This window comes from Chryseobacterium candidae, from assembly GCF_004916905.1.
GTDB classification, from domain to species: Bacteria; Bacteroidota; Bacteroidia; order Flavobacteriales; family Weeksellaceae; genus Chryseobacterium; species Chryseobacterium candidae.
The window spans coordinates 115343-173013 of sequence record NZ_SDLV01000019.1; the positions used below are offsets into that span (position 1 = coordinate 115343).

The 57671-nt window shown below is 36.8% G+C and carries 57 protein-coding genes (2 of these 57 running past the window's edge); 28 read left to right on the forward strand and 29 right to left on the reverse strand.

The annotated features are described in order from the left end of the window. The 4 genes from EK417_RS10640 to EK417_RS10655 form a co-directional block, all read left to right on the forward strand. Positions 1-154, forward strand: partial view of a magnesium transporter CorA family protein gene (locus EK417_RS10640; protein WP_076597668.1) — the 3' portion only. Its footprint begins 746 nt before the window's first position; 154 of the gene's 900 nt are visible here — the last part of the coding sequence; its start codon lies off the left edge, out of view; it ends in the stop codon at positions 152-154. A gap of 108 nt (positions 155-262) precedes the next feature. Then, entirely contained in the window at positions 263-1849 is a 1587-nt protein-coding gene (locus EK417_RS10645; RefSeq protein WP_110366672.1) for a patatin-like phospholipase family protein, read from the forward strand. Between the two features lie 58 nt (positions 1850-1907). Further along, a complete protein-coding gene (locus EK417_RS10650; RefSeq protein WP_110366673.1) occupies positions 1908-2387 on the forward strand; it encodes a hypothetical protein in 480 nt (159 codons plus the stop codon). After that, a complete protein-coding gene (locus tag EK417_RS10655; RefSeq protein WP_110366674.1) occupies positions 2384-2836 on the forward strand; it encodes a hypothetical protein in 453 nt (150 codons plus the stop codon). Before EK417_RS10650 ends, EK417_RS10655 begins: the two co-directional genes overlap by 4 nt. Before the next feature lie 44 nt (positions 2837-2880). On the opposite strand, the gene EK417_RS10660 is transcribed toward EK417_RS10655, so the two are convergent. Further along, complete coding sequence (locus EK417_RS10660; RefSeq protein ID WP_110366675.1) at positions 2881-3411, reverse strand: NAD(P)H-dependent oxidoreductase; 531 nt, start codon at positions 3409-3411, stop codon at positions 2881-2883. A gap of 91 nt (positions 3412-3502) precedes the next feature. Between EK417_RS10660 and EK417_RS10665 the strand changes: the two genes are divergently transcribed. Then, the gene (locus tag EK417_RS10665; protein ID WP_110366676.1) at positions 3503-3868 is read left to right on the forward strand and encodes a winged helix-turn-helix transcriptional regulator; all 366 of its coding nucleotides are present in this window, start codon (positions 3503-3505) and stop codon (positions 3866-3868) included. Between the two features lie 75 nt (positions 3869-3943). Beyond that, the gene (locus EK417_RS10670; protein WP_076597672.1) at positions 3944-4453 is read left to right on the forward strand and encodes a hypothetical protein; all 510 of its coding nucleotides are present in this window, start codon (positions 3944-3946) and stop codon (positions 4451-4453) included. A gap of 179 nt (positions 4454-4632) precedes the next feature. Here EK417_RS10670 and EK417_RS10675 read toward each other — a convergent pair whose 3' ends face one another. Beyond that, positions 4633-5193, reverse strand: coding sequence for a DNA-3-methyladenine glycosylase I (locus tag EK417_RS10675; protein ID WP_110366677.1), 561 nt, complete (start codon positions 5191-5193; stop codon positions 4633-4635). Between the two features lie 181 nt (positions 5194-5374). Here EK417_RS10675 and EK417_RS10680 point away from each other — a divergent pair, with 181 nt between their 5' ends. Together EK417_RS10680 and EK417_RS10685 are read left to right on the forward strand one after the other, a co-directional pair. After that, positions 5375-5731 (forward strand): hypothetical protein, encoded by a 357-nt coding sequence (locus EK417_RS10680; RefSeq protein ID WP_146212857.1) that lies wholly within the window; start codon positions 5375-5377, stop codon positions 5729-5731. Between the two features lie 54 nt (positions 5732-5785). Further along, on the forward strand, positions 5786-6799 hold the full coding sequence (locus EK417_RS10685; protein ID WP_110366679.1) for a TQO small subunit DoxD: 1014 nt from the start codon (positions 5786-5788) through the stop codon (positions 6797-6799). 954 nt (positions 6800-7753) lie between these two features. Here the strand turns inward: EK417_RS10685 and EK417_RS10690 are convergent. From EK417_RS10690 to EK417_RS10705, 4 genes are all read right to left on the reverse strand, one after another. Continuing rightward, on the reverse strand, positions 7754-9331 hold the full coding sequence (locus EK417_RS10690) for a DHA2 family efflux MFS transporter permease subunit (RefSeq protein ID WP_076597676.1): 1578 nt from the start codon (positions 9329-9331) through the stop codon (positions 7754-7756). Between the two features lie 140 nt (positions 9332-9471). Beyond that, positions 9472-10575 carry an HlyD family secretion protein gene (locus EK417_RS10695; RefSeq protein ID WP_076597677.1) on the reverse strand — a complete coding sequence of 368 codons (1104 nt, stop codon included), beginning with the start codon at positions 10573-10575 and terminating at the stop codon, positions 9472-9474. A 16-nt stretch (positions 10576-10591) separates the two neighbouring features. Then, on the reverse strand, positions 10592-11908 hold the full coding sequence (locus EK417_RS10700; protein ID WP_136522155.1) for a TolC family protein: 1317 nt from the start codon (positions 11906-11908) through the stop codon (positions 10592-10594). Then, a complete protein-coding gene (locus EK417_RS10705; RefSeq protein WP_228402647.1) occupies positions 11892-12518 on the reverse strand; it encodes a TetR/AcrR family transcriptional regulator in 627 nt (208 codons plus the stop codon). Before EK417_RS10705 ends, EK417_RS10700 begins: the two co-directional genes overlap by 17 nt. Before the next feature lie 240 nt (positions 12519-12758). Here EK417_RS10705 and EK417_RS10710 point away from each other — a divergent pair, with 240 nt between their 5' ends. Further along, positions 12759-12989 (forward strand): hypothetical protein, encoded by a 231-nt coding sequence (locus EK417_RS10710; RefSeq protein ID WP_136522156.1) that lies wholly within the window; start codon positions 12759-12761, stop codon positions 12987-12989. 54 nt (positions 12990-13043) lie between these two features. On the opposite strand, the gene EK417_RS10715 is transcribed toward EK417_RS10710, so the two are convergent. Then, positions 13044-14162, reverse strand: a complete 1119-nt coding sequence (locus EK417_RS10715) for a DNA polymerase III subunit (protein WP_076597681.1) — start codon at positions 14160-14162, stop codon at positions 13044-13046. 331 nt (positions 14163-14493) lie between these two features. Between EK417_RS10715 and bamG the strand changes: the two genes are divergently transcribed. The 3 genes from bamG to EK417_RS10730 are packed head-to-tail and all read left to right on the forward strand — an operon-like array spanning position 14494 to position 17454. Then, positions 14494-15807 carry a BamG family beta-barrel-assembly machinery protein gene (gene bamG / locus EK417_RS10720; RefSeq protein ID WP_076597682.1) on the forward strand — a complete coding sequence of 438 codons (1314 nt, stop codon included), beginning with the start codon at positions 14494-14496 and terminating at the stop codon, positions 15805-15807. Between the two features lies 1 nt (position 15808). Then, positions 15809-16399, forward strand: coding sequence for an LPS export ABC transporter periplasmic protein LptC (gene lptC, locus EK417_RS10725; RefSeq protein ID WP_076597683.1), 591 nt, complete (start codon positions 15809-15811; stop codon positions 16397-16399). A gap of 11 nt (positions 16400-16410) precedes the next feature. Further along, entirely contained in the window at positions 16411-17454 is a 1044-nt protein-coding gene (locus EK417_RS10730) for an anhydro-N-acetylmuramic acid kinase (protein WP_136522157.1), read from the forward strand. 332 nt (positions 17455-17786) lie between these two features. Here EK417_RS10730 and EK417_RS10735 read toward each other — a convergent pair whose 3' ends face one another. Then, the gene (locus tag EK417_RS10735) at positions 17787-18176 is read right to left on the reverse strand and encodes an SRPBCC family protein (protein ID WP_136522158.1); all 390 of its coding nucleotides are present in this window, start codon (positions 18174-18176) and stop codon (positions 17787-17789) included. Between the two features lie 36 nt (positions 18177-18212). Between EK417_RS10735 and EK417_RS10740 the strand changes: the two genes are divergently transcribed. Continuing rightward, positions 18213-18821 (forward strand): NUDIX hydrolase, encoded by a 609-nt coding sequence (locus EK417_RS10740; protein WP_076597686.1) that lies wholly within the window; start codon positions 18213-18215, stop codon positions 18819-18821. Between the two features lie 157 nt (positions 18822-18978). On the opposite strand, the gene EK417_RS10745 is transcribed toward EK417_RS10740, so the two are convergent. Together EK417_RS10745 and gldJ are read right to left on the reverse strand one after the other, a co-directional pair. Continuing rightward, positions 18979-20250, reverse strand: coding sequence for a UDP-N-acetylmuramoyl-tripeptide--D-alanyl-D-alanine ligase (locus tag EK417_RS10745; protein ID WP_076597390.1), 1272 nt, complete (start codon positions 20248-20250; stop codon positions 18979-18981). Positions 20251-20403: 153 nt separating this feature from the next. Beyond that, positions 20404-22005, reverse strand: coding sequence for a gliding motility lipoprotein GldJ (gene gldJ / locus EK417_RS10750; RefSeq protein ID WP_076597391.1), 1602 nt, complete (start codon positions 22003-22005; stop codon positions 20404-20406). A gap of 164 nt (positions 22006-22169) precedes the next feature. Here gldJ and porU point away from each other — a divergent pair, with 164 nt between their 5' ends. Then, positions 22170-26072: a type IX secretion system sortase PorU gene (gene porU / locus EK417_RS10755; protein ID WP_110366686.1), complete on the forward strand. Its 3903-nt coding sequence runs from the start codon at positions 22170-22172 to the stop codon at positions 26070-26072. Positions 26073-26132: 60 nt separating this feature from the next. Next, a complete protein-coding gene (gene porV, locus EK417_RS10760) occupies positions 26133-27296 on the forward strand; it encodes a type IX secretion system outer membrane channel protein PorV (protein ID WP_076597393.1) in 1164 nt (387 codons plus the stop codon). A 138-nt stretch (positions 27297-27434) separates the two neighbouring features. Here the strand turns inward: porV and blaCHM are convergent, their stop codons facing one another. Beyond that, entirely contained in the window at positions 27435-28193 is a 759-nt protein-coding gene (gene blaCHM, locus EK417_RS10765) for a CHM family subclass B1 metallo-beta-lactamase (RefSeq protein WP_136522159.1), read from the reverse strand. A 231-nt stretch (positions 28194-28424) separates the two neighbouring features. Here blaCHM and EK417_RS10770 point away from each other — a divergent pair, with 231 nt between their 5' ends. After that, the gene (locus tag EK417_RS10770; RefSeq protein WP_136522160.1) at positions 28425-30695 is read left to right on the forward strand and encodes an FUSC family protein; all 2271 of its coding nucleotides are present in this window, start codon (positions 28425-28427) and stop codon (positions 30693-30695) included. Here EK417_RS10770 and EK417_RS10775 read toward each other — a convergent pair. Both EK417_RS10775 and EK417_RS10780 read right to left on the reverse strand, forming a co-directional pair. Further along, a complete protein-coding gene (locus tag EK417_RS10775; protein ID WP_136522161.1) occupies positions 30676-31290 on the reverse strand; it encodes a 4'-phosphopantetheinyl transferase family protein in 615 nt (204 codons plus the stop codon). The genes EK417_RS10770 and EK417_RS10775 overlap by 20 nt on opposite strands. Before the next feature lie 273 nt (positions 31291-31563). Then, positions 31564-32082, reverse strand: coding sequence for a HugZ family pyridoxamine 5'-phosphate oxidase (locus tag EK417_RS10780; RefSeq protein ID WP_076597397.1), 519 nt, complete (start codon positions 32080-32082; stop codon positions 31564-31566). 166 nt (positions 32083-32248) lie between these two features. Between EK417_RS10780 and ahcY the strand changes: the two genes are divergently transcribed. From ahcY to yiaA, 3 genes are all read left to right on the forward strand, one after another. After that, a complete protein-coding gene (ahcY, locus tag EK417_RS10785) occupies positions 32249-33562 on the forward strand; it encodes an adenosylhomocysteinase (RefSeq protein ID WP_076597398.1) in 1314 nt (437 codons plus the stop codon). A gap of 101 nt (positions 33563-33663) precedes the next feature. Beyond that, complete coding sequence (locus EK417_RS10790) at positions 33664-34458, forward strand: hypothetical protein (protein WP_136522162.1); 795 nt, start codon at positions 33664-33666, stop codon at positions 34456-34458. 258 nt (positions 34459-34716) lie between these two features. Then, positions 34717-35109 carry an inner membrane protein YiaA gene (gene yiaA / locus EK417_RS10795; protein ID WP_034699887.1) on the forward strand — a complete coding sequence of 131 codons (393 nt, stop codon included), beginning with the start codon at positions 34717-34719 and terminating at the stop codon, positions 35107-35109. A gap of 136 nt (positions 35110-35245) precedes the next feature. Here the strand turns inward: yiaA and purE are convergent, their stop codons facing one another. Then, a complete protein-coding gene (purE, locus tag EK417_RS10800) occupies positions 35246-35749 on the reverse strand; it encodes a 5-(carboxyamino)imidazole ribonucleotide mutase (RefSeq protein WP_034699885.1) in 504 nt (167 codons plus the stop codon). Positions 35750-35938: 189 nt separating this feature from the next. Between purE and EK417_RS10805 the strand changes: the two genes are divergently transcribed. From EK417_RS10805 to EK417_RS10815, 3 genes are all read left to right on the forward strand, one after another. Then, positions 35939-36847: a DMT family transporter gene (locus EK417_RS10805; protein ID WP_136522163.1), complete on the forward strand. Its 909-nt coding sequence runs from the start codon at positions 35939-35941 to the stop codon at positions 36845-36847. Between the two features lie 142 nt (positions 36848-36989). Next, on the forward strand, positions 36990-37556 hold the full coding sequence (locus EK417_RS10810) for a hypothetical protein (protein WP_076597401.1): 567 nt from the start codon (positions 36990-36992) through the stop codon (positions 37554-37556). Between the two features lie 6 nt (positions 37557-37562). After that, positions 37563-39686 (forward strand): cation:proton antiporter, encoded by a 2124-nt coding sequence (locus EK417_RS10815; RefSeq protein ID WP_136522164.1) that lies wholly within the window; start codon positions 37563-37565, stop codon positions 39684-39686. A 271-nt stretch (positions 39687-39957) separates the two neighbouring features. On the opposite strand, the gene EK417_RS10820 is transcribed toward EK417_RS10815, so the two are convergent. Both EK417_RS10820 and EK417_RS10825 read right to left on the reverse strand, forming a co-directional pair. Continuing rightward, positions 39958-41070, reverse strand: a complete 1113-nt coding sequence (locus EK417_RS10820; RefSeq protein ID WP_136522165.1) for a 5-(carboxyamino)imidazole ribonucleotide synthase — start codon at positions 41068-41070, stop codon at positions 39958-39960. A 24-nt stretch (positions 41071-41094) separates the two neighbouring features. After that, positions 41095-41658, reverse strand: a complete 564-nt coding sequence (locus EK417_RS10825; RefSeq protein WP_228407988.1) for a DUF1543 domain-containing protein — start codon at positions 41656-41658, stop codon at positions 41095-41097. Between the two features lie 85 nt (positions 41659-41743). Here EK417_RS10825 and EK417_RS10830 point away from each other — a divergent pair, with 85 nt between their 5' ends. Both EK417_RS10830 and EK417_RS10835 read left to right on the forward strand, forming a co-directional pair. Next, entirely contained in the window at positions 41744-42574 is an 831-nt protein-coding gene (locus tag EK417_RS10830) for a sulfite exporter TauE/SafE family protein (RefSeq protein ID WP_076597404.1), read from the forward strand. Further along, positions 42574-42957, forward strand: coding sequence for a DUF1634 domain-containing protein (locus EK417_RS10835; RefSeq protein WP_076597405.1), 384 nt, complete (start codon positions 42574-42576; stop codon positions 42955-42957). Before EK417_RS10830 ends, EK417_RS10835 begins: the two co-directional genes overlap by 1 nt. Positions 42958-42961: 4 nt before the next feature. Here EK417_RS10835 and gloA2 read toward each other — a convergent pair whose 3' ends face one another. Both gloA2 and EK417_RS10845 read right to left on the reverse strand, forming a co-directional pair. Next, positions 42962-43339: an SMU1112c/YaeR family gloxylase I-like metalloprotein gene (gene gloA2, locus EK417_RS10840; protein ID WP_110366695.1), complete on the reverse strand. Its 378-nt coding sequence runs from the start codon at positions 43337-43339 to the stop codon at positions 42962-42964. 32 nt (positions 43340-43371) lie between these two features. After that, a complete protein-coding gene (locus tag EK417_RS10845; RefSeq protein ID WP_136522166.1) occupies positions 43372-43812 on the reverse strand; it encodes a nuclear transport factor 2 family protein in 441 nt (146 codons plus the stop codon). 108 nt (positions 43813-43920) lie between these two features. On the opposite strand from EK417_RS10845, the gene EK417_RS10850 reads away from it, so the two are divergent. After that, positions 43921-45003 (forward strand): endonuclease/exonuclease/phosphatase family protein, encoded by a 1083-nt coding sequence (locus tag EK417_RS10850; RefSeq protein WP_076597408.1) that lies wholly within the window; start codon positions 43921-43923, stop codon positions 45001-45003. 45 nt (positions 45004-45048) lie between these two features. On the opposite strand, the gene EK417_RS10855 is transcribed toward EK417_RS10850, so the two are convergent. The 10 genes from EK417_RS10855 to EK417_RS10900 form a co-directional block, all read right to left on the reverse strand. Further along, complete coding sequence (locus EK417_RS10855) at positions 45049-46107, reverse strand: diphosphomevalonate decarboxylase (protein ID WP_136522167.1); 1059 nt, start codon at positions 46105-46107, stop codon at positions 45049-45051. Positions 46108-46128: 21 nt separating this feature from the next. Further along, positions 46129-47898 (reverse strand): AMP-dependent synthetase/ligase, encoded by a 1770-nt coding sequence (locus EK417_RS10860; protein WP_136522168.1) that lies wholly within the window; start codon positions 47896-47898, stop codon positions 46129-46131. Further along, entirely contained in the window at positions 47895-48908 is a 1014-nt protein-coding gene (locus EK417_RS10865) for an NAD-dependent epimerase/dehydratase family protein (RefSeq protein WP_076597411.1), read from the reverse strand. The genes EK417_RS10860 and EK417_RS10865 overlap by 4 nt, the downstream gene beginning before the upstream one ends. Before the next feature lie 258 nt (positions 48909-49166). Further along, a complete protein-coding gene (locus tag EK417_RS10870) occupies positions 49167-50171 on the reverse strand; it encodes an MvdD family ATP-grasp ribosomal peptide maturase (protein WP_076597414.1) in 1005 nt (334 codons plus the stop codon). After that, on the reverse strand, positions 50164-51120 hold the full coding sequence (locus EK417_RS10875) for an MvdC family ATP-grasp ribosomal peptide maturase (protein ID WP_136522169.1): 957 nt from the start codon (positions 51118-51120) through the stop codon (positions 50164-50166). The genes EK417_RS10870 and EK417_RS10875 overlap by 8 nt, the downstream gene beginning before the upstream one ends. A 74-nt stretch (positions 51121-51194) precedes the next feature. Further along, a complete protein-coding gene (locus EK417_RS10880) occupies positions 51195-51419 on the reverse strand; it encodes a microviridin/marinostatin family tricyclic proteinase inhibitor (protein ID WP_076597416.1) in 225 nt (74 codons plus the stop codon). A 47-nt stretch (positions 51420-51466) separates the two neighbouring features. Continuing rightward, the gene (locus tag EK417_RS10885; protein ID WP_076597417.1) at positions 51467-51709 is read right to left on the reverse strand and encodes a microviridin/marinostatin family tricyclic proteinase inhibitor; all 243 of its coding nucleotides are present in this window, start codon (positions 51707-51709) and stop codon (positions 51467-51469) included. Between the two features lie 115 nt (positions 51710-51824). Beyond that, entirely contained in the window at positions 51825-52604 is a 780-nt protein-coding gene (locus EK417_RS10890; protein ID WP_228457921.1) for an alpha/beta fold hydrolase, read from the reverse strand. Positions 52605-52609: 5 nt separating this feature from the next. Continuing rightward, entirely contained in the window at positions 52610-53329 is a 720-nt protein-coding gene (locus EK417_RS10895; RefSeq protein ID WP_076597419.1) for a pyridoxine 5'-phosphate synthase, read from the reverse strand. 176 nt (positions 53330-53505) lie between these two features. Continuing rightward, positions 53506-54774 (reverse strand): mechanosensitive ion channel family protein, encoded by a 1269-nt coding sequence (locus EK417_RS10900; RefSeq protein WP_076597420.1) that lies wholly within the window; start codon positions 54772-54774, stop codon positions 53506-53508. Positions 54775-55045: 271 nt separating this feature from the next. On the opposite strand from EK417_RS10900, the gene EK417_RS10905 reads away from it, so the two are divergent. The 3 genes from EK417_RS10905 to EK417_RS10915 all read left to right on the forward strand — a co-directional run bounded on the left by EK417_RS10905 (position 55046) and on the right by EK417_RS10915 (position 57327). Beyond that, positions 55046-56230 carry a carboxypeptidase-like regulatory domain-containing protein gene (locus EK417_RS10905; protein WP_228457922.1) on the forward strand — a complete coding sequence of 395 codons (1185 nt, stop codon included), beginning with the start codon at positions 55046-55048 and terminating at the stop codon, positions 56228-56230. A 79-nt stretch (positions 56231-56309) separates the two neighbouring features. Further along, positions 56310-56801 (forward strand): DUF456 domain-containing protein, encoded by a 492-nt coding sequence (locus EK417_RS10910; RefSeq protein ID WP_136522171.1) that lies wholly within the window; start codon positions 56310-56312, stop codon positions 56799-56801. 16 nt (positions 56802-56817) lie between these two features. Continuing rightward, on the forward strand, positions 56818-57327 hold the full coding sequence (locus tag EK417_RS10915; RefSeq protein ID WP_076597423.1) for a hypothetical protein: 510 nt from the start codon (positions 56818-56820) through the stop codon (positions 57325-57327). On the opposite strand, the gene EK417_RS10920 is transcribed toward EK417_RS10915, so the two are convergent. Continuing rightward, positions 57314-57671, reverse strand: the 3' portion of a protein-coding gene (locus EK417_RS10920) for a uracil-DNA glycosylase (protein WP_136522172.1). Its footprint extends 284 nt past the window's final position; the window shows 358 of its 642 coding nt (coding positions 285-642); its start codon lies off the right edge, out of view — the gene reads right to left on this strand; the stop codon is at positions 57314-57316. The two genes, EK417_RS10915 and EK417_RS10920, sit on opposite strands and share 14 nt — an antisense overlap.

Below are 57671 nucleotides of genomic sequence, written 5' to 3' on the forward strand. Positions count from 1 at the left end.
CTTCTTACCAATTACCTTTATTGCCGGAGTTTATGGGATGAATTTCGATAATATGCCTGAGCTTCATCATAAGTACGGATATTTTATAACATTGGGAGTAATGGCAACGGTTGTGATCAGTACGTTTATTTATGTGAGACGAAGACAGTGGTAATTTAATATAAACACAAAGTTGCAAAGAAGAATATGTTATTATATTCTCAGTAAAATAAAACACTGTAGATTACTTTTTGACTTTAACACACCATCAAAACAAAATACCATGGCTCCTGAAAACCTTAACAAAATTCTGGAAGATTCTTCTCTGTCAGATGCATCCAAGGACAAATTGCTTGCTTTACACAGGAATATCTCTGCCAAAGAATTCTCTGATCTTCTGGATCAGAATGGTAATCAGTATATAGAATTTGTACAGGAAGGAGGTGGCGTCTGGGGAAGTGCATTGGTAGGCTATCTTTATGGGTTGGAAATATTTGGAATCCGTTTTCTGAAAGTAGCAGGAACGAGTGCCGGAGCTATTAATACCATGCTTATTGCTGCCTGTAAGACCAAAGAAGAACCTAAAAGTGAACTTATTAAGGATATTCTTTTCAGCTGGGATTTTTCGGATTTTATGGATGGAAAAAGTTATGTAAAAACGACTCTCCATGCGATGCTGAACAACAAAGATTTCTTTAAGATCAATGCTGTTATTGCCGCTATCCTTTTTATTATTCTGATCAGTATTCCTTTTCTGGCATCATCATCAACAATACTGAACGCCAAACTGATGTTTCTGATTCCCCTGATTCCGGCTGTTATTCTCTCTTTCTGTATCCAAAAACTGTATAATAACTTCAGGAAAGAAAACAGCGGACTGAATCCCGGAAATACCTTTCAGAATACCATGCAAAATGCACTGGATCAATTTGGAATACAAACAGTTGCCGATCTCAACAAAAAATTCATTCAGAAAGGACAGGAACTCAATCTCAGCTACCGCTATGGGAACGGGCAGGAATATTATCAGATGGCTTTGCAAAACATTGAAAAAATTAAAATCAAAAATCAGGAACATATCGACCAGACCCGATACAGAATTTTCTATGAAAGTGCGGTCAATAATGACTATTATAAAAACAATCCGTTTTATCTTCTTACATCAGAATATGTTGTTATTGCCACTGATATCAATGCCAAAATTAAAGTAGAACTTCCTACGATGGCCAATCTCTACTGGTCCGAAGAGGAACTGAAACATATCAGTCCTGCCGAATTTGTAAGAGCTTCTATGGCAGTTCCTTTTTTCTTTGAACCTTTCCAGAAACAAATCAATAGAGACGATGATTCCGTAAAATATGCCTGGAGATACTGGATGAATACGAAACCCGAAGACATTAATCCTTCAGGAGTTTTCATTGATGGTGGCAGTATTTCCAACTTTCCTATTGACCTGTTTCATGCGGATGAAGTTTTTTATCCCAGAATGCCTCTTTTTGGAGTGCAGCTAACCAGTGATTCAGCTATTCTCTCTGAAAAAGGAAAAACAAGTGAAGAAATCCTTAAAACACCTTTCAGCTATGCCGGAAATATCATCAACACTCTGAAAGGTTTTAATGATAAGACATTCCTTACCAAACATACTTTTTACCGTTTATACAGCATACAAAGCGTTAATTGCGGTACCAGCAGCTGGCTGAATTTCTTTATGAAAAAAGAAGAAAAGGAAGATCTTTTCAACAGAGGTTTTCAGGCTGCCCTTGATTTTCTCAACACATTTGATTGGGAAAAGTACAAATATGAAAGAATGATGCTTACCATGAAGGAGAAAAAAATACTGAAAGAAGAGGATACGCCTACTGTGGGATAAAGATTTTATAGTAATATGAAATACAAGAAAATCAATAGAATCTTTAAATAAAAAATAGATGAACTGGATTATAAGAAGTACAAAGAAAGTAAAATTCCATACTAATCTTCAGGAAGTTTTAAAGCCTATATGGGATGATCTTGCCATTTATAAATGGATTTTGACAGATTTAGATTTTATATCTGATCAGACTCTTCCCATTAATTTTGATGAAGATTATTTTGTGTTGGATCATCCGGAATTTGAACTGCTCTATCAAAGCAATACTCAGATCATTTGGGGGATCATTTCAGCCGTTCCAAATAATATTGAACCCGATACTTCAGCCATTTCTATCTTATCTGCTGAAGATACAAGTGTTTGGGAATCTAATCAATTTTTAATACCAGAAAGTATTTTAGAAATTATTGCTTTTGACAGCGGGTATACTATTGTAAAATTTAAAGATAAAAGTCTCTCAGATCAATTTGAAAACTATTTTAAGGAACAAGTAATAGATCTGCAAAAGTTCAATGAGAAATATATTAATCGAACATGAAAAAATTGATCTCAGAAAAATTTCATATTATTCTTTTGATACTCACTTTTGGATTTATTATATTCTGTTTAATTAGTGCTAATTCAGGAATTAATGATCTGCTCAAAAGTCCGAAATATACCATTGGAGAAGCTATATCGGACTGGCATCACAAAAACAATAATGGTGTAGGAATAGATTATAAATATCATGTTAATGGTATTACTTATTCTAAAACTGCTAATGTCTCTTATCAGAAAGGAGATAAATTCCTGATCATTTTTGATTCTATAAAACCTGATAATTCGGCAATACTTGACATCTACTCTATTGAAAACTATCTTATAGATTTAAAAGTTCCTTCAAAAGGTTGGAAATATCAGGATGTTCCCTTTAATATTGATAGTAATACCATAAAGAAATATATTCAGGACTGGAATCCAGAGCCTTTTGAATATATTCAGAAATAAAGTTGAACTCTTGAATTCCAGAGCCCAACTTCATTTTTATATTGTTATAAATTATCCAAGAATTCCAGATACATCGGAACACTTCTGTTGATCCATTCATCGGAAGAATCTCTTTCAATTCCGTAATAAACAAAGGGTTCTTTATAATCGGCTTTTATATAATCAAAAGTCAGTTCATAAGGTCGGAGAAGTTCCTTCATCGTGTATTTATATTCTCCGGCTTTAGAATATCCATCTTCATCTATTCCTGCGGTAACAGCCAGTGATATTTTCTTTCCGGCCAGTTTGAAACCGCTTTTGCTTCCATACGCCCAGCCATATAAAACCACCTCATCCAGCCATTGTTTGAAAAGCGGCGGACTGCTGAACCAGTAAAAAGGAAACTGAAATACAATCTTGTTATAAGATTCCATCAGCTTTTGCTCTTCTGCTACATTGATTTTTCCATCAGGATAAGCCTCGTACAGCTGATGAACAGTATATTTTTCAGGGTGTTTTTTTAACTCGTCGATCCATTTTTTATTGATCGCTGATTTTTCAATATCAGGATGCGTCACAATCACTAATGTTTTCATTATGCTTAAATTTCTGATACAAAATTACTGAACGTTACTTACATTTTGTACATTAGCAACCTATTGTATGGTACTATAAAAAATGTAAGTAATGACAAAAATAAAAGAAAGCTCTACCAATTTTGCCAATAAAAAAGCCCTTGCAGATGAATGCCCGGAAATCTATGCATCCAACATTATCGGAGGGCAATGGGCATTGGCAATCTGCTGTTATCTGATCAATGGAAAAATGAGATTTGGTGAACTTAAAAAAAAGCTTCAGAACATTACCGAACGTATGCTTACCCTTCAGCTTCGCAGGCTTGAAGAAGATGAAATCATCACCAGAACCGTGTATGCCGAAGTTCCTCCAAAGGTAGAATATGAACTTACAGAAATCGGGTACAAGCTGAAACCCATTATCCTCGAACTCGAAAAATGGGGTAACGAACATAAACAGATTATGGAAAAGAAATAAAAAGATTGGTTAAAGAATTTTCATAGTATAATTTTTTACCTAATTTAATTCTTATTAAATATTAAAACAATCTCTATGAAAAACCTTACTTTTTTTCTCTCTTTTACGGCTCTCACTTTTTTAGGAAATCTTCTGAATGCACAAAAAATTTCTGATGGCCAAACACTTGAAGTCAACGGTATGGCTGTTACCTTTACTATCCTCAATAAAGAAAGTATAGAATCCGGTGGAAAATCCTATGACCGTTATAAAGTTTCTGCAACCATAAAAAATACATCAGATAAGGCATACAATATCAGACTCTCTGCTTTTCCTCAAATTGTAAGCGGTATAGGTCTTGTGGAACTTGACTGCATAAATGCAACAGGAGCCAGGCTGACCTCAAAAAAGATAGAATTAAAAATGAAAGCCCAGATGATCAATGTTACTTACTCTGCCTACGACAAATCCGGAAAATTTGTTAACAGTACAATCCCTGTAACCGGAAGTTATTACTTTGATCCGGGAGATACCATCAGTGATGATGCAATTTTCATTGTTCCTCAAGGTGAAAAACCGGATGTTTCCGTAAGAAGTATGAAATAGAACAGCACTTTATACAATCTCTTTGTACCCTATTCAATCAGTTTAGAAGTTGATTGAAGCTTTGAAAGGGTAAAAAAAATGGATTCCTCCGGAATGACACAGTGTATGCATAATGTCAAACAGTCCTATATGTCATTCCGGAGGAATCCAGGCTTATTAATTGAAAGAATAGCTGTATTCTACTTCCTCTCAGCCTCTTTCCAAAAAGGTTTTTGATCCAATACTTTCGAATGAATTGGACAGGATTCATGGTGAGCTCCCTTCAGATATCCGGTGCTCATAAGAAATTCATTGACAATCTCTCCTCCTGTGAATTTGAACGTTTTCTTGAATAACTTCATCCATTCCTGCAATGTTTTGGGGTGATGATGTTCCAGCCATTTTTCGAATGAACCAAATTCCTTTTGAAGCTCAACAATTGTTTTTGCATTTTCAATGGCAGCATTCACTTTCAGTTTGTTTCTGATAATCCCCGGATCATTTAAAAGTCTTTCACGGTCTTCCTCCGTATAGGCCGCTATTTGCTGAATATTAAAATTGTCATACGCTTTTCTGAAGCTTTCTTCTTTTTTCAGAACCGTTTCCCAGCTTAGTCCTGCCTGGTTGATTTCCAGAATCAGTCTTCCAAACAGTTCATTATCATCATGGATAGGATATCCGTAATAGTTGTCATGGTAATTTTTGTGCAGTTCTTTCCTGCTTTCAGGCTGCATTCCTTCTATGGCTAAACAATAACTCATTGAAATATTCTGTTTAAATTCTAAATAATATGGTAAAGATAAGACAGCTTTGTGACAACTGTCCGTCAGCAGTATTTTAAAGTTAATAATAATTCTATCTTCAAGATAATTTTCTGCAATTTATTAAACTTACATTGAAATAAAGTGTAGTTTTGTAATTATGCCCAATTCAGGACTTCATATGAAAAACTATAAAGCAGTCATTACGCTGCTTATATTGGTCTTTTCATTGTCTCCGTGCTCTGTAAAAAGAAATGTTCTTGATATTTTTGATGTTCAGCTCATCAGCGGGCTGAATAAGGCAAAAACAACTACCTCAATTTCCTTCAGCTGTGATTCCGCTTTTGCTTCTTCAGAAGCTGCCGTTTCAAAAACCAAAATTCATCACCGATACAATAAATTTTTATCCGGTTTTAATTCTGGTAAATCCAATTTTTTTGAAGAAAAGGCTTTTCTCAATAACTATTCCGGGTATTCTACTGGTAACAGCCCTCCGAAATATATTCTGTTTAAAAGACTGAGACTTCATCTGATTTAATTTTTTCAGATCAAATTATAAAAATCAGTTTTTTACAATACAATAGTAATTTCAATGAAACATATTTTAAACAGCCGGTCTACAGACATGGCCGGATTATATACTTTATCCCTCCGCATGGTGATCGGATGGACTTACTTTTCAGCGTTCTGGCGCAGATTGATCCTCGAAAACAAGCTTATTCCTGATGAAAAGGGATATATCGGGGAAAAATTCAATCATTTTTTACCCAATGCACTCGGAATAAAACCTATTATTGAATATCTGGTGACTCATCCCGATGCTTTACAACGCTCTATGATGATTTTTACCATTATTGAAGCGGTTGTAGGATTATTCATTATTCTCGGATTATTTACACGGTTAATGAGTATCGGAATTTTCAGTCTTGCCCTCGGAATATTACTGGGTTCAGGCTGGCTGGGAACAACCTGTCTTGATGAATGGCAGATCGGAGTTTTAGGAATTGCCGGCGGATTCGTACTGTTTCTTACCGGAAGCGGTCCTTATTCACTGGATTATTATTTCATGAAGAATAACAAAAGCTTCACTCAAAAAAGATGGTTTCAGTGGCTTGGCTCAGGAAATGTTCCTGTCTCAAACCCAAAAGTATTTGTGCTCGCAGGCTCAATTATTATATTTGGATTGACTCTTTTTACCAATCAGTATTTTCATGGAGGTGTATGGGGAGCACTGCATAATAAATCGGTAAAACCAAAACTGGAAGTTTCAAATATCTCTCATCAGCATTCAAAGTTAACATTTGAAGTCTACCGGACGGAAGGAGCTGATGTATATGGTTCTTTCCTGATAGGAATTCATATTCTGGATAAAAACGGAAAAGTTTTAAAGGAACTTGATCATAAAGAACTGGCCGGATTTTCTAAAGAAAATATTCAAAACCATTATGTTGCCAAAGTAAAACCGGGAAAACACAGTCTGGTAATTCCATTGGGAGCAAAAGCTGATGTAACTTTGAATATTGATGATATTTTCCAAAAAAATGATATCCACAGTCTGAAACTGATTGATGTAAGTGGTATTGAATGGATAGAGAAAATTGATTAGGAGTTCGGGATGCAATGCGTTCGTAGTATGTTTTGGCTAAAAGCCAATCCATGATTATTAATAGCAAAAGAGGCTGTCTCAAAAGTCAAACAATCTGGCTTTTGTCATTCTGACGAAGGAAGAATCTCATTGATAACCAAACATATGAGATTCTTCACTACATTTCATTTCGTTCAGAATGACACTTTTGAGACAGCCTCTCCTATTGAATGCTGTTGTACAATTTCCGGGTATTATTCATGTTGGAGGCTATTTCCCGGAGACGATGACATGATAGCTGCATGTGCTGTCCGGATCAAGCCTGAGTACTTTAATATCCAATAAAACATCCAGTCCCATAGTCTCGCAAATGCCCTGTATAAAAAGGTTTGACCACTGACCATTTCAACAGACCTGCAATTTGCAGACTATGAGTGATTTTATGGTAACGGTCTACTCCTTTAATGAGCAATTCGCATTTGTAGTCATTTAATTCTTTAAATTCAAAATTATATTCGGGACTGGATGTAAAAATGGCTTCCATCAATATTTTTGCAACAGCAGGAATTCCAGGCTGCAGGTTGGGTTTCGCTTCAAAAAATCATGGTTAAGTTTAAATAATAAGTCTAAATACAATATTCAATACAGCTTTCCTGAAATTAGAAATTTGTCTTCATAAAATATGAAAACAAATAAAAAAAATCCTTCGGTTGGTATTAATATCCGATGTTTAGATGAAGATCCGGTACTGTATTCCTGTAAGTCCTTTTTGAAAAAACTGCGGAAAGGTGAGGGAATTTATTCATATCTTTTTCATTTGGTGATGTAAAGCTAGAAAAAATAAATAAACTCTCCAACAAGTGATATTATTTTTTATTTAACAAAATGAGAACAAAAGGTATTGTTTATCATTATTTTACAACATAAACAAAATAAAAAACCTTCGAGAATTTCGAAGGTTTTTTTATTTAAAATTTAGTGCATGGCTTCACTCAAATCTATTTTTTCTTTACTCTTTCTTTCTTTTACGAGTAAGATAAACGGAATACATATCAGGAATACGATTCCGAGGTAAAGAAATACATCCATATAAGATAAAACAGTGGCCTGTTTTGTTACAGATAAGTCGAGCATTTTATAGGCAGCATTCATTGCGGCATCAGGAGTCATTCCTTTCGCAATAAAATTGGCTTTCAATGCGGCCAGCCTTTGCTGAACATCAAAACTGTTTTCGTCCAGATGGGAAATTAAGTTATTTCTGTACTTCTGTCCTGCATTGGCAATAAAGGTAGTGATGGCTGCAATCCCGAAAGATCCTCCCAGCTGTCTCATCATCCCTGTAAAAGCCGCTCCCTGCCCAATCTCCTGTCCTTTCAGGGTACTTAATGACAAAGAGGTAATCGGAATAAATAATAATCCCAAGCCTGCTCCTCTTACAATCAGCATCCAGAAGAAGGCATCTTTGCCGGTATCCGGTGTCAGAATTTTGTATCCCCAGAAGCTGTAAACGAAGAAGATAAAGAGTCCTAATGAAACCAGGATCTGCTGTTTTGCTCCTTTTGCCAGTAGTCTGCCAATGATAGGCATCATAAAGGCTGTCGTTAAAGCAGCCGGAATCATCAAAGCTCCTGACTGAAGTGCCGTCCATCCCAAAATACTCTGGGTATACAATGGAACAATGAATGTAGAACCGTACAATCCAAATCCAAGAACGAACGACATCATAGTTCCGATTCTCAGGTTACTGTTTTTAAGTACTCTGAGCTCAACAATCGGATACTTGAAGGTAAGCTCCCTCCAAAGGAATAGTATAAATCCTAAAACTGCTGCTACAGTGAAGGCTACGATCATTCCGCTTTCAAACCAGTCTTCTTCATGTCCTCTTTCCAGAATAAACTGTAATGAACCTACTGTTACTGCCAGTAAAGCAATTCCAATCCAGTCTACATCGGAAACTTTACGTTTTTCTGCATATTTCGGACTTCTTACAAACTGAAGGGTCATCAGCGTAGCTGCAATTCCAATCGGAATATTAATATAGAAAATATACGGCCAGCTGAAGTTATCAACGATATATCCTCCAAGAGGCGGCCCTAATGTAGGACCAATAATTACTCCCAGACCATAAATTGCCTGAGCCATACTTCTTTTTTCAATCGGATAAGATTCCGTAATAATCGTTTGTGAGGTTACCAATAAGGCTCCACCTCCGATTCCCTGCATCAATCTGAAGAACACAAGTTCCCAGATATTGGTCGCGTTTCCACATAAGAATGAAAATACGGTGAATATAATGATGGATGCCGCAAAGTAATTTCTACGCCCAAACTGCTGTGAAAGCCAGCTCGTCATCGGAACAATGATAACGTTCCCGATGGCATACGCTGTAATCACCCACCCTACTTCTGAAAGCGTAGCTCCAAGATTTCCCTTCATTTCATTCAAGGCAACATTAACAATCGTGGAGTCTACAATTTCAAGAAGGGCACAAAGGATAGCTGTAATCGTAATGATCACTCTCCGCGCTCCATATTCTACTAATGAATCCTGCATAAGTTTTTTTCGATGTGAAAAGTCAATTGTGAATTGTGCTTCGCAAGTGAATAGTGAATTTTAAACAGTCCATTTAAGTTGACTGCAAAGATGATTCACTACTGACAACGAAGTTCATTGACTTTTAACAATTTTAAATGTTATTTCAAAGCAACTTCTGCCTTCACGTTCATTCCTGTTCTCAATCTTTTGGCAATATTCTTATCAAGATTTACAAAATCGATTTTTACAGGAAGTCTCTGAACTACTTTTACGAAGTTCCCACTTGCATTATCCGGAGGAAGAATAGAGAAAGTAGCTCCTGTAGCCGGAGAGAAAGAGCTTACTACTCCTTCAAATTCCTGATCAGGAAAAGCATCAATCTCAATTTTCACTTTCTGGCCTTCTACCATTTTATCTACCTGCGTTTCTTTAAAGTTGGCCACCACCCATTTCTGGTCGTTTTTAACCAAAGCAAACAGTTGTGCTCCCGCCTGCAGATACTGACCTGCCTGTGTAGGGACTTTTCCAACGTATCCATCTTCAGGGGCAAGAATTACGGTGTATGATAAGTTCAATTTTGCATTTTCTACATCTACTTCTCTTTGTTTAGCCACAGAACCTGCCACGCTGATTTGTTGTGAGCTGGCAGCCGTCTGAGAAGAAGCAATATGTGTTTGCTGGGCAATCTGATTTCTCTGGTCTACCAACACCTGTAACTGTCTGTCTGCAGATTGTTTTGCTGCCAAAGCCTGCTCATACTGCTGTTCTGTAATAGAGTGATCTTTTACAAGATTGGCATATCTCTTCAGATCCTGAGAAGTTTTCCAAACATTTACTTTTGCCGCTTCAATCTGGGCATTAGCCGTTACTACTGCTGCTGCTGAAGAGCCTATATTTTTTGAAGTAGCTGTGGTAGCAGCTTCTGCATTGGAGATATTGCTTTTGGCAGTAGATAATGCTGCCTGAGCCTGTTCAAGAGCCATTTTCTGATCTCTGTTATCCAAAATCACCAATGTATCTCCTTTCTTCACAAACTGATTGTCTTTTACTTTTACCTGAGCTACATAACCGGAGATTTTAGAAATTACCGGTGCCATATTGGAAGCAATCTGAGCATCATCAGTCTCTTCGTGATACTGTCCGTAAGTATACGCTCTGTAACCGTAGATTCCTCCTCCAATTACTACTGCTGCTAAAATGATAGGAAAGATTAAACTTTTTTTCTTTTTAGGTTCAGCTGCCTGTGTATTATTATTTTCCATTTTGGTTTCGATCTGATTATTTAATTGTTAAAGTTCCTGTTGTCTGTAATAGTTTTCTGTATGCCAGTGCGGCATCTGCCTTAGCATTGATCACTCCAACGTTGGCAGCAATCTGTGCAGCGTCTGCATCCAATAATTCAGTCATGGTTGCCAACCCGTTGTCGTATTTATTTTTGGTAATTCTGTAATTTTCATTAGCCTGTTCCGCCGATTTTTCAAAAACAGCAATTCTCTTTTTTGAATAGTCTGTGTTTTGGTACTCTCTGTTCACATCAAGCTTAATATTATCATTCAATAATTCATCAGTAGCAGCAAGCTGTTTCTCTCTTGCCTGTGATTGTCTCAATGAAGAATTTTCTTTCCACAGGTTGGATAAGTTATAAGAAACCCCGATTCCTACATTGATGGCATTGTATACCGTAAGAAACTTAGGAATGTCTGCAGCTACATAACCTCCTGTAAATGCGATGGAAGGAAGGTTTTCTGCTTTTGCAGCTTTGGAACCCAGTTCTGCGGCTTTTCTCTGCTGTGCCAGCGCCTGTAAATCTTTACGGTTTTCTCTGGCTTCAGTAACGTAAAAATCAACAGGTTTTACGTCTGATCCTTCTTCAATATAATTTTCATCTACTGTAAGTTCTGTCGTTTCAGGAAGACCCAATAAAAGATCCATATTGATGTTGGCAATATTGTAGTTATTCTTAGCTTCCAACAGCTGAAGTTCAATATTTGAGGTCTGAAGATTTGCCTTTAATCTGTCGTTTCTTGCAATCAAACCATTGTTTTCCATTTTAAGGAAGGTTTCATCTCTTTTTTGGGAAGCGGCAAGATTTTCTTCAAAAACCTTGATGGACTGGTTAGCCTTAAAAAGGTTATTATAAGCATGGGCAACGTTATAAGCAATGGCAATTTTATCATTCTCAGTGCTTAATTTGGAAGCTTCTACCAGATATTTAGCAGACTGAATTCCGTACTTGATTCTTCCACCACTGTAAATAGGAACGCTAAGATTTGCTGAACCGTAAACTACCTGATGTATCTCAGGTCCGCCAGCTCCTCCTGCAAGACCAGGAAGTTTGATATCAACATTCGGTTTTATCGGAAGATACATATAGCTGCCCGACACTTTTAATTCCGGTAGTTGTCTATTTTTAGCCTCCAAAAGATCAGCAGTAGCCTCTTCGATTCTGGCTGCATCGATCTTGAGATTCTTGCTGTTCTGGATTCCCAGCTGCACGGCCTCGTCAAGAGTAAGTGTTCTTTTCTCCTGAGCATTTGCATTTGCTATTCCTACGAATAGTGATAATGCAATCACTGAGTTATTTATTCTCTTCATAACCTAAAAGGTCTTTTAGTAAATATTTAATATGTTTATTAAGTTCTGTATAGTATTTTTCATCAAAAGCCTCTTCGTCTTCTGTTTCATTCAGGAACTCTTTATACATTTCTTTCGCATTGAATGCATAAAACAAGGTTCCGCTTACGGTAGAATGAAGCAGATAAATGGGCGGATTTTTGGTAAAAACCCCATTTTTAAGACCACTTTGCAATATTTGCGAATACATGGAAAGGAATCCCATTTTGATTTGCTTCAAAAATTCTACAATCTGAGGATTCTTGGTATGCAGCTGCTCTCTCTGCATAATCCTGTAGAAGCATTTTTGAGTCCGGATCCTGTGCGAAAACTGATCAATTACTCTTTCAATCTTCTGCCATTCGTTGATGTCTGTTCTTCCCAAAAGATCTTTTGAAAAAAACTGACCTTCATTCATTCTGTATTCCACTAATTTCTCATAAAGTTTTTCCTTAGAGCCAAAATAATATGAGATCATAGAGATGTTTACATTAGCTGCCTTTGCAATTTCCCGGGTGGAAGTTCCTTCGAATCCCTTTTCTGCAAAGAGCTTCTCGGCAGCGAATAATATATTTTCTTCTTTTGAAATCATGTTAGTGTTCATTTTTCAGGGCGCAAATGTACACAAGTTTTTATTCAAATCAAACGATTGATTGATTTTTTAATATAGATTTAATTTATTGTAAATAAAAGACTATTTCTATAATACGATACGAAACTGACAGGAGATGATTCATTTCCTGAAAGAACTCTCAATAATTAGCAGATATAGTTAAAATTTTATCAGTGTTAAAAAAAGTATTACATTTATCCACTTTAAAAATTTTATATTATGAAAAAAATGCTTTCAATGGCAGCAGTAGCTTTATTCACACTAGGATATGCTCAGGAGAAACCAAAAGAAGGAGGATGCTGCGCTGGAAAAGATAAAAAAGAATGTTCTGTAAAAGACAAAAAGGCATGCACAGATAACCATCATAAAGATTGCGGCATGAAAACAAAAACAGCGGAAAATACTCCTAAAACAAAAGATAAAAAAACGGTAAAAATAAAGAAAGCTTAATATACTCTTAAGTATAGAAAATAAAAACTCCGGTGAAAGTACCGGAGTTCTGTTTTATGTGCTTTTGTGAATATACCTTGATAATTTTATCCCAAGATCGGTCCAGACGATTTTAGGATTTCCGTTTCTGGTCAGGTGCAGGTCGGCCGTATTGATTTCTTCTAAGATGTTTTCAATATTGGCTCCACTGATAAATTTAGAAAACCCGGCCCAATTAAACCCGTTCGCATTGATCTTTTTATACACCAGATTCTCAGACTGATAGTTCTGAAGTAATGCAAGCCTGAAAATTTCAGAACAATAGTTGAGGAAGTTTTTTTGCTTTTCTCTGTTCCATCCTGCAATTTCCCTTGCCCAGGAAATGATACTTCTGAGATATTCCGGTTTCTTTTTTACCATAAATGCATCTCTTACCCATTGTACAAAAAGCTTTTCAAACTCATTGCTTTTGTCTCCTGAATTCAGAAGTTTAATGGCATCATTAAGATCTCCCTGTGCTTCATGAACAATCTCTCTCACTTTATCTTCTGAAACTGAAAAATTCTTTTTAAGATAGTTTTCAATATCTTCATCATTAATTCTCGGGATCTCTACAATCTGTGTTCTGGAAAGAATAGTAGGAAGAATGTCGTTTGTACTTTCTGCAGTAAGAAGAATGACAGTTTTTGCCGGTGGTTCCTCCAAAAATTTCAAAAACTTATTGGAAGCCGCGATATTCATTTTATCGGCCCTCCAGACGATAAGAATTTTGGTTCCTCCTTCAAAACTTTTTAAAGAAAACTTCTGATTCTGATCATCCACTTCATCCGCAGAAATAAATAACTGTTTATTTTCTGATTCTAAAAAAGCAGTCCAGTCGTCATAGCTTGCATAAGGAGAAGCCAGGATCATCTCTCTGAACTCGTCAAATTTATTTTTACTTAATGAGTTTTTATTGTCTGTAAAAACCGGAAAACTGAAATGCAGATCCAGGTGATTGAGATGCTCTACCTTCGCAGCAGCATGTTCGTTTTCCTGACTGAAAATCTCCCGTGCATAAGCCAATACCATAGGCAGTGTACCGTATCCCTCTTTTCCTACAAAAAGCTGGGCATGGCTCACTCTGTTTTCAGCAATGCTTTCTCTAAGAAGTTTTTTCAGATTTGTCTGTCCGGCGATGTTCTCCCAATTCATGTTTCAAAGATAAAAAATCTTACTTCAATTCATAAAATTAAGTCTGCTTAAAATAAAATTGTTGGAATATCTATAATAAAAATCCTTTTACACAAGCAATACATAAAGGTTTTTACAACTTAAAAAAATTAAACAGAAATCTTAAGAAATAAGAATATACATAAAGACTGTTCACTACAGAGCAACATTCTTCATAGCAAAACTGACATTTTCTATTGTTGAAAATTTGCATTTTTCTTTTAAAGAAAGGCCCTTAACAAACTTTAACCACATATAATTTTTACAATTCATTAATATTTAAGATATTTGCGCATTGTTTTAAAAATAAAGAATGAAAAAAATCTTTGTAGTATCATTCATATCAGTTGGATATTTTCTGAATGCACAGAGTCTAAGCAACTCTCCTTATGCAACTTATGGAATTGGAGATGTGAAATATGATAATACGATCGAAACTGCTTCTATGGGAGGTATATCTACTGCTTTTATAAGTGATTTTACCAGTAGTTTCAATTTTGCCAACCCGGCAAACAACGCCAATTTTGAACTTACGAGTATCAGACTGGAAGCTACCAACGAAAACAATTATTTCAAATCGAATTATAACGATATGAAATCTACAAAGCATTCTACGTATCTTTCCAATATTTCGATTGCATTTCCATTATCTTCCAAAGTGAAAATGGGGATCTCATATCAGCCATACAGCTCTAAAAGCTACGACATCGTAACTGAACAGTTTACCGCAGATAAAACTCCTCTTTACAAAAACAGCTTTAAAGGAAGCGGAACATTGAATACCGCTCAGATTGCTGTTTCTTATAAGATCAGTCAGGAATTATCCGTAGGGGCAAAAGCCAATCTTTATTTTGGAGACCTTAATGACCTTAATGAATTCCGTGCTTACAACAGTAATCTTGGAACCTATTTAGGTGAATATGTTAATGGTTATGAAACTAAAAACAGAGTCAGAAACTTTAATTTTACGCTGGGAACAAGTTACCAGACTTTAAATACACGTACTGATAAAAAGTTCACAGTAGGCGCTACTGCTACCTTTGGGAATACCAGTAATATGACTACTCAGTACACCAACAGCACGTACAGATATTCTGATGCTCAGGAAACCACCAAACTTAGCGGATCTGAAACCATTATTGAGCAAAAAGAAACAAAATCCAAGAACCTTCTTCCATTACAGGCTTCATTAGGAGTTGGATATGGAAGTGAAAACCATTGGTTTGTATCAGGACAGGTAGATTATAAAAAAGGAGAAGATATCTCTTATTTTGGTAAAGATTTTAGTTTCCAGGATACCTACAGAATTTCTGCAGGTGGATGGTATCTTCCAAACTATAACAACTTCAGAAACTACTTCTCAAGAGTAATCTACAGATATGGAGCTTTCTATGAAAGAGGAAATCTGAATCTGGAGGGAAACAGTATTAACAAATTCGGTATTTCTGCCGGAGTAATGTTACCATTCAAAAATAGTAGTATCACAAGAATGAGTGGTCTTGAAATCGGATTAGAAGTTGGTAAAAGAGGAACTCTTCAAAACAACCTGATCAACCAGAATTTCGTCAACCTGAGAATCGGCTTTAATTTTGCCGATAAGTGGTTCAGAAAGACACTTTATAACTAAAATGAGCTTTTCAAAAAAAATATCATATAAAAATATAGCATGCCTTTTTAGTTGTGCTATATTTTTTATACTGACATCCTGTGAGGAGGATCTTACCAAAAGAAATGGCAGCCAAAGCAAAAATTTCCCTTCACAGATCATTAACAACGCCAATATTATACAGCGTGACTCCGGCTTTGTTACATTAAAAGCCAAAGCACCCATCATTGAAAAATACGAATTGATTGACAGTCCGTATGTAGTAGCCAGAAAAGGAATTGATATTGAGTTTTTTGATAAAAAGAAGCCCAAAGTTCCAGGACGAATTACCGCTAAATATGCCCGAATTTTTGAATATAAAAAATTCTACGAAGCTAAAGGTGATGTAAGAATAAAAACCAATGAAGGGCAGAGGTTTGCCATGCAGAGTATTTACTGGGATCAGAAGAAAAACAGAATCTACACCAAAGACACGGTTTATGTTACCATGGAAGACGGTTCTACACTGGTAGGTGCCAATGGGATGACTGCCAAAGATGATTTTTCCGAATACACTTTCTATAACAACTCCGGAGATTTCAGTTCCAAAAGAATTTCTGAAAACAAAAAATAAATCCAAAAAGAATGAAAGCTGTGGCTATTGGACTGATGTCCGGGACAAGTCTGGATGGTTTGGATATCTGTCTTGCTGAATTTGAAAAGCAGAACACGTGGACCTTTCAAATCCTGAAAGCCGAGACCCTCTCCTATTCTGAGAATTGGGAAACCCAACTTAGAAACTCCATTCATCTTTCTTCTGAAAATTTATTGGAACTGCATTCAGCGTATGGCTTTTATCTTGGACAACAGGTTAAAAAGTTTATTCATCAACATCGGCTTGAAAATATCGACCTTATTGCCTCTCACGGACATACAGTTTTTCATCAGCCTCAAAAAAAATTCACATTACAAATCGGCGATGGCAGAGCCATTAAACTGGAAACCGGACTTCCTGTTATCTATGATTTCCGAAGCCAGGACGTATTGATGAATGGAAACGGAGCACCATTGGTTCCTATAGGCGATGAATTACTTTTCTCCGGATACAGCGCTTGTCTGAATCTGGGCGGATTTTCCAATATTTCTTTACGTTCAGAAGGAAAAAGAATCGCTTTTGATATCGCCCCGGTAAATATTGTTTTGAACCATTTGGCTCAACAGCTTCATAAAAATTTTGATGAAAACGGAGCACTGGCAGCAAAAGGAAAAATAGATGAAACTCTACTGAATCAACTTAACGTCCTGGATTTCTATCAGATTTCGCATCCAAAATCCCTGGGAATAGAATGGTGCCATCAACATATATTTCCCCTTCTTGAAAATATTGAAACATTGGATGCACTTGCTACTTTTACAGAACATGCTGCGCAGCAGATTGCCAATGTCATCAATCAATATAGTATAAAAGACATCCTTATCACTGGTGGAGGTGCTTACAATACCTTTTTAATTGAAAAAATAAGAGCGAAAACAAAGGCAGAAGTGATCATCCCTGAAAAAGAGATCATCGATTATAAAGAGGCACTGATTTTTGCCTTCATGGGCGTTTTAAAAATGAATAATGAAATCAATGTGCTTTCTTCTGCAACAGGAAGTACAGCTGATCATTGTTCGGGAGTTATTGCTTAGATATTTGGTCATGTTTCAAATATGTTGCTTTCCATTATTAACAGACTTTGACAAAGAAAATTATAATAATTGACTTATGCTTTAATTAATACTAGAGATTAATGATTAACAAAACCTTTCTTATTGAGAACCCTTCGGCAGCTCAGGGTGACAGGTCGAATACCAACCGAAATTTTTAAGCGTTGTCAGGCTGAGCCTTTCGAAGCTATTATTACTAAAAGAAATAGGTTAATAAATAATTGAAAAGCAGGTAATCTAAATGGTTGCCTGTTTTACTTTTTATCAACATTCCTCTAAAAACAAAAAAAAACCTTCAAAAATGAAGGTTTTTATTATTTATAAGCTTCGATTTTATCGGTAAGCGTATTGATAAAGTTCTGTAACGGCTTCTCTACCATCATTTTGATAAATGGATTGAATTTCCCTTCAAATAACATCTGAACCTCAGTCTGGTTTTCGCTGATCGGGCTTAATGTGGCTGTTAATGAGAAATCCAGACTTGAACTTGCAGATCTTAAAACAGCTTTGTGATCATCCACCTCATCAATTTTTAATGCGATTTCAGGCATTCCCTGTAATCCAAATTTGAATCCGTTATCTCTTGTTTCAAATTTCTGAAGACCATCCGGCATAAAATCTTTATAATTTTCAGGAGATTTCAGCAACTCTGTAAGTTCTTTAGATGATTTATTGACAATAATCTTTCGTCCTTCTAAATTCATTTTTTATTTTTGTATTTAAATTCTTAACTATTACAAATGTATAAAGTTTTTGTCAACGAAAAAAAATTATTACTATCTAAGCATCCTGAAGATCTTGAAAAAAAGCTTGGGTATGAAAATTATACAACTTTAGAGATCGCTCTGGATCTTCTGGAGAATACTTCTGTGCAGGAACTGAACGTGTATGGAGAGAATTTGGAAGAAATCTGGCAGGAATTTCAAAAGCTGTTCAGAATTATAGAGGCTGCAGGAGGTCTTGTTAATAATCCTGAAGGCAAAATTCTTTTTATCAGAAGACTTGGCAAATGGGATCTTCCTAAGGGTAAGATGGAAAAAGGAGAATCCAGAGAAGAGTCTGCAGTACGGGAAATAGAAGAAGAAACAGGTTTGAGTGATGTTGAGCTTGTAACATTCATCAATACGACCTATCATATTTATGTAGAAAGAAACGGGGAGAAAATATTAAAATGCACCCATTGGTTTGAAATGAACTTTGATGGCGAAGACACTTCCAAACCGCAGATAGAGGAAGGTATTACCGAAGTTGCCTGGAAAACGACATCAGAAATTGAAAATGAAGTTTTTCCCAGTACTTTCAAAAATATTAAACTTATTGTAAAAGAATTCTGGAATTTGAAGAAATAAATAATAAGGCTGGAAGCTGGAAGAGTGAAGCCGGAAGTTACGATCCGGCCAATTACTTCTTCAGGTGATTTTTAACAATGAAATTTTATAAGGCTGAATAAAGAACAACTCTTTGCCCATCAGGAACTTCCCTCTCCCAGCCTCCAGCTTCCTTACTTTAAATAAAGTCAATCACTTTCTCCAGAGCAATTCCTCTGGACCCTTTCAGCAATATATTCTCGGACTGAATTTTATTCTGTTTTAAATACTCTATTAATTCTGCTGTATTTTCAAAAGCAAGATCTGAAGAATTAACCGTTTTAAAATGTTTACCCACTGTAATAATTTCATTAAAATGAAGATTCTGAGCGAGTTTTAAGATATTCTGATGCTCTTTCTCACTTTCGTCACCCAATTCCAGCATATCGCCGATAATAATGGTTTTACGGCCTTCAAAACTGATAAAATTATTTAAGGAAGCGGTCATAGAGCTTGGGTTGGCATTATAAGTATCCAGAACCAAAGTTCTGTCCTCTTTTTTCACCACCTGAGATCTCATATTCGTTGGGGTGTATAGCTCCAGAGCGTGCTTTATTTTTTCAAAGCTGATTCCGAAATGAAGTCCTAAACTTGCGGCTGCACAAAGATTGGTAAAATTATATTCTCCTGTGAGCTTTGAAACAGCTTTTACTCCCTGATAAACCAATCCTACAAAATGTTCTTCTGAAAAAGATTCAAAATGATAATGAGAGGTTTCTGCTCCAAAAGTAATTTTAGGGGAATAGTTTTCAGTTTTCTCTACCTGAATAGGATCGTTTTCATTAACAACAATAGTTCTGTTATTGTTTTTAAGATAATCGTAGAGCTCAGACTTTCCTTTAATTACCCCTTCAAAACCTCCGAATCCTTCCAAATGAGCTTTCCCGAAGTTGGTAATATATCCGAAATCAGGCTGCGAAATGGTACACAGGAATTCAATTTCTTTCTGATGGTTGGCTCCCATTTCAATCACAGCCATCTCATGCTCCGGTTGAATGGAAAGAATGGTCAGCGGTACTCCGATATGGTTATTCAGATTTCCAGCGGTGTACTGAACATTAAATTTTTCAGAAAGAACCGCATGAATCAACTCTTTGGTGGTTGTCTTTCCGTTACTTCCTGTAAGTCCTATAAAAGGAATATTAAGTTTGCTTCTGTGATAGATTGCCAATTGCTGTAAAAATTCCAGGGTAGACGGAACATAGAAAATGTTTTTATCTCTGTTTTCAAATTCCGGAAGTTCAACAATCACTGCCAAAGCTCCGTCATCAATGGCTTTTTCCGCCAGAGTAGCAGCATTGAAATTCTCACCGGAAAAGGCAAAGAAAATATCATTCTCTGCTATTTTTCTGCTGTCAATAGTTACTTTTGCAGCCTGCAGAAATAAAGGATAAAACTGTTCTATATTCATGTGGAAATATATATTTTTTTAAAAGAAGTCACACGCAGTCGCCAAATCTATACAAGTATTTTAGACTTTTCAGCCAAAGCGATTTCACGGTTCAAAAATAAAAAAACCTTCCGAAAGTTCGGAAGGTTTTTTATAAGTATTTTTTGATAAATATTATCTTCTAGTTCTACTCTTATCGCTGGCTCTGGCATCCTGTGCAACACGGAACCCTACCCATCCATAAGCTCTGTTTTGATTTTTATATCTTCTTTGTCCCGGATCCAGCCAATATGCTGTATCCTGCCAAGAACCACCTTTCACAACTCTAACCTCGTTAGAAATTCCGGAAGTTCTTTCTTTGGTATCTTTCTGAAGTTTCACTCTACCGCTGGCATCTACAACGAAACTTGTTTTAGGAGCGTTGTACATATCGAATCCTGAAGCAGAATCAGAAGCTCTGTAATATTCTAATGAAGACTGTCTGTCGCCATCTCTGTAGTTTCTGTAGTCAGCAATAGTTTGTCTTTCAAATTGTCCGGGAAGTCCTCTGTAAACTAATCTTCCGTCAGCTAATGTATCATATTTGATAGTGCCTTCGTCGATCATTTTATAAGTTCCGTCACCATTTCTTACGATGGTCTGAGGCATGTTTCCTCTGTAGTAGTTGAAATCATTGTAATCTTCATCAATGATTGGTCTGTAAACGTCAGCGGTCCATTCAGAAACGTTTCCGTACATACCATAGATTCCTAAATCGTTAGATGGATATTGTCTTACATCAGAAGTTTGAGCTGATCCGTCGTTTTTCCATCCTGCGATACCTGAATAGTCACCTTTACCCATTTTGAAGTTTTCAAGGAACATTCCTCTGTCTCTTCCTTTGTTACCTCTTAATCTTTCAATTTGAGGTTTTTTTCCCAGATATTGGTTATATTCTCTGTTTTTAGCCATACCAAGAGCAGCATATTCCCATTCTACTTCAGTAGGAAGTCTGAACTTCTGTACCATTGCAGCATTAGGAGCTCTGTTAGCAGCAAGCAATCTCTGGTTTGTAGTTTTCATACCAGTTTTCTGCTGCATTCTTTTCTCATTGATATACCCTTGCATTTCAGGATCATTCGATTTGAATTTATCCATGTTGAAAGCAGTACCTCCCTGGTTGTTGGATTCGTTGATATACAAATCCTTAGCAATAATACCAGCCTGCATCAAAGCTTTTTCGTTCGCTCTGTCTGACAGCCATTCACAGTATCTGTTTGCCTGAGTCCAGGAAACTCCTACTACCGGATAGTAATCAAATTCCGGAGAACGCAGATAAGTTTCATTATAATCGTTTCTTGCTAATTTGTTGTCCCATAATAAGGTATCCGGTAAAGCACCGTTATAGATCTCCTTAAAACTCGGGTCACTTGGTGGGAATACATACTTCAACCATGTAAGGTATTCGCGGTATTCGTAGTTAGTAATTTCAGTTTCACCGATAAAGAATGAACTTACCTGCATTCTGCGAGGCGTGTTATTCCAATCGTGCATAACATCATCTTTCACTAATCCCATTGTAAAAGTTCCACCTTCTACATATACCATCCCAGGCCAACCCTTCTGCTTCTGTTGCTTTCCTGCAAAAAACCAACCCTGTTTTTCGTTTGGTTTCCAACCTGTTTTGCTGACAAATTTTTTGGTACCGCCACCTTTGCTGGTTCCTGATCCGCCACAGCTGGTTAATGCAAGTGTAGAACTTAATGCTATTAATGAAAACAACTTTAGTTTTTTCATAGTCGATATAAATATTTTCAAAGTACAAAGAAAAAATAAATTATTCAATAAATCAAGTAAACATTTGATTTTTTTGAAAAACGTTAACAAATTAATTTTATTGTATCACAATTTAATTCTAAAATTTTCATTTATTTTGTAATTTAGCAATTTCAATAGTAAACATGAAACGAAAAATTACGATTTTATATTTAATCGCTTTTGCATCAACACTTTACGCCCAAAGAAACACCATAGAATGGAATGGCTCTAAAATTCAGGATTTTGGTGACACAAAATTAAATCTTCCTAATTTTAAAAATGAAGGATTTTCTTACAGCCAAAATAATGTTTTTATTGTAAGCAAGCAAAAAATCGGGGAAAAGCAATTAAAAATCTCAGACCTTGTCTGGGAAAGCGTTTCTAATCAGGATTTATTTGAGCTGGATAAAGGCAGACTTCCGGATTATGATGTAGCAGATGTTTCCTATTATACTTTAGAGGGTGAAAGCTATGCCAGCATCAGTATTGCTTTATTTAAAAATGTAAAAGGCCGTGTCCAGAGATTATCTTCGTTTAATGTTTCAGAGGCTTCTTCTTTTATCAATACAACAGGAACTGTTAATAAAATAGGAACCACTGGTAATCCTTTATCAAGTGGAAATTTCTATAAGATAAAAGTAGACAAATCGGGAGTATTCAAAATCACTTCCCAGTTTTTAAAAGATAACGGAATCAATCCGAGTTCAGTAAATCCTAAAAACTTCAGAATTTATGGAAACGGAGGATTAATGCTTCCTGAATACAATCAGGATCCAAGATACGGGGCTTTACAGGAAAATTCCATTCAGGTAGTAGGTGAAGATGATGGAGTATGGAATGACAATGACTACGCTCTTTTCTATGCGCAGGGTCCTGACGGATATAACCTTTATGATACCGGTAATGGAAATGGATTTAAAAGACACGATACCCGATTCAGTGAAAGAAGCAATAATGTCAAAAACATTTATGAAGATTTCTCTTACTATTATATCAACTTTGATAAGGGGGCGGGAAAAAGAGTTCCTACTGTAGACGGAAATCTTCCTGCACAGCTGATTACAAGATATGACAATTACCAGGTGATCAACAAGGATCAGAAAAACCTGTTAAAAGTAGGAAGAACATGGGTAGAGGATACTCCTTTCACCAATGAAAAGACCATAACATTAACTACCAATTCACCTATACAGGCGAATGATGTAATACGATACAGAACTCAGGTGGTTGCGTACAATTCTCAGCAGAATACAATGGATTTTAAAATTAATAATTTAAATCCGCACCCACAGCAGGTAATTCCTATGGACACTCCTTCCTATCAGTATACCTTCTATCCTGTAACATACACCGGAACATTAACTAATCTTACCGGAAATCAGTTTACCCTGGTTTACAATCCGGATATTTCCAAGAATCCAAATGGAACTTTCTATTTTGATTATGTAGAGGTTCAATATAAAGAAAATCTTGCCTTCAATGGTTCACAAATGAACTTCAGGGATTATTCCATTGTAAGCGGAAGCAACACAGATTACGGTTTCAGTATCAGTAATGCTGCTAATATAGAACAGGTATGGGATGTAACGGATATTACAAATGTTAACAGAAGAGTGAATAAAGCAGGAGCAGGCTCTTTCAACTTTGCTTACACTGCTTCTGATCAGAATTTCAATAATGAATTTGTAGCTTTCCGTGCTGATGCGGCGTATAGTCCACAGTTTGTAGGAAGAATTTCCAATCAGAATCTTGCCGCAATACAAAACGTAGATTATCTTATCCTTACCGTTCCTGAAATGATGGGCCAGGCACAGAGAATTGCCAACTACCATCAAACCAAGAATAACTATAAGGTGGAAATTGTTGACATCAACAAAATCTACGAGGAATATGGCAGCGGAAGTAAAGATCTTACCGCGATAAGAGATTTCGTAAGCAAACTCAATACTCCTCTGGGCAGACTTCAGTATGTATTTATTCTTGGGGATGCTTCATATGATTATAAAAACAGGGTTCCGAACAATTCAAACGTTGTTGCCAGCTACCAGAGTGAACAATCTTCTGATTACGTATCCTCTTTTGTGACGGATGATTATATTGTAATGACCAAGCCGCAGAATACCTTATTAATTGAAAACAATTTACCGGATGTGCCTGTGGGTAGAATTCCTGCAGCCAATGTAAGTGAAGCCGGAGATATGATTAATAAAACACTGGCATATTACAATTCTCTTCAGGGGCAGTCATCTCCTTTTGGAGACTGGCGTATGCGACTTGACTTTGTAGTGGATGATAATGAGGAAGGAGGCGGTCCGTTCCATAATGTAATGAACAACTCCCTGGTAAATATATTTGAACAGCCAGGTCAGCAGGAACTCAAAGAATATAATGTAAAAAAATTATATATGGATGCTTTTACCGCTCAGAGTACCTCTGGCGGGCGGAGATATCCACAGGTAAACCAAGCTATTTCCAATGCTATCGGAAACAGTTTGTACTTATTCTATTTCGGACACGGAGGAATCAATGGCTGGGCACAGGAAAGAGTGCTTACCAGCACAGAGGTTCAGAATGCCAACAACTTCTCCAATGTATACAGCAGATTCCCTTTTGTTTCCACCATCACTTGTGAATTCACATTATGGGACGAGCCTGCAACCAACTCTGTTGGAGAACAGTTTATTAAAATGAAGCAGGGAGGTGTTTCTACCATGATTACTTCCAGCCGTGCTATTGGAGTAGATTACGGACGTGATTTTACCAATACATTTACCCAAAATATCTTTAAATTAACCAATGACGATTTTAATTCGTTGGGAAATGCTCAATTAATTGCCAAAAAACAAAAAGGACCCAACAGTAACCACTTAAAAGTAAACTTCCTGGGTGATCCGGCTATGAAATTAAGCAGACCTCAAAGACTTCTGGTTATTGATAATATTGAAACGCCCGTTCCGGGACTGATCAGAGGTCTGGATTTTGTAAAAATTAAAGGACACATCAATAATCCGAATGGAACGCTGAACAATACCTTTAACGGAAAAGTCAGCATCAATATTTTTGATAAGAGATTAAACAAAAAAACACTCAATAACAGTGGCATTTTAACTCCGGTTTTAGATTATACTGAAGAAGGAAGTGCTATTGTAAAATCTGCAGGAACTGCTGTAAACGGAGTTTTCACTGCTGAATTCTACGTTCCTAAAGATATTAACTATGCTGTAGGGCAAGGAAGGATACTAGCCTATGCTGACAACAAGTCAACGGATGTTTTTAACAACCAGGCTGTACAGGTAGGAGATATCAATCCTAATGGAATTAATGATAATCAGCCTCCAAAAGTAAAACTGTATATGAACAACACCAATTTTGCTGATGGCGGAATTACCAACCAGAATCCTATGCTTCTTGCCTGTCTTACCGATGATACAGGAATCAACTCAACAGGATCCGGTGTAGGACATGATATTACAGTATACCTTGACGGACAGATTATCAATACAGTTGTTTTGAATGATTTTTATGCTCCGGGAGAAGGAAACGGATGTTTAAATCCAAGTCTTGCCGAATATCAGAAAGGGAATGTAACCTACCCTTTCAGAAATCTGGCAATAGGACAACATCAATTAACATTTAAAGTTTGGGATATAAACAATAATTCGACAACTGCTACGTTAAATTTTGAGGTTAAAGATGAATCTGACCAACACCTGACAATCAACCGTCCGCTGAACTGGCCAAATCCATTTACCAATAAAACCTATATTCAGTTTGAACACAATTGTGATGATATTCTGGATGTAAACGTACAAATTTATACAATAACCGGAAGATTGGTAAGAACCTTATCACAGCCAGTGGTTGCAGAACCTTTCCTGCAGGGCTTCAGAACCCCTCGTCAGGCAATAGAATGGGACGGAAAAGATGATTTTGGGTCTACGGTAGCAAAAGGTACGTATATTTTTAAGATATTTGCAAAAAGTCAAAATCAAGAAAAATGCAAAGGAAGTGCTACAGCTGTAGAAAAAATGGTACTTTTGAAATAATAAAACAAGACAATAGACAATAATATTAATAAAAAACTGATAATATATAAAAGACAACATATGAATTTAACTACTAAACTGCTATTAGGATTTGGTTTGAGTGCTGGTTTTTTAGGCTATTCGCAAGATTTAGGTAAAGTAAACCCAGTTCTTACCGGAGCTCCTTTCTTAAGAATTGCACCTGATGCAAGATCGGGAGGTATGGGAGATCAAGGGGTGGTAACCTCTCCGGATGCATTTTCACAATTCTGGAATGCGGCTAAATACCCTTTCAGCAGGACAAGTTCTTCCGTAGGTCTTAACTATACGCCTTACATGGGAAAACTTACCAATGATGTATTCTTATTATATGCTTCGTTCCATAAGTTTTTGGGGCAGGAAGAAAGATCTACAATTTCTGCGAGTATCTATTATTTTAATATGGGACAGGTAGACCTGACTCAATTGGTAGGTACGGAAATCGCTTCCATGGGTACATCAAAACCAAACGAATTCTCCATTGACGTTGCCTATGCTTTGAAACTCTCTGATTCATTCTCAGGTGCCGTTACCGGTAGATTTATCCGTTCAGACTTAGCCGGAGGTTTCAATACAGATACCACTCTTAAAGCGGCCAACAGTTTCGCAGTAGACGTTTCAGCATACTATACCTCACCAAGATTCTCCAGTATTGGTGGATATGATGGTAAAGTGAATGCAGGTTTAGCGGTTCAGAACTTAGGTCCAAAACTGGATTATACAGGAAATGAAGAATCAAGATCTTATCTTCCTACTATGGCAAGATTAGGGGTTGGATATGACATGTACCTTGATGATATGAACAGAGTTGGAATTTCTGTGGAAGGTTCAAAGCTTTTGGTTCCAGGATCTGAGTATGCAGGAATAGACCCGAATACAAGACAGCCCATCTACCAGATCCCGAATGTAGGACCAATGGCTGGTATCGGAAAATCTTTCAAAAACAAAAACAGTATTATGTACAGTGGTGCTTTAGAATATTCCTATGACAATGCATTTTCTGTAAGAGGAGGTTACTTCCATGAAAGTGAAGAGCAGGGAGCAAGACAGTTTGCTACTGCGGGGGTCGGGTTAAGATACCGTTCTTTCGGACTTGATCTTTCTTACCTGATCAATATGTCTAAAATCAACAGTGCTTTGGATAACACTCTGCGTTTCGGTCTTACCTGGAACATTGGAGAAGAAACATCCAACAACGATCGTTAATAAAAGAAAAAGCAATATAAAAAAGCCTCAATACATTATTGTATGGAGGCTTTTTTATGTCAATCGTCAATCCGCTCCGCTTGTCAATTTTTGAAAACTTGAAAAAATTCACTATTCACTTTGCAAAGCAAGAATTCACTATTGACCTTTGAATAATGCAATGGTATAATCAAGGAGTTTTCCATCACCGTAGTCTCCATGTCCCGGAACTGCAATTTTCACATCAGGATATTCTTTTTTTACTTTTTCAACAGTAGCGGACCAGGCAGAAACATTGGCATCACCCAAATATCCTTTACCTGCCTCCAGCTCTTTTAATAAGCAGCCACCAAATAAAATATTCTCGCTCGGGAAATAACCTACTGCATTATCTTTTGTATGCCCTTCGCCAAAAAATTTTGCGATAACATCTTTATTCCCGACTTGTAAAATAACAGCATCATTAAAACTGTTTTCAGGAATAACAAAATTATTTTCTTGGGCCAGCTCAATTGTTTTTGTATAAGAGTAAGAAGGAATACGATGTTTATGAAACGCCATCAATCCTCCTAAACTATCATCATGAAAATGGGTTGGAATAATGGCCTTAATTTTTGCATTAAGTTTTTCATCAATCCACCGTATCAGCTCTTCTGAACTTTTATCATTGGTTGGGGTGTCCAAAACAATAGCTTCGTGATGATCTTTCACAACCAATCCATTACAGGGTACATTTCCAAAATCATTGGTCTGTTTAAAGGAAGTATGAATAAAAGAATTTTCCGAAATCTGGGTAATAATCAGGGTGTTGGATTTATAAACTTTCTTTGCCTTGAAGTTTTCCTTTTTCTGTGAACCGCAGCTCAGAATGAAAAAAGAAAAGAATATGATGAAGACATTTTTAATAGTATTTTTCATGAAACCTTTTTATTTAAACTTTGAGACAAGCTAAGGTAGGAATTCGTGGAATAAGATTTGTTACCTGTTCTGTTAAAAATGACCAATTGTGAGTGGTAAATCATTCCTATGTCTCTTCTTTCAATTTATTTTAAATAGCCCAACAGCAGAATTAAAAAAATATAACATAGAAGTTGAGAAAAGTCTTTTTTTTATGGCGATTTTCTTAAATTCAATAGCTATTTTTGTAATATGAACTATTCGGCGGAACTAAAAAAATTTGTAACCAGTCAGTATGTATATTCTGCCATCAGAATTACATTAGCAACTGTTCTGCCTTGTTTAGTCCTCGCCCACTTCGGGATTTTGAAAGAATATTTCCTTTTCCCTCTCGGAACCAGCTTTGTGGCTCTTACAGACCAACCCGGCCCTTTTATCCGAAGAAGAAATGCTCTTACTTTCGCTATATGCTGTTTTGTCTTTGTAGCGCTCATTGCCAGCCTTGTAATGAATATCAAAGTACTGGTGATTCTGGAGGTCATTGTCTTTGGGATGTTTTTTTCCCTCATTGGCGTGTATGGTCAGAGATTAACTGCTGTAGGTTCATTATCGCTTGTGGTACTCGCCATCTTTATTGATGGGCATCTTACAGGAAGCAATATCTTTAAAAGTTTATTGATTTTTGCTTCCGGCTGTATATGGTTTTTACTTATATTCCTTGTTGTAACAACTATTCGTCCTTATAAACTGGCAAGCCAGATGATTGGTGAAAATTATCTCCAGCTGGCTGATTTTTTAAAGATCAAAGCCAATTATTATCAGAAAAATCCTGATTTTAATAAGCTGACAACTCAGGTTATTGCCAGGCAGATTCAAATAAAAAATCTGCAGGAAGATACGCGGGAAACAGTTTTCAAAACCAGAACCATCGTCAATGAATCTACGACCACCAGTCGTTTATTAATGCTGATGTTCCTGAACTCGATGGACCTTCATGAAAAACTGATGACTTCTGAAAGTGATTATCAAAAGCTGCAGCAGAGCTTTGAAGACAGTATGATCCTGGTTAATATCCATGATTATCTAAACCTTTTGGCTGAAGAGATCACCAATATCGGAATTGCTCTTCAAAGTGGTACCAGAGCAAAGCCGATGTTTAATCTGGAACAGGAATTAAAAAGCTTAAATTATAATTATTTCGAACTTAGAAATAAGCAGCTTTCGCCGGACAATCTGGAAAATTTCATGATCCTGCGCCAGATCCTGATGCGTATCTATGAGATCACAAAGGAGATCAACGAGATCTATAAAGTATTTTCACAGGATATCAAACTGGCGAAAAGTTTATCTACAGGGTTAGACCTTAAGAAATTTATGCCTAATGAGCCTAAATTGAATGCCAAGGTTCTGAGAAATAATATATCATTATCATCTTCCCATTTCCGCCATGCCATAAGAATTACAACAGCTTTATTGCTGGGATATGTTTTTTCTATGTTCGATTTTCTTGGACTGGGGCACACGTATTGGATATTAATTACCATTACAGCAATTTTAAAACCAGCTTATTCCATTACTAAACAGAGAAACCTTCTCCGTCTCTATGGAACGATTGCCGGGGCAAGTATTGCGTATGCGATTCTGCATTTTATACATATTAACGGGGTTTTATTTGCGATTCTCCTTATCAGTATGATTATGTGCTTCAGCTTTTTGAAAGGGCGGTATTTCTGGGCAGTTTTATTCATGACAATTTATATTTTTCTGAGTTTTAATTTTTTAAACCCCGGGAAAGTCAATATTATTTTTAAAGACAGAATCCTGGATACTGCCATTGCCGGAATCATAGCTTTTGTGGTGTCTTATATTGTACTTCCGGTGTGGGAACATACACAAAACCTGGATCTGATGAAAAAGTCTGCCTCTGACAACCTTATCTATTTCCAGAGTGTAATTTCTAAATTCTTAGAAGGAAATTTCGATCTTGAAGATTATAAGGTAAAACGAAAAAATGCCATTATTTCTTTGGCTAATCTTTCCGATAATTTCCAGAGAATGATTTCCGATCCTAAAAACCAGCAGAAAAAACTGGAAGTAGTACACCAATTTGTGGCTACATCACATCTGATTACGGCCTATACCGCTTCCCTGTCTCAATACTCCAAAAGTAATGAGCAATATCCTGAAATAGATGCTGAAAGCTGGAGCAGAAAGATTGAGGCCGAAATGCAGCAAACCTCTACCCTTCTCAACGGAAACGATGTTAACGAAACACTGAAACGGGAAAGCCGTCTTGAGCCGGAAGATTCTTCCATTGAAGATATGCTTCTGAAAAGAAAAACCGAGATTGAGGAAAATGAAATCGTAGACAGAAGAGACCCTGATAAAATATCACATTTAACAGAGCTTAAAAATATCCATGATATCCTTGAGCTGATCTATGATGTAGCAAAAGAACAGAGAAAAGTGATCGAAAAATATAAAAACGAAACAGAATCTACCGCTACTCCTCCACAATCGTAAAACAGTAATCGTCAAAAAATTCTACTCTGGCTTTGAACTCATCTGAAAACTGATCATCATATACACGGCAGCTTATTTTATGAAGATGCTTCAGCCCGAATGGCTTTACTTCATAGTTTTTCTTTAAAGACCAGTATTTTGAGTGGTGGATTTTGTACATACTTTCCTTCACACTCCATATAATAGTGTAAAAAGTATCTGCCTTATCTTCAGGAATAAATCCACGCTCATTTTCATAGGTAAATTTATCAATCACCCTTAAAATCTTAGGGTTGAATTTTTCAATATCAATTCCTATTTTATTTTTCGAAATAGCAATCGCAGCAAAGGGAAAAGAATGCGTAATAGAAATTTCCGCATCGTAGGGAGAAAGAAAGGGTTCCCTTTCTTTATATAAAATTTTAGAATCCGGTTTTAATTCTTTCAGGAGCTTGCGAACCATCAGGACTTCCAGTAGTTTTTTAGGATGATAATCTTTTACCTTTTCGGCATTTTCCGGCTCCAGAAGTTCATTGATATCAAGTTCTTCACTTTCATCGTACTTCCAAACCAAAATTGTGGCATTGTCATCTGAAAAATCTCTGTAGAGGGGCATTCTTTTTTATATGAGACAAAAATACTAAAAAAAGCTTGAAGCTGTGAGCTGGAGGATGGAAGTTACTATTCGTTGTAAAAATAATTTTCAGATCAGATAAAAGAAATTGTTGGTAAAAAAGGCTAAGGAAAGGAAGCTGGGAGTGGGAAGATGGAAGTTACTATTCGCGCTAAAAATAATTGTCAGACTTTATAAAAGTAATTCGTTGATGAAAAAACAAACTCTTTGTTTCCCTAATCTTTACAAACCTCCAGCTTCATGCTTCCAGCTTACTTATTTAGCCTGATGGTTCACATCATTTCTGTGCTCTACTATTTCCAGATTAGCATCTACAAAATAAGCACTTCCGAAACCGTTTACATAAGATCCTTTTACAGGCTGCAATGCAATTAAAATGAAATCTCCCATTTCGGAAATTACCTCTACCACTTTACCGTGAGTTTTTCTAAGTTTCGCAACTACAGTATTCCCTATTTCAGAATCTTTTTCAATCTGAGAAGTGGCTGCTTCAATGGTCAGGCGTTCGCGGGCATAAATTTGTTTAGTCGCCGATTCATCTTTAATAAACATAATAGATGTTTTTCTTCCGTCTGCAAGATTTTTAGTATGTTTTGCCATGAAAGATACCAGAATATAGAATGTATGATCTAGCTGTACAAAAGGTGCATAGCTTGAATTAGGATTTCCTCCGGCATCAACAGTAGCAAGAATTACACTTTTTGAAGCATTAATCAGTTCCTGTACTTTGGGAGCAACAGGTTTGATTTTCTTTTCTGTATGGGTCTGATTCATAATATATTTGTTTATCAGCTAAAATTAATTATTTATATTAAGACTAAATAATATTAAATCATGTTTAATCTCATAAAATTGAACCTGGTTTGTCGTTTTTATATCTTAATTATTAATCGTAATTTTGCCTTTCGTTATCAATTGAATTTAAAACTATTCATTACATATGAGTACTACAACACAATACATTCCTTATAAAGTTAAGGATATCTCCCTTGCAGAATGGGGTAGAAAAGAAATTACCCTTGCAGAAGCAGAAATGCCAGGTCTGATGGCTATCCGTGAAGAATACGGACCATCTCAGCCGCTGAAAGGAGCAAGAATCGCCGGATGTCTTCACATGACGATCCAAACGGCTGTGCTTATCGAGACTCTTGTAGCTTTAGGAGCTGAAGTTACATGGTCATCTTGTAATATTTTCTCTACACAGGATCATGCTGCTGCTGCTATTGCTGCTGCAGGAATTCCGGTGTATGCGTGGAAAGGATTAAATGAAGAGGAATTTGACTGGTGTATTGAGCAGACTTTATTCTTCGGTGAAGACAGAAAGCCATTAAACATGATCTTGGATGATGGTGGAGATTTAACAAACATGGTTTTTGATAAATATCCTGAATTCACAAAAGATATTAAAGGTCTTTCTGAAGAAACCACTACAGGAGTCCACAGACTATATGAAAGAATGAAGAACGGAACTTTGGTAATGCCTGCTATCAACGTAAATGATTCAGTTACTAAATCTAAATTCGACAACAAATACGGATGTAAAGAATCTGCTGTAGATGCAGTAAGAAGAGCTACAGACGTAATGCTTGCTGGAAAAAGAGTGGTAGTTTGCGGATACGGAGACGTAGGTAAAGGTACTGCTGCTTCATTCAGAGGAGCTGGTTCTATTGTTACTGTTACGGAAATCGACCCGATCTGTGCACTTCAGGCTGCTATGGACGGTTACGAAGTAAAAAGATTAGACACTGTAGTAGACAATGCTGATATCATCATCACTACAACAGGTAACTTCAATATCGTAAGAGGAGAGCACTTCCTTAAAATGAAAGATAAAGCGATCGTTTGTAATATCGGTCACTTCGATAATGAAATCGATATGGCATGGTTAAACAAAAACTATGGTCATACTAAATCAGAAGTGAAGCCTCAGGTTGATATCTATACTATCGAAGGAAAAGAAGTGATCATCCTTGCAGAAGGTAGATTGGTAAACTTAGGATGTGCTACAGGTCACCCAAGTTTCGTAATGTCTAACTCTTTTTCTAACCAGACATTGGCTCAGATCGAATTATGGAACAACTCTGCTGCTTACAAAAACGAGGTATATATGCTTCCTAAGCACCTTGACGAAAAAGTAGCTGCTTTACACCTTAAGAAATTAAGCGTAGAGCTTGAAACTCTTTCTCCTGAGCAGGCTGAGTACATCGGAGTAGACGTAAAAGGGCCATTCAAGCCTGAATACTACAGATACTAAGATCTTAATAAAACATGATATGATCCCACTATTGGTAAGATAGTGGGATTTTTTTATGCAGCATATGAAGCATTTCTTATTTTTGCCGCTTAAAAAATAGCATGAAAAAAATATTATTTCTAGGATTAATGGGATGTGTTGCATTCTTTAACAGCTGCAACAGCAGTAATGACGATGCGGTAAATGAACCTACTGAGAAAAAATTATTATTAAGTAAAATCACTATAGTTTACTATGACAACCCATCTCAGCCACAGACCAGTATAGAAAACCTGGAATACAATAGCCAGGGAGAACTCATAAAAACGATATCCGCATCAGGAAGTTCTACAGTTGAATACAATAACGGAAAACCCGTCAAGATCAATTACTACACTAACAATCAGACGCTGGAATATTATTCAGTTTTTAATTATAATGGAGATCAGCTGGCAAACGTTAAAGCAATTTATCCCAATCCAGCCAATAACAGAACCGTTACCTACACCTATAATGCAAACGGACAGGTTGCTTCTTCTTCCCTTTGTCAGTCACCGGATTGCTCCAATCCAATGATTGATACTTATACCTATGATGGAACCAATATTTCATCAGAAACTTCAGAAACCGGAGGTTCCTTCGGTACTAGAATCGACTTCTCTTATGATGATAAACTAAACCCATATACGAATCTCAACAAATATCTTAGAATTACGATGAGAGGAGCTTATGTTATAAGCAAAAATAATTATTTGATAGAAAAAATAAGTTACAAAAGTAATGGCGTTTGGATACAAAATCAAACCAGAACTTCCACCATACAATACAACAGCGCAGGCCTACCTATTCAGGTCATTTCAAAAGAAGCCAACGGAAACCTTTCAGCTCAATATAATTACGAATATATCACTCAATAATACAAAGCTCTCCAGAAATTGGGGAGTTTTTTATGAGCTGATCCCGCTATCCGCTCATACTCCTCACGCAAGCACTGTCATTCAATAGGAACGGGCTTTAGCCCGTTTACAGTAAATAAAAATAAGATCCATTGGCTTTAGCCCAAACATAAATATACGTCATACAGTTATTCCGGGTTTTTCCCTATATTTTCTCTCTATTAGAGCTGTATTTATAAAAAATGAATATCTTAGCCCTCTTAAATAAAACATTAAACTATGAAAAAACAAAGAGTATCGAATGCATTCGTTGCTGCGTCGTGGGTAGCTTTGGGAGCAGGAATGATTGGCTTTATTGTTGGTCTTGCAAGAGCAGAAATGCTGCTGAATGAGAAGGGATATTATTTCACCATCCTTCTTTATGGTTTATTTGCCGTGGTTTCGCTGCAGAAAGCAGTACGTGATAGATTAGAAAACATTCAGGTGACAGACATTTACTATGGAATCTGCTGGTTTGCCACGTTATCATCTATCGTACTACTGGCAATAGGGCTTTGGAATGCAACTATTCTTCCAAGTGAAAAAGGTTTTTATGCCTTTGCCTTTTTACTCGCTCTCTTCGGAGCCATTGCAGTCCAGAAAAACACCCGTGATAACATGCTTCAGGAATAAAAAGAGGCTGTCCGAAAAAGTTTGGACAGCCTCAGTTTTTGCTGATTTTATTCCTATCCCTATACAGGAGGCATATTCAAATATTCTATTCTCAAAAGATGTATCTGACTTTTAGGACAGGACATTTAAAAATAAACTATTTATCAAAATGATTGGGATGCTGAGCTTTAATATCATCCACAGTTCCCAGTACTTTATCTTTTAAAGAATCCTGATATTTCTGAAGTTTTGCGGCTACTTCTTCATTGCCGCTTCCTAAGATTTTCGCTGCTAAAATTCCTGCATTCAGTGCACCGTTCAAGGCTACGGTAGCTACCGGAATACCTCCAGGCATCTGAAGAATAGACAATACAGAATCCCATCCGTCTATAGAATTACTGGACAAGATCGGAACTCCGATTACCGGAAGCGTAGTACAGCTCGCTACCATACCCGGAAGGTGTGCCGCTCCTCCTGCTCCTGCTACAATTACCTTTAAACCTCTTTCCTGAGCAGTCTTTGCATAATCGAACATTCTTTCAGGTGTTCTATGCGCCGAAACTACAGTTAATTCGTAAGGGATATCAAGGCTCTTAAGAAAATTTGCAGCCTGTTCCATGATCGGCAGATCACTCTGACTGCCCATAATAATTCCTACCATCTTCAATTTTATTAGATGTTCAAAGATAAAAAATAAAGATGGAAGTTGGAAGAAGGAGGCCGGAAGTTCTTTAAACTCCATGTACTATCTCTATTTTATTCTATCTGTATCAGTAAAAAACAAAGCAACTGTACCCATCATAATCATTTTAAAACGGCTAATTTTGTTGGTTACACTACTTAATATACATTGAAAGATTATAAACTTATTTTTGCTGTTCTTACCGTTGCTATCGTTTGGGGAACTACTTTTTTAGCTATTCGTATTGCTGTGGAAACAATTCCTGCATGGTTTGTAGCGGGAATCCGGCAGCTTCTGGCTTCTGTTATCATGCTTATTGTTCTTATTTCGAGAAAGCAATTCAAGTGGATTGGCTGGAAAAGTTTAGGATATCAGATTATTTTTGCATCCCTGATGCTGGTGGTAGCGAATGGGATGACTACCGTGGCTGAAGAAACTGTTTCGAGCAGTCTTGCCTCGCTGATCAGTGCATGCTCTCCTATTCTTGTGTTTCTGGGAAGTGTAGCTGTAGGATTGCAGAAATTCAGTGTACGCGCACTTAGTGGCGTTCTGCTTTGTTTCAGCGGCATTCTTTTTATTTTTTGGGACGGACTTAAAGATCTTGCCAATCCTGATTACAGAATGGGAATGATCTTCCTTTTCTGTGCCATCGCAGGCTGGGCCTCGGGAACTATTTTCACTAAGAAATTAAACATCCAAAGCGGAAATATTACATTGAATCTGTTCTATCAGTTCCTCTTTGCAGGAGTAGTTCAGGTTATTTTTGCTTTTCTGTTTTCTGAAAATTACAACTTCGGAAACTGGACAATCAAAAGTATTTCAGCGATGTTATACCTTGCTGTTTTTGGTTCTGTTGCTGCTTTTTTCGCTTTTCATTATGCACTGACGAAAATTTCTCCGGTTCAGGTTTCTATCCTTGCTTACATCAACACTATTATTGCCATATTTCTAGGCTGGCTGATTATGGATGAACAAGTAACGTTTAAATTTATTCTTGCAACTGTCATGATTATCTGTGGAGTTTTCATTATTAATTACAAACCGGAGATGTTCAAAAGACAAAGAATTGAATCTTAAAACAGAAAATAATATCAAATTATCTTACCCTATCTATTCAACTGTTTTCTAACTTATTAAATATAATTAAAATCAGATCTGTTCCTGCTGGGTTTTGTATTTCCTTCATTTTCCTTATATTGTATACTCCAACCGATACAATATGCTGAAAAACACATTTTTTTTATTGCTGGCTGCCTCTTTTCTATTGGTAAGCTGTAATTACAAAGAGAAGGAAAAGAACCTGACAGACAGGGAAAAACAATTATTAGAAAAAGAAAAAGTATTCGCAAAAAAAGAATCCGAATATCAGTCTCTTCTAAAAATGAGAGACAGTATTTTTTCCAAAAAAGATTCTGTAGTAATTGCTGCTGTATGGCCTACGGAAATTTCCGGCCCATGGAACGGTAAGGTAATCTGTACAGAATCCAACTGCAGCGAATATGCTGTGGGCGACCAGCGTACTGATATCTGGGAATTCGACAATGATTCTACCCAGCCCATCACCAAAATCATCAATAACAATAATCTGGTAAGGCTGTATACGGGCAAGTTTGAAAACAATGAGATCAGACTGTCTTTCAAAACCGATTCTACAGCCAAAAAGAATGTAGAAATGAGCGTTCTTCTTAATGATATTTCAGACAACAAGATCAAAGGAACCAGAACTATTACTTCTGATGGCTGTACCGCCAAGTTCTCTGTTGAATTAGTACGTTCCACAAAATAAACACATATGATTTTACTGAGTATACACAACCTGAGTCTTCCTATAGAAGACCCGGTACTGAAATTCCTGTTGGTACTGGTCATCATCCTTGCAGCACCATTGCTGCTTAATAAAATCAAAGTTCCTCACCTTTTGGGACTTATCATTGCCGGGGCCATCATTGGTCCGAACGGATTCAATGTTTTGTCCAGAGACAGCAGTATTGTGGTAACAGGAACTACCGGGCTTCTTTACATTATGTTTCTGGCTGGGCTTGAGATTGATATGGGCGATTTTAAAAAGAACAAATGGAAAAGTCTCACTTTTGGTATCTATACCTTTACAGCCCCTTTTGTATTGGGATATCTGGGAGGATATTATCTTTTACATTTCTCCATGCTGACCTCCATTCTGTTTGCCAGTCTTTTTTCTTCTCACACGCTTATTGCTTATCCATTGGTGAGTAAGTTGGGAATTGCGAAAAACAAGGCCGTTAATATCACCGTTGGAGGTACAATGATCACCGATATTCTTGCCTTATTGGTACTTGCTGTGATTGTAGGAATGTCCCAGGGTGAGGTAGGAACAGAGTTTTGGGTTAAATTATCGGTCTCTTTTGTGGTCTTTGCCCTGATTGTACTTATTGTATTCCCTATTATTGGCCGTTGGTTTTTCAAAAGAGTGGATGATAAAATCTCACAGTATATTTTTGTACTGGTGATGATTTATCTGGCGGCTATGCTTGCTGAACTGGCTGGTGTAGAAGCCATCATCGGGGCATTCTTTGCCGGATTGGCTCTGAACAGACTTATTCCTCACACTTCTTCATTGATGAACAGGGTTGAGTTTGTAGGAAATGCCATATTCATCCCGTTCTTTTTGATCAGTGTAGGAATGCTGATTGATTTCAAGGTGTTCTTCAAAAGCTGGGAAACCCTCGAAGTAGCAGGAATTATGCTGGCAGCCTCTATCGGAGGGAAATATCTTTCTGCAGTTGCCACTCAAAAAACATTCAGGCTGACCAAAGAGGAAGGAAAACTGATCTTCGGATTAAGCTCCGCTTCTGCAGCGGCAACACTGGCTTCTGTAATGGTAGGTTATAACATCATCCTTTCTGAAACCGAAACCGGAGAGCCGGTAAGATTATTAAATGAACACGTCTTGAACGGAAGTATTTTACTGATCCTGATTTCCTGTACCATCTCCTCTTTCATTTCTATGGCCAGTGCCCAGAAAATTGCGGAAAGTGATAATGAAGATACCGTTTCAGGAAATACCCACGAAGAAGAAAATATTCTCTTAGCCATCAATCACGAAGCAACGGTTGAGAGAATGGTGAATCTGGGAATTCTGATCAAAGCACATTCCAATACGGAAGATCTTTTTGCGTTGAATGTCATCAACGAAGACAAAAATGAATCTTCGGTAAAGAATGCGGAGAAACTTCTTCACCAGGCAGCAGATACAGCGGCGGCGGCAGATGTAAAATTACAGTCTTTAAAAAGATATGACAATGATGTCATCAATGGAGTGAATAATGTGATTAAAGAACAGAAAATCACCGATCTCATTATTGGACTGGAAGATGAAAAAGGGTTCTCCCCTTCTTTTGTATACAATCTTTACAACGGTTATCTGCAGAATGATGATGTGAATGTACTGGTTTACCATGCTGCACAACCGCTTTCCACCATTAAAAAATATGCAGTGATGATTCCCGAAAATGCTCATCAGGAAGCAGGTTTCTTCCATGCATTGCTGAGGGTGTGGAATATTGCCAGAAATTCCGGGGCCAAAGTTGTCTTTTATGCTCCTGAAAACATCATTGATATTCTTCAGAAAATCATTAAAAAAGCCAATATAGAAGCAGAATTCATTATCATGAGCACATGGCAGGATGGTGAAAGAACTGCTGCCCAGCTGAAAGATGATGAAGCCTTGATTATTCTGATGGCAAAACGCGGCATGAAATCCTATATTCCAAGAATGAGACTGATCCCTGAACTGTTGAACAGGAACCTGAAAGACAATAATTACCTTCTTATTTTTCCTTTCTCAGAATACGACAAAAACAGTCCGGAAATACGTTCTGTAGGAAATCACGGAGATTTTATGGAGATTGGAAATGTGATTCAGAAGATTTTTAAATAAAGCTGGAAGCAGGAAGAGGGATGATGAAAGTTATCGATGGACGAATAATCATTTTTTTTCATCAATAATCAATAGCGTCGGGCTTTAGCCCGATGTGAACCATAGAAATAAAATTGGTTTTAACCGAAACCTGGAATTAAGTTTTGGCTAAAGCCATTTGAATTGATAATCATTTGTAAACGGACTAAAGCCCTTTACTCTTAAATAATCTCATAACAAAAAAGGGAGCTGTTATCTTTAAAACAGCTCCCTTTTATATGTTTTAATTGGGTTATTCAGAAATTACTCTCACCATTCCTTTCACCTGTACAAGCTTTTCCATAAGCTCTTCCCTGGAATCTGCAAGAACGTTGATGTGTCCCATTTTTCTTCCCGGTTTGGTTTCTGTTTTACCGTATAAATGAATGTATGTTTCAGGAAGTTTAAGAACATCTTCCATTCCTTCATACACTACTTTTCCAGCGTATCCTTCTGCTCCAACCAGATTCAGCATTCCACTGTAAGTGATGGCGTCTGTATCAGCTAAAGGTAAGTTTTTCACCACACGGTACATCTGCTCAAATTGCGAATTAGTATTTCCTTCCTGGCTCTGATGTCCTGAATTGTGAAGCCTTGGAGCAGTTTCATTCACCCACACTTTTCCTTCTTTATCAAGGAATAATTCGATAGCAAACAATCCCGGTGAGTTCACAGCCGCCAGAAATTTCTCTGTAATAGAATCAATCTGGTTCTGAACATCTTCTGTAAGAAGAACCGGACATACATTGAAGTCTAAAAGATTCAGTTTTGGATCAGCTACCATTTCCGTTACCGGGAAAATATTGGTTTCTCCTTTTTCATTTCTTGCAACAATCACAGAAAGCTCTTTTTCAATGTCTACAAGACTTTCAATAACAGAAGCTTCAGTCCATAGATGCTGATAATCTTCTTCCGTTTTAATTACCTGTACTCCTTTTCCATCATATCCTCCTGTATTCATCTTCTGAACAAATGGCAGTGGCATGATGATCTTCTCATCACTGTTCCACACCACCTGAAATTCCGGACTTGGAATATCATGAGCTTTATAAAATTCTTTCTGAAGGATCTTTTGCTGGATTGTTTTGATAATATTGGCATTGGGAACTACTTTTACTCCCTGCTTTTCAAGTTCTGCCAATGCGTCAGCATTTACGTGTTCTATTTCAATGGTTACAACATCTTTATTTTTTCCGAAGTTCAGAACCGTTTCATAATCATTGAAATTTCCCTGTGTAAAATATGAGATATTATGACATGGAGCATCAGATGCCGGATCCAGCGTATAAAACTCATCATCATACTTCAATGCACTTTGTATTAACATTCTTCCCAGCTGTCCGCCTCCCAGAATTCCTATTTTCATTTTTTATTTTTATTAGATTTACGCTTATTGAATTTTATCGATTTTTAAATAGCCAAGCCCCATCGGGTTCTCCTGATTTTCTTCATCAGACTTTTGAAGGACGATAGAATACTTTTCTTTCATAGAGGCAGGAAGGATATCACTTACATTGAATATATCATCAATATCCACTCCATGTTTATCATCAATATGACTTACAGCGCCTTCAAATCCCATTGTCTGATAAAATTCGGTTACTTTTGCTCTTTTTACAATTTCTCCCATAGACTGCCCTACCATTAAGTGCTGCTCATGAAATTCTTCAAAAAAACCAGGTTTGTACCCGCCTAAATTCAGAAAAAACAACTGATTTTCCGAAGATTTCTCTCCTTTTTCTACAATCTCCACTTTGTACCCATCTGCAAATCTCACTTCCTGATAGCAGTCCAGATGAATTTTTCCTTCAGCTTCCTTCCAAAATTCTTTCATATCAGGAACCAGATCTTTAAGATTTTCCGCTATTCCGAAGAAAACATCGTGCTGTTCTATATTTCTTCCTTCAGGTGTTGCCCCGAGGATGATATAAAATAATTTCAACTCATTTTTCATGCATGCAAAAATACGTTAAATTTATCTTTTTCAAATGTTTGGCAGACTACCACAATAATTTTATATTTGTAATATTATTTGTAGTATGTCAGAAATCATCATACTCTTCCTTGGCGCAATTTCTGCGGGTCTTTTAGGTTCGCTTACAGGTTTAGGAGGAGGAGTTATTATCATTCCTTTATTAACGCTAGGTTTTGGTGTTCCAATGCATTATGCTATCGGTGCTTCGCTTATCTCTGTGATCGGAACTTCTTCCGGTGCGGCAGTAGCTTTCGTAAAAGAAGGCTTTACCAATATGAGAATCGGAATGTTTCTCGAAATAGCCACCACAGCAGGAGCTATTATTGGTGCCCTGGTTTCCGGAATGCTTAACCCCAATACCATCGGAATTATTTTTGCAAGTATTCTTCTTCTAACAGTTATTTTAAATCTTAAAGGAAAACCTGATCACCAGGAACCTTTAGTAAAAGGAAGTTTGGAAGAAAAACTGAAATTATACGGAACATTCCCTGATAAAGGAGTATTGAAAAGCTATTCTGCAAGAAATACTGTTCCCGGATTTTTGATGATGATGTTTGCGGGAGCAATGTCCGGACTTCTAGGAATTGGTTCCGGTGCATTGAAAGTTTTGGCAATGGACAATATGATGAAGCTTCCTTTCAAAGTTTCTACAACCACAAGTAACTTTATGATTGGAGTAACGGCTGTGGCCAGTGCACTGATCTACTTCCAGAGAGGTGAAATCATTCCGGTAATTGTAGCTCCCGTATTGATAGGAGTTGTTATCGGAAGTTTTATAGGTTCAAAAACGCTGATGGTATCGAAGACTAAAAAATTAAAAGTATTTTTTGCCATTGTTATTACCATTCTTTCTATTTACATGATGTATAACGGTATCAACAAAAGCTTCAGATAATGAAAAAGAATTTTACAGATGTAGATCTGAACCGTTCGGTAGGAAATCTTCTGAGACTGGGTGTTATTCTGTCTGTGGCTACATCGCTGATTGGTTTTGTCAAGTTATTTTTTGAGGGTTTTAAAATGCCTGAAAAATATACCAGTCTTGTGGTAGGAACTTCTTCTGAAAAGGTTTGGGGGCATTTCTGGGACTCTTTATGTAAAGGAGAAGGTACGGCTATTATTCAGCTGGGTATTCTTTTACTGATTTTCACTCCTCTGATGAGAATTGTTTTCGCTTTAATAGGTTATTTAAAAGAAAAAGACTACGTATATGTAGTCATTTCTTCTATTGTTTTAGCGATTATGGCGGTGAGTTTCTTTGCAGGATACGCCCACTAATTTTTCACATTTCATAAAACTCTAACGGCAGCTGGTCGGGATCCCGGGTAAAGAAAAATTCTTTTCCGGTGAATTCATCGATTCGGATTTCTTCACAGTTTAACCCTTTTTCCATGAGTTCATTTCGCTTTTCCGAAACATTTTCTACAGAAAAAGCGAGATGCCTTAAGCCACATGCTTCGGGACGTGACGGACGCTGTGGGGGATTAGGAAAGGAAAACAGCTCAATTACATAATGATCTCCTATGGCCAGATCAAGTTTATAAGACTGTCTTTCCTCTCTGTATACTTCACGGATGATATTCAGATCTAAAATTTCCGTATAAAATGCCTTCGAAACGGCATAATCTGAACAGATGATGGCGATATGATGAATCTTCATTTTTTCTGATTTTAAACTAATTTTTAATTTTATTACTGTATTTCTTTACAGTTATCTTTTCTTCTTGTATCAATAATATACTGAATTTTCCATTCGGTATTCTGTTTTACGAGCTGAAAACTATTAGCCCCGCAATGGGATAATTTTCCCTTTACATAAAAAGAATAAGGAGTAAATACACTGGCCAGATTTCCATCCGTATGAATGGCTTCTATAATAATTCTTTCATCCAGATCTCCTTTTGTAAATTTTGAAACCGAAACAACAAAATCCTGTATGCTGTCACTTTTTACAGTACCCTCTTTTGTAATGGTCTGCAGCACTGCATTCTCTGCAAAAGCGGATTTTACCAACTCAGAGTCTGCATTTTTCATACCAAGGAACAGGTTTCGGATAGGTTTTTCAATATCTTTATTCTGCTGGCCGAAACACGAAATACTGATCAGAACAAGAAATAAAATTATTTTATTCATAGTATGGATTTAGATAATTAAAAATAGATAAAATAAAATTTAAATTGATTAACAAATTTTAAAATTCATTTTCCTTAAATTGTAACCCAATTATTTCAGAGATTTTATATGTGGATTATTTACCTGACACTGGCCATAGTTCTTCTGGTCATGACTATATTACCAAAAATACAGCATTCTCACTGGATATTCAGAGTTCCTGAATTTGCTAAAATACAGGTCACCTACCTTATATGCTTTACTTTTCTATTAGGTTTCTTCATAGATTCTACAGAATATTTCTGGTATTATCAGGGTCTTCTGCTGGTTATGTTCATTTATCATGGTCAAACATTGATCAGATATACCCATTTCTATCCTGTAAAAAAACACAGACAGCGTCACAGGTCTTCTGATAAACTGCATTTTATTTCCGCCAATGTGTATCAGTTCAATAAAGAGTATGAGAAATTCATCGGACTTGTCAAAAAACATAATCCTGATTTTTTCATGACCATGGAAAGCAATGGCGATTGGGAAAAAGCAATGAGACCTTTAGAAAAAGAATACGGTTTCCAACATAAAGTGACTCTCGAAAACACCTATGGGATGCATTTTTATTCAAAAGTTGAGATTAAGGAAGCGAAAACCCATTATTTTGTAGCTGATGATATTCCGAGCATCGAGATCCACATGAAAACAGCTGATGGCTTTTCTTTTGTTTTCTTCGGGGTTCATCCTCCGCCGCCAAGTCCTACGGAGGAAGAAACATCAAAGGAAAGAGATGGCGATCTTTTAAGTACTGCCAAGCGTGTAAAAGAAATCCAAAAACCGGTTATTGTGGTAGGAGACTTTAATAATGTTGCATGGTCAAGATCATCTGTTCTTTTCAGAAAAACCAGTCACCTCATAGATCCCAGAATCGGGCACTCTTTTGTTTCTACGTTTCATGCAAAATACCGTCTTTTAAGGTTTCCTATCGATCTGATGTTTCACAGTGAAGATATTTTTATTCAACAGCTGAAGACATTGGAGAATTTTGGATCTGACCACCTTCCGGTCTACTGCGAGTTTTTTATAGATCATCACAACGATGAGCAGGAAGAATTGATAGAAACAGCAACATCTGAGGAGAAAGCTGAGGCTGAAATCATGATAGAGGAAGGAAAGAAAGAAGATGGCGAACGGGAAACGGTTGTTACTGAGGATTAAAAAAGTGGGCTAAAAAGCCCACTCCCATTGAATATTTATTCTTATTTAGAATCTCATCACATCCTTTACTACTCCATTTTTTTGAGTATGCTGTAATAATTCAGCTTCAATAAAGGCTTTCATCTGTTCCTCAGAACCATTACATGGAAACAGAAGGTGAACATTCGCTCCTGCATCCAGCGTAAAGAATAAAGGAAGACCGGTTTCTCTTCTGAAATCCCATATTTTATTGATAACTTCCAAAGTTCCTGTTTTCATCAGGATAAAAGCAGGATCACTCATCATCATCATCGCATGCAGTGTAAGTGCTTCATGTTCTACCAGCTTGATAAAACTTTCCATATCTCCGTTTTTCAGGATTTCTTTCATGGGAACAAAGTTTTCCCTTGCTTCCCGGAATCTTCTTTCTGCATAAGGATTGGTATTCATCAAACCATGTCCTACCGTTGAAGAAACACTTTTCTGTCCTTCATGAATCAGCAAAACCCAGTCATTAAAGTTTTTGAAGACTTCATGAATTTCTGCATCAGGATATTGTACTCCGAACAAATCTGAGCTTTCGGCTACCTCATCCGTTTTTCCCCACACCACAAGTCCGTTATATAAGCTTCTGCATGCACTTCCACTTCCTAATCTTGCTAAGAATGAAGCTTTTCTCAATGACTCTTCTTCAGATGTTTTTTCAGTAAAGGAAGCATCTAAAGCCATCAGACATTTTGCAATGGCTCCAAATCCTGAAGCTGAACTTGCAATCCCGGAACTATGCGGGAATGTATTCTCTGTTCTGATGATATATTTTCCTTTTAAAATCCACGGAAGATACTGCTCTATATTTCTGAAATATTTTTCAATTTTTTCGGCAAATTTCACTTCTTCATTTCCAGCCAGGAAAGTCCGTACTGAAAAAGGCTCGTTCGCTGTAAATTCCATTGAAGTATTGGTCTTGCAATGGTTTAAGGTATAACTGATGCTTGGATTAGCAGGAATCTGACCAGCATATTTTCCCCAGTATTTGATCAGGGCAATATTGGACGGACAGCTTTCTGTAACCGTTTGGGTATGAATGGTGAAATTTTCTTTTCCTATAAAATCTTGTGTCGTCATAGTTTAATTTAAGTGTACTGTTTAGTACATTTTCTCTATAATATCTGCGTATTTTTTAATCACTACATTTCTTTTGACTTTCAAGGTAGGAGTAATTTCTCCGGTATTGATATCAAATTCGGCAGGCATTAAGGTGAATTTCTTCACTTTTTCATAGTCTGCCAGATGGTTTTGTAATTCTTTAATTTTCTCTTTATAAAGATTGATTATCTTTTCATTTTTTATCGCCTCTTCCCAATTGGTAAAAGGAATATTATTCTTTTTGATATACTCCTGTAAAAACTCAAAATTGGGAACAATCAATGCTGAAACAAACTGTCTTCCTTCTGCAACCAGCATAATCTGCTGGATAAAATTATTGTTGGTCAGAAGATTTTCAATCTGTTGGGGAGCAATGTATTTTCCGTTGGAAGTTTTCATCAGATCTTTGATTCTGTCTGTAATGATCAGGTTTCCTTTATCATCAAATTTTCCTGCATCACCGGTTTTGAACCATCCGTCATCTGTGAATACTTTCTCGGTTTCTTCAGGCTTGTTGTAATAGCCTTTCATGATTCCGTTGCCTCTGGCCTGGATTTCATCATTTTCTCCGATACGCATTTCTACTCCAGGAAGTGGTTTTCCACTCGTACCATGTTCAAAGTGAGTGAGAGGGAAAAGCGTCAATGTTGCCGTAGTTTCCGTTAACCCATATCCTACTGTTACATGAATTCCCACTGATTCAAAGAAACGGGTAACTTCCGGCGACAAAGAAGCGCCGCCACAAGGCAGGAACCAAAGTCTTCCACCCATTTTATTTTTAATTTTACTGAAAACCAGCATATCAGCTACAGATTCTTTGAATTTTAATCCAAAAGGTACCGGTCTTTCATTTCTTCTTAATTCTGCGGTTTCCCATCCGGTTTTAATCGCCCAGTCGAAAATCTTTTTCTTCAATGATGAACCTTCTTCCGCTTTTTCAAGAACTCCGGCATATACTTTCTGGAAAAACCTCGGTACGGCACACATGGCAGTAGGTTTTACTTCTTCCAGTGCTTTGGCTACATTTTTAGGATCTTCAAGGAAATAAACACGTGCACCACCGTATAAACAAAGTAAACTCCAGCTTCTTTCAAAAACGTGGCTTAAAGGTAAGAATGCCAATGAAAGTTCTTCTTCAAAGTTTTTAAACTTAAAAAACTCAAAGTGTGAGTCGAATGCCCTGATGAAATTTCCATGGGTAAGCATTACTCCTTTTGGGATTCCGGTAGTTCCGGAAGTATAGATCAATGTGGCTGTATCATCATTTTCTTTTTTACAGATCTCAAGTTCTGATGAAGCTTTTGCGATAAAATCTTCAAGATAAAAACTGTTGAATTCTTTCTTGATCCACACTGCTTTTTTGGAAACAATAATGGTTTCCAGATTGTTTTCTTCTTTATGTAAAAACTCAAGACAGGCATCATACTGCATTTGATTTCCTACTAAAACAGCCTTCGCTCCGGAATCGTTGATGATATGTTCTGCCTGCTCAGCATTATTGGTAGAATAAACAGGTACCGTGACAGCACCAATCGCCAAAGAAGCCAGATCCATAATCATCCATTCCGATGAATTGTCTGAATAAATAGCGACTCTGTCATTCTCCTGAACTCCGGATTCTTTTAAAGCATTGGCCGTTTTAAAAATAATCTCACTGAATTTTTTCCAGCTCAGCTCTTTCCATGCTGCATCTTTCTTTTTAAATCCGATAGCTGCTTTTATAGGATGTTTTTCTACATTTTTAAGGATAATTGCCTCTGCAAGGTTCATTTCTTCAGCTTTTTGTCGTTAATATAATTATTCAGGTGAAAGTCTATGCTTTCTTTTACAGGGATAAACTGATAGTTTAGTTTTTCTCTGACTTTGTGATTGGAAATGGTGTTGAATGAAGAAATGGCCTCGATATTTGATCGGGTAACCATTTTCAGTTTTGGAATGAGCCATCCGAAAAGGATATTGGCAACTCTTCCGATATTGAGTACAGATTGTGAAAGAATTCTGGCATCTTTAAGCCCCAATCGTGTTCTTACCTGTTTGGCAAGGTCTGCATACCTCTTGTTTTCAGCGACAATAATAAAACGTTCCCCGAAAAGATTATTTTCCATTAATCCAATAGCTGTATTGGCTACATCTCTTACATCAACGTAGGCAGAACCTCCTGAAAAGGTAAAACTATTGTCTTCAAAGGTTGAGAAAAGCTCACCGCTGCTTTGACTCCAGTTTCCGCTTCCTACGATCATTCCGGGATTGATAATGATCACATTCAGACCTTCTGCTGAAGCTCTCCAGGCTTCCATTTCTGATAAATGTTTAGAAATAGCGTATGCAGAATGTTCCAGTTTCGGATTAAAGTCAGATTCTTCATCAAGTTCTCCTTTTTCATTGAAATTGTCCAGGACGGCAACGGAACTTACATGGAGAAATTTTTTAACGCCTGATCCTTCGCAGGCATACAAAAGATTTTCTGTACCATTGATATTCGTATGGTACATTTCTTTTTCATCTTTGGGATGAAAACTCACTTTTGCAGCACAATGATATACTTCATCTACATCTTGCAGTGCAGTTTTTAAGGAATCGAGGTCATCAAAATCCACGTTTACCCATTCAATTTTATTGAAAAAATCGTCGGGATTCTCCGTATAAAAGCTGTATGAATGCTTTACTTCGTTTAAATTGCTGCCCGGTCTTTTGGAAGCACGTACATTTTTTCCTCTTTTAAGAAGTTCCAGTACAATTATTCTTCCCAGAATTCCGGTAGCACCCGTTACAAAAATCATTAATTATTTTACTTGATTGCTGACTAAAATATAACAATATTTTCTATCCGGCAATTCTTCCGGATCGGTAAAAATTCTTTAGAAAAACTGTTTTTGCAAATTTGCGATTTTTAAAGCATAATTCAACTTAATTTAACCAATATTATCATTCTGAATACAACAAACCGGAAAATTTTAATTTCAGTAGATCATCCAAATGAAAAGTCCTGAAAGAATTGACAACTTTCAGGACTTTTATGCTCAAAAAGCACATTGTTTTTAAGCCATTACCTCATTATTTCTTCTTGGCGCTTTGTCGCAGAGAACATCTGCAATGCTTTTGGAAATAAGGTTTCCTTCTGTAAGATTATCCAGCCAGAAGAATTCTCCTGCCGCATTGATTTCGATAAAATAATATTCGTCTTCAGGAGAAACAATCATGTCTATGGCTCCGTAATCTACGTTGTACATATCAAGCAATTCAAGCAGTTTTGATTCCACATCTGCAGGAAGTTCTGTTCTGTTCCATTTATCAATAAGATTAACTCCGTCTTTTCTCCAGTCTACTTTTGCATCTTCAGACTGCTGGGAATCTATTTCGAAGGCATACACATCTCTTCCCACAATGGTAATACGAAGCTCTTTTTTCTTCTGAATCATCTGCTGAAACTGCATAGGACAATATAATAATGAATCCAGCTCTTCCAGCTTATCCTCGCCCACAACGTTCGTAAACACTACATTTTCCACACCGTTTTCATAAATAGCAAAACCGGTTTGCATTTTTGCCACCACATTTTGATGTTTCAGGATAAATTTTCTTGCCTCATCAGGATTATTGGTAAGACAGGTTGCCGGAATGGTAAGACCTAATTTATCTGCAATTTTCAACTGTTCTTCTTTACTGTCGAGCCTTCTGTAAATACTAGGCTTTCCTAAAGAATAAGCATCCACAGATTCAAAGAAACCAAAAAGGGTATTTCTGATTTCTCCCATAGCCGCACCGTAAAACTTAGAATCCATTTCTTCTTTTAGTCCTTTTCCGATATTGTAGGCTCTTCTGTACCAGATGGCAGAAATATCGTCCAAACGATGTTTCGTTTCAGGAGTTTCCAGGTAACTGATCCATTCTCCATCCTGGAAAATAGTGGACAGTTTGTTTTGTAATGGATAAACGTCTACATCAAAGCGAATGACTTCACAATTATTTTTTTCTATGTATTCTGTAACTTTTTCAATGGAAAAGTTATCTGCGGTATGGGTAATTATTAAAATTTTATTCATGGAAATTAATTCTTTTGATAAGGTTGTCGGCAATTCTTTCTGCGATGGGAAATCCCAGCTCTTTCTGAAGCATTCCCCATTCTCCCTGCGGATTGACTTCAAGGAAGTAATACGCTCCGTCTCTTCCTTTGATCATATCGATCGCTCCTGTATAAAGTCCCATTTCGTTCATCATGGCGGTGAGATTGGCTTTAACTGATTCAGGTAATTCATATGTTTCCCAGAAATACCCTTCACGGGCTACTCTCCAGTCTGCATTTTCACTGTTATTGATTTTTCCTGTGAAGAATTCACCATCTACATACATGATTCGTAATTCGTATTCTTTATCAATGTAGGGTTGAAAAATCATCGGACAGTAAGCAATATCTGAAAGGTGTTCAAGAGATTCTTCCTCAATAACTGTAGTAGAAATCATATTTTCTCCTGACATTGTTTTTGCCGTAACTCCGTGAAGCTTCGCAATGGCTTTTCCCTGACAGTATTGATGGAAAAATGTTGTTATTTTTTCTTCATCATTAGAAAAAATGGTTTTGGGAATGGTTAAGTTATTTCTTTGTGCTATTTTCAGCTGAAAGATCTTATTTCCATCTATTTTTTTTTCATTTTCGTAAGGGTTGATCCAGGGAATATCTTCTAAAGCTGTTATCAGATTATACCTCAGACTTCCATATTCATTGAGAAAGATTTTTTCATAATCCTGATCCAGTTCTTCGGGAGCGCTGATTCTCCAGGCTTTTCTATGCCATACTCCTTTAATGGCATCAGAATGAATGGTATTTCCGGACTCATCGGTCAGTTCAAATGAGTTTTCATAAATGCTGATTTTCTGAAGATGGTTCAGGCGGTCAGAATTCAGTCTGAAATAAGGAATATTTTTAGAAGCCAGATATTCGAAAAAGAGATCAATATTATAAAAATCCTGTGAGTGGGTGATGCAGAGAATCATTTGCCGGTTGTATTAAAAAGGGAAACTTAATGTCTAAGTTTCCCCTACTATTTTATTTAATATTCTTTCTGATCTTACAGTGGAACGTTGATTGTATCATCATCACCATCAGAAGGATATTTCAGCGTGTGCATCATATCGTCTTTTGGAGAAGTCACTGTATCTATTGCCGGTTTTGTAATGACATCTCTTTCAGGAATTGAGATATCTGTTCCTCCTTTTACTGTTTCAGGATCTTTTACCTGTTTTTCTAAAAATGATGCGAAAAACGGCTTTTTCTTTGAGTTGTTGCTTTTCATAATGTTTTAGTTTTGGGTTGATATATTAGCTTAAGCTGTATTTATATTTAGTCTAATTCTAAAACACCTTCATCACCGTCTGAAGGATATTTCATCGTTACATTGTCATTATTAGGCTTTGTAATGCTGTCTTCAAGCGCTGTAGTAGTGATATGATCCTTGATTACTGAAGTAATCTGATCTGCAGCAGCAGAAGTAAGACCTCCTCCTGTTATTGTTTCAGGGTCTTTAACCTGCTTCTCTAAGAATGACGCAAAGAATGGCTTCTTTTTTGAATTTTTGTTTTCCATAAGTTAATATTTTTATCGTTTTGACAAACGCAAAGTACAAAAATTTCAACTCATGGAGAAATAATATAAATTTTTAATAAAATTTTAACATAAAACTAAAAATCAGAGTATAAAATCAATTCAAACCAAGAAAATCCTTGACAACATTTGCAAAATCAACCGGATTTTCTGCCTGTACCCAATGTCCGGCATTCTTTACTGTCACAATTTTAGCTTTAGGAAATTGCTGTTTGATACCGAATTCGTCCTGTGGAAGGATATAGTTGGATTTTGCTCCTGCAATAAACAGTGTATCACCTTCAAAAACCCCGAATTTAATGGCATTGGAGACAAATTCTGTATATTTTTCAGATAGCGTTTTAAGATTGAATCTCCAGCCCAGTTTTTTATTATCATCCCAATACAGGTTTTTCGTAAGAAACTGTACGGTAGATCTTTCAGGAATATATTGGTTCAGGACGGCTTCCACTTCATTTCTTGAAGTTACCGTATTGAAATCAACGGTCTCCAGCGCTTTAATAATTCCCTGATGATGCGGCGGATATGCTTTAGGCGAAATATCTACAACGATCAGTTTTTCAACCCGTTCAGTATATTTTATCGCAAACTGCATCACTGCTTTTCCTCCTAATGAATGTCCCAGAACATGAGCTTTCTGAATACCATAATGATCCATATAACGGGCAATATCATCTGCCAGATCATCATGAGACATACTTTCTGAGTGAAAGCTTCTTCCGTGGTTTCTAAGATCGATCAGGTGTACCGGAAGATATTCTCCCAGATCCTTTCCGAAAGTTCCCCAGTTGTCGAGCATTCCGAATAGTCCGTGAAATACAAGAAGCGGCGTATTCGTTACATTTTCGCCGAATATTTTTGAGTTTAAGATTTCCATATTTTTTACCATTTTGCCAGTCTCTTCAGATAAGCCTGAACCGTATTTTCCAATCCCATATAAAGTGCTTCAGAAACCAAAGCGTGTCCGATAGATACTTCCAGAAGGTTCGGAATGGTATCTGAAAAATATTTCAGGTTTTCCAAGCTCAGATCATGCCCGGCATTGATTCCCAATCCGAATTTTGTAGCTTCTACAGCTGTGTCGTAATAAGGTTTTATAGCTTGTTCTTTATTGGTAAGATAATTTTTTGCATAAGCTTCTGTATACAATTCTATTCTGTCTGCACCTGTTTTAGCTGCATATTCTACCAATTCCGGCAAAGGATCCAGAAAAATAGAAGTACGGATTCCTGCTTTTTTAAATTCTGCAATGATGTCTGTAAGGTAATCGAGATGTTTCTGGGTATCCCAGCCTGCATTGGATGTAATAGCGTCATCAGCATCCGGTACGAGAGTCACCTGTTCAGGCTTCACCTCCAGTACCATATCGATAAAGCTCTGATGAGGGTTTCCTTCAATATTAAACTCAGTCGTAACCAACGGCTTCAGATCATAGACATCTTTTCTTGTGATATGCCTTTCATCAGGTCTTGGGTGGATGGTAATTCCCTGTCCTCCGAATTCCTGAATTTTTACAGCAGCTTCTGTAACACTTGGGGTTTCACCTCCTCTTGCATTTCTTAACGTCGCAATTTTATTAATGTTTACGCTTAGTTTTGTCATTTTTTATTGTAGATGTTAGATATGATATGTTAGAAGCTTGAAGCCTGAGGCTGGAAGTAAATCCAGACATTGTACTTCCTTTGGTCTTCTATATTCATGATCATTTAAAAATTTAATTAAAATTTGTTTTAAAGGTGCTGAAACTTCCAACTTGCCTCTTCTGCCTTCAAGCTTTTCTAAACCTTCACGCTTACCTGCATCACCTGAAGTTCAAATTCTTTCGAAGCCACCAGTAAATGGTCAAAAATATCGGCCTGAATCTGCTCAAAACGTTCCCATTGCGAATCATTGGCAAAACAGTATACTTCAAGTGGCAGCCCTTGTGGGGTAATCTCCAGCTGGCGCACCATTCTCGTTCCGTTTTTATCCACATCAGGATCATTTTCGATGTACTGTTGTGCATAGTACCGGAAAACTCCGATATTGGTAAGCTGTTTTCCATTCACAATTTTATCTTTATGTTCCAGGCCTTCTTTTTCTTTTCTGATTTCAGAAGTCTTTTCTTTCAGATAATCAGAAATTAAATTGATTTCTTTTAACCGTTCAATATCTTCATCCGTAAGAAACTTAAAAGAATTGATGTTAAAGTAAATTGATTTCTTAATCCTTCGGGTATTAGATTCAGACATCACCTGCATATTCTTGATCTCGGTGGTCATCAAATCATAAGTGGGAATCGTAGAAACTGTTTTATCAAAGTTGGTAATTTTGGTTGTCAAAAGGTTGATCTCCGTAATATTTCCTTCGATGCTGTATTTCGGAATACTTACCCAGTCTCCTACTTTCAGATTTTTGGAAGTAGCCACGTGAAGACCTGTTACAAACCCAAGAATAGTATCTCTGAAAACCAATACCAGAACAGCTGTAATTGCCCCAAGACTTCCTACAATAGTGGTTCCTTTGATTCCGAAAATCACACAGAGTCCCACTACTGTAAATATGAAAAGTCCTAAAATTTTTACAGTTTCGGAAATGGCATTAAGCGCCATTATTTTATAGAAATCCTGTTTAATGCTGAAATAATTCCTGAAAGCTGTCAGTGATCTGTAAAGCATTCCCGCTAATATCAGGACCAATCCCAGATTGATACATCTTATAATAAAGATGGTTGTTTTTGGCAGTGCATTTTCCGGAAAAACAGATCCCTGAATCCCGGCAACAGCAATCAAAGCAGCAAAATGAGCTACAGAATTGGTGATTTTAGACTGGTAAATAGATTTTAAGATCGGAAACTTCTGTTCATTATGAAATAACCTGAATACGGAATTGATGATGAACTTAAAAATAAAATCGGCAATAAAAAACAGGACAAGAAGTAAGCTCAATTTTACAATGATATGAAAAATCCAATCCAGCCCGGAAGGTGAAATCCGGGTAATGTAAATATAAAGCTGCTCGCTTAGCTCCTGTATAAAGTTTTTGGTTTCTTGTAACTGGTCATTCATCACGGCAAATTTATGAAATTAAGAATCATCATTTTACTATTCACAATCAATTTTCATCCCAAAAGCTATTCACCCTAAAATATTTAATAAAAATTATGAGCAATGATCTTAAAAAATAGTAAGTCTGCCGCAAACCACAATTATAGATGAAAAATTAACTATAAATTACAGATTTAAATAAAAAATATTAAAATAATTTCCACTTTCAATGTTTTAATATCAAAAATTAATTAAATTTGATTAAAACTAAACCCATCAAAACCAATTAAATATGAAACAAAACTACTTGTTCATTATGCTGTGCAGCCTTGTACTGTTAGTCAATTGTAAAGGCGGTGATGACTCGATCAACCCGGAAGTTTCCAAAACAGTATCCACTGGAACTGTAGAAGGCAAAGTATTTGCTAAAAACGGAACAAAACCTATTGGCGGTGCCATTGTATTTACTATTGACAGCAAAAATCAGGTTTATCACACGTATTCCAATGCGGATGGTTCATTCAACCTGACTGCACCTGAGGGAAATACAACCCTTCACATCCAGACTGGCAATGGCCTTAATTTCAGAACTGAAATTCCCGTTACGGTTAATAAAAATGAAACAACCAGTGTTGCCAGCAAAGATTCCAAACTGAATCAGATTGCAAAAATAGCTTATGTAGAAGGTAGTTATGACGAGATAGAGGCCATTATTACAAGTCTTGGTTACACCGCGACAGAAATCAGCTATCAGGATTTAAAAAATTTCAATACCATTTCTCAGTATGATATTATTTTCCTGAACTGCGGTTCACGTAATCCTGCACAGACGGGAACCAACTCTCCCGGTAATGATCTTTCTGTTTTCAGTAATCTTTCTACTTTTATCACGAATGGCGGAAGCATTTACACCTCAGACTGGGCAGCAGCTTATCTGGTAGGGGGAGATAAATACGTTTCAGGCTGCAGTACTTATGGAGGTTTTCTGGATCTCACAAAGATTTGTTTTACCAACACCGGAAATTCTGCCATGTATAATAACTGTAGTGTTACCAATACTGCTATGGCGGCAGCATTAGGGTTTAGCACACTGGATATTCAGTATGATATGTCTTTATGGGAAAAAATTCAGCATTATGATCCTACATTCTGGGAAGTACTGGTACAGAAAGGTAATGAACCTTTGATGATAAGAACTAATAAATATGTGGATAAAACGGCTCCTAAAATCTCAGTGGGAACATCTTTAAACAATAATCATATGACGATCTGCCATCATACGGCAGGTGGCAACAATGTTACCATTACCATTAATCAGAATGCCTGGAATGCTCACCAGGCGCACGGTGATTACGTGGGATCATGTTCAGGAACAACAAGTAGTGGAAATATCTACTATACCACATTTCATAACCATGCAAGCGGAAATATCGGTAAAGCAGGACCGATTCTGGAATACGTAATCTTAAATTTGTAATAAAATTTTATAACTCAGTTCTCAAAGTGGCTTTTTATAAGGTCACTTTTTTTATATTGCATGTATATTTTTTTTAAGAATGGATACAACAATTATTAATATTTTCTGCCTCATTTTATTATTTATTGGAATATTGGGTACTTTTCTTCCGGTATTGCCTGGTCTTTTACTGAGTATCTGTGGACTTTTGATCTATAAATTCGGAACGGATGCTGATCTTTCCATGATTTATATCTGGGCCTTCGGAATTCTTACCGTAGCTTCAGTAGTATTAAGCTATGTAATTCCGGCAAAGACCAACAGAAAATATGGAGGTACCCGTTGGGGAAGTATCGGTTCTGTTATTGGAACTATTATTGGAATTTTTATTCCGATTCCGTTGGGATTTCTGATAGGAATGTTTGCAGGGGTATTTATTGGTGAATTACTTCACGACAGCAAGGATATGAATAAAGCCTTACAATCAACCAAAGGAGCATTGATTGGATTCATTTATGGAACCGGATTCAGTTTTGTGGTGGGAGTGGCAATGTTTTTGGTAGTATTACTTGATATGTTTAACGTCATTTAATTAAATATAAGAAACTATGTTCCATAAAGTTATCATACTCAGTCTGGGAATATTTGCATTAACAGGATGTGATGCCCAAAAGAAATCCAGGATGAATACAAAAGCTGCTGAAATGTCTACAGGTACAAAATCAACAACTACAAATAACCAGAAAGACGGTGTTATCTACCTGAATGAAGGAGAAAACAAGTTTTTAAGAGAATACCAGATGAATGTGACATTCAAAGGGGTTTCTGAAGACAGCCGTTGTCCTGAAGGAGTCAATTGTATCTGGGCAGGAGTTGCTCTTGCCCAGGTGGAAGTAATGGGAACTTCTACCCGTCCGATGATTCTGAACCTCGCCAGCGGAGATTTCCCGGGAAGAAATTATCACCAATCGACAGAATTTAATGGTTACACTATTACATTGCAGGATATTGCTCCGTATCCGAAATCTCAGGATGGAGCAAAAGCATTAGCCGGAAAATATAAAATCGGAATTACGATAAAAAAAGCAGATCAATCAGCTGATTCTACCAGGAAATAGACTTTTTCCCTTTGGAAACAAGGTATTCATTGATTTTTGAGAAAGGCTTGCTTCCAAAAAAACCTCTGTATACAGAAAAAGGTGAAGGGTGTGCCGATTTAAGAATAAAATGTTTAGCCGGATCTATGAGTTCGGCTTTTTTTTGTGCAAAAGCTCCCCACAATACAAACACTACATTTTCTTTTTTATCTGAAATTTCCTTAATGATAAAATTGGTGAATTTTTCCCAGCCAAGGTCTTTATGTGAATTGGGTGAATGCGCACGAACCGTTAATGTAGCATTCAGCAGTAAAACGCCCTGTCTTCCCCAATCATCAAGTTCTTTGGAAGTTCTTACCACTCCC

Excerpts from the sequence above, each read along its gene's own strand:
- EK417_RS10730 (WP_136522157.1), top strand. The coding sequence starts at position 16,411 with ATGAAAGCTGTGGCTATTGGACTGATGTCCGGGACAAGTCTGGATGGT.
- EK417_RS10675 (WP_110366677.1), bottom strand. The coding sequence starts at position 5,193 with ATGAGTTATTGTTTAGCCATAGAAGGAATGCAGCCTGAAAGCAGGAAA.
- EK417_RS10880 (WP_076597416.1), bottom strand. The coding sequence starts at position 51,419 with ATGAAAAGCAACAACTCAAAGAAAAAGCCGTTTTTCGCATCATTTTTA.
- EK417_RS10680 (WP_146212857.1), top strand. The coding sequence starts at position 5,375 with ATGAAAAACTATAAAGCAGTCATTACGCTGCTTATATTGGTCTTTTCA.
- EK417_RS10715 (WP_076597681.1), bottom strand. The coding sequence starts at position 14,162 with ATGAATTGGGAGAACATCGCCGGACAGACAAATCTGAAAAAACTTCTT.
- EK417_RS10900 (WP_076597420.1), bottom strand. The coding sequence starts at position 54,774 with ATGAATGACCAGTTACAAGAAACCAAAAACTTTATACAGGAGCTAAGC.
- EK417_RS10815 (WP_136522164.1), top strand. The coding sequence starts at position 37,563 with ATGATTTTACTGAGTATACACAACCTGAGTCTTCCTATAGAAGACCCG.
- EK417_RS10660 (WP_110366675.1), bottom strand. The coding sequence starts at position 3,411 with ATGAAAACATTAGTGATTGTGACGCATCCTGATATTGAAAAATCAGCG.
- EK417_RS10855 (WP_136522167.1), bottom strand. The coding sequence starts at position 46,107 with ATGACGACACAAGATTTTATAGGAAAAGAAAATTTCACCATTCATACC.
- EK417_RS10770 (WP_136522160.1), top strand. The coding sequence starts at position 28,425 with ATGAACTATTCGGCGGAACTAAAAAAATTTGTAACCAGTCAGTATGTA.
- EK417_RS10690 (WP_076597676.1), bottom strand. The coding sequence starts at position 9,331 with ATGCAGGATTCATTAGTAGAATATGGAGCGCGGAGAGTGATCATTACG.
- EK417_RS10780 (WP_076597397.1), bottom strand. The coding sequence starts at position 32,082 with ATGAATCAGACCCATACAGAAAAGAAAATCAAACCTGTTGCTCCCAAA.
- EK417_RS10845 (WP_136522166.1), bottom strand. The coding sequence starts at position 43,812 with ATGAATAAAATAATTTTATTTCTTGTTCTGATCAGTATTTCGTGTTTC.
- EK417_RS10810 (WP_076597401.1), top strand. The coding sequence starts at position 36,990 with ATGCTGAAAAACACATTTTTTTTATTGCTGGCTGCCTCTTTTCTATTG.
- EK417_RS10695 (WP_076597677.1), bottom strand. The coding sequence starts at position 10,575 with ATGGAAAATAATAATACACAGGCAGCTGAACCTAAAAAGAAAAAAAGT.
- EK417_RS10905 (WP_228457922.1), top strand. The coding sequence starts at position 55,046 with ATGAAACAAAACTACTTGTTCATTATGCTGTGCAGCCTTGTACTGTTA.
- EK417_RS10775 (WP_136522161.1), bottom strand. The coding sequence starts at position 31,290 with ATGCCCCTCTACAGAGATTTTTCAGATGACAATGCCACAATTTTGGTT.
- porU (WP_110366686.1), top strand. The coding sequence starts at position 22,170 with ATGAAACGAAAAATTACGATTTTATATTTAATCGCTTTTGCATCAACA.
- purE (WP_034699885.1), bottom strand. The coding sequence starts at position 35,749 with ATGGTAGGAATTATTATGGGCAGTCAGAGTGATCTGCCGATCATGGAA.
- EK417_RS10685 (WP_110366679.1), top strand. The coding sequence starts at position 5,786 with ATGAAACATATTTTAAACAGCCGGTCTACAGACATGGCCGGATTATAT.
- blaCHM (WP_136522159.1), bottom strand. The coding sequence starts at position 28,193 with ATGAAAAATACTATTAAAAATGTCTTCATCATATTCTTTTCTTTTTTC.
- EK417_RS10895 (WP_076597419.1), bottom strand. The coding sequence starts at position 53,329 with ATGACAAAACTAAGCGTAAACATTAATAAAATTGCGACGTTAAGAAAT.
- lptC (WP_076597683.1), top strand. The coding sequence starts at position 15,809 with ATGAGCTTTTCAAAAAAAATATCATATAAAAATATAGCATGCCTTTTT.
- EK417_RS10655 (WP_110366674.1), top strand. The coding sequence starts at position 2,384 with ATGAAAAAATTGATCTCAGAAAAATTTCATATTATTCTTTTGATACTC.
- bamG (WP_076597682.1), top strand. The coding sequence starts at position 14,494 with ATGAAAAAAATCTTTGTAGTATCATTCATATCAGTTGGATATTTTCTG.
- EK417_RS10865 (WP_076597411.1), bottom strand. The coding sequence starts at position 48,908 with ATGATTTTTGTAACGGGTGCTACCGGAATTCTGGGAAGAATAATTGTA.
- EK417_RS10915 (WP_076597423.1), top strand. The coding sequence starts at position 56,818 with ATGTTCCATAAAGTTATCATACTCAGTCTGGGAATATTTGCATTAACA.
- EK417_RS10735 (WP_136522158.1), bottom strand. The coding sequence starts at position 18,176 with ATGAATTTAGAAGGACGAAAGATTATTGTCAATAAATCATCTAAAGAA.
- EK417_RS10860 (WP_136522168.1), bottom strand. The coding sequence starts at position 47,898 with ATGAACCTTGCAGAGGCAATTATCCTTAAAAATGTAGAAAAACATCCT.
- EK417_RS10710 (WP_136522156.1), top strand. The coding sequence starts at position 12,759 with ATGAAAAAAATGCTTTCAATGGCAGCAGTAGCTTTATTCACACTAGGA.
- EK417_RS10850 (WP_076597408.1), top strand. The coding sequence starts at position 43,921 with ATGTGGATTATTTACCTGACACTGGCCATAGTTCTTCTGGTCATGACT.
- EK417_RS10875 (WP_136522169.1), bottom strand. The coding sequence starts at position 51,120 with ATGATTCTCTGCATCACCCACTCACAGGATTTTTATAATATTGATCTC.
- EK417_RS10890 (WP_228457921.1), bottom strand. The coding sequence starts at position 52,604 with ATGGAAATCTTAAACTCAAAAATATTCGGCGAAAATGTAACGAATACG.
- EK417_RS10790 (WP_136522162.1), top strand. The coding sequence starts at position 33,664 with ATGAAAAAAATATTATTTCTAGGATTAATGGGATGTGTTGCATTCTTT.
- EK417_RS10870 (WP_076597414.1), bottom strand. The coding sequence starts at position 50,171 with ATGAATAAAATTTTAATAATTACCCATACCGCAGATAACTTTTCCATT.
- EK417_RS10825 (WP_228407988.1), bottom strand. The coding sequence starts at position 41,658 with ATGAAAAATGAGTTGAAATTATTTTATATCATCCTCGGGGCAACACCT.
- porV (WP_076597393.1), top strand. The coding sequence starts at position 26,133 with ATGAATTTAACTACTAAACTGCTATTAGGATTTGGTTTGAGTGCTGGT.
- EK417_RS10835 (WP_076597405.1), top strand. The coding sequence starts at position 42,574 with ATGAAAAAGAATTTTACAGATGTAGATCTGAACCGTTCGGTAGGAAAT.
- EK417_RS10740 (WP_076597686.1), top strand. The coding sequence starts at position 18,213 with ATGTATAAAGTTTTTGTCAACGAAAAAAAATTATTACTATCTAAGCAT.
- EK417_RS10830 (WP_076597404.1), top strand. The coding sequence starts at position 41,744 with ATGTCAGAAATCATCATACTCTTCCTTGGCGCAATTTCTGCGGGTCTT.
- EK417_RS10910 (WP_136522171.1), top strand. The coding sequence starts at position 56,310 with ATGGATACAACAATTATTAATATTTTCTGCCTCATTTTATTATTTATT.
- EK417_RS10645 (WP_110366672.1), top strand. The coding sequence starts at position 263 with ATGGCTCCTGAAAACCTTAACAAAATTCTGGAAGATTCTTCTCTGTCA.
- gloA2 (WP_110366695.1), bottom strand. The coding sequence starts at position 43,339 with ATGAAGATTCATCATATCGCCATCATCTGTTCAGATTATGCCGTTTCG.
- EK417_RS10665 (WP_110366676.1), top strand. The coding sequence starts at position 3,503 with ATGACAAAAATAAAAGAAAGCTCTACCAATTTTGCCAATAAAAAAGCC.
- EK417_RS10650 (WP_110366673.1), top strand. The coding sequence starts at position 1,908 with ATGAACTGGATTATAAGAAGTACAAAGAAAGTAAAATTCCATACTAAT.
- EK417_RS10820 (WP_136522165.1), bottom strand. The coding sequence starts at position 41,070 with ATGAAAATAGGAATTCTGGGAGGCGGACAGCTGGGAAGAATGTTAATA.
- EK417_RS10670 (WP_076597672.1), top strand. The coding sequence starts at position 3,944 with ATGAAAAACCTTACTTTTTTTCTCTCTTTTACGGCTCTCACTTTTTTA.
- EK417_RS10885 (WP_076597417.1), bottom strand. The coding sequence starts at position 51,709 with ATGGAAAACAAAAATTCAAAAAAGAAGCCATTCTTTGCGTCATTCTTA.
- gldJ (WP_076597391.1), bottom strand. The coding sequence starts at position 22,005 with ATGAAAAAACTAAAGTTGTTTTCATTAATAGCATTAAGTTCTACACTT.
- EK417_RS10745 (WP_076597390.1), bottom strand. The coding sequence starts at position 20,250 with ATGAATATAGAACAGTTTTATCCTTTATTTCTGCAGGCTGCAAAAGTA.
- yiaA (WP_034699887.1), top strand. The coding sequence starts at position 34,717 with ATGAAAAAACAAAGAGTATCGAATGCATTCGTTGCTGCGTCGTGGGTA.
- EK417_RS10705 (WP_228402647.1), bottom strand. The coding sequence starts at position 12,518 with ATGATTTCAAAAGAAGAAAATATATTATTCGCTGCCGAGAAGCTCTTT.
- EK417_RS10700 (WP_136522155.1), bottom strand. The coding sequence starts at position 11,908 with ATGAAGAGAATAAATAACTCAGTGATTGCATTATCACTATTCGTAGGA.
- ahcY (WP_076597398.1), top strand. The coding sequence starts at position 32,249 with ATGAGTACTACAACACAATACATTCCTTATAAAGTTAAGGATATCTCC.